This is a genomic window from Bacteroides sp. AF34-31BH, assembly GCF_003602795.1.
Classification (GTDB): Bacteria; Bacteroidota; Bacteroidia; order Bacteroidales; family Bacteroidaceae; genus Bacteroides; species Bacteroides uniformis.
The window spans coordinates 1-57671 of sequence record NZ_QTLV01000003.1 but is presented as its reverse complement, the minus strand read 5'-3'; the positions used below and the strand labels follow the sequence as shown (position 1 = coordinate 57671).

The following is a 57671-nucleotide window of genomic DNA, read 5'->3' as shown; positions in this document are numbered from 1 at the left end:
GGAACATCCTGGGCCAACCAGGCTACCGTGGGAAGTTCTACCACAGCTACCCGCAGTTTCGGTGTTTCACTTCGTGCAAGTTTCTGACAAAACAACCATCCAAAAAACAAAAAAGAGTATGAAAAAGACAAAGATATTATCTCTTGTTTCATTGGGAGCATTCCTCCTGACAACATCAGGCTGTACGGATTATGACTTCGACAGCAAATACGAAGACCCCTCCAAAGTAACCCAAGTCACCATCAGTAATCTGATGGTAGGAGTCTTCCAAAAAGTAAAGGACTATGATGTTTACGAATACAACCGGTTCTTCGGATTCGATTCACAGTTTACGGGCAAGTATGCACAAACCTTCGGCTACTCCAACACTACGGATATGTATACCCCCGGCTATATACCCGCTATTGACGGACAGTGGGACAATGTGTATTCGGCACTGGCCCAGTTCCGTAAGCTGGAATCTCTCTACGAGGAAGAAAGCGCGGCAGAACAAGCCCAGGACGAGGCATTCTATCTTGCCGCCAAAGTACAGTTGTACGATTTCTTTGCCGCCACAGTGGACGTTTTCGGGGATATGCCTTTCTCGGAAGCTTGTACGCTGCCGCTTACCAACGATGTAGGTAAATCGTATGCTCATTATGACAAGGCCGAGGATATTTATAAAACCATTCTTGATGAGCTCAAAGAAATTGCTCCACGGTTCCGTTCCATCCCCACACCGAGGAACTTCAATACACAAGACTTTATCAACAACGGGGACATGGACAAATGGGAACGCTATGCAAACTCCTTGCGACTGCGCCTTGCCATGCGCGTAGCCGCGCAAGGAGACTTGCAGGCGGAAGGCCGTACCGCCATCAAGGAAATCCTGGAAAATCCGTCAGCCTATCCGTTGATAGAGGAACAAGAAAACAACATTCTCATTGTCAACCAGAAGTCTGGGCAACTGAACTTCACCGCAGGCCACGGACTGGGTGACTGGGTAACTAACCGACTTGCTTCGGGCGCCATCATCGACCGCATGCTGGGCCATGGCAACTATGATATGACCAGCAATGACCCACTGAGCGGCGTTTATGTGAAAGGAGAAGACGACCCGCGCATCCTGCTCAACTTCAATCCCGTGAAGATTACCAACCAAAACACCGGTCAATTGGACGAACACCGTTATCTGGGCACAGACCTTACCGTGGCAGATGAGCTGACGGAATATTACAACTCGCAGGCACAAGACGAAGTCAATACCAGCAACACCGGTTTCTCACAAATCACGCAGAAAGGTTTCTTTTGGGAAAACGATAAATTCGACATGCTGATAATGGCCTCACCCGAAATCCATTTCCTGAAAGCGGAATCCTATGAAATGGGGTATGGAGTGGCAAAGAATGAAGCAAAAGCGGAAGAAGAGTTCAAAAAGGCTGTCAGCCAGTCCATCACGCTTTACTACTATTACGACTCGGTAAGTACGGGTGAAAACGCACGCCGGTATAATGCCCCCACTGCCGAAGAAACAGCCTCTTTCGCTGCTGCCAAATGGAACAGCACGGAATATGCAGACAAGCTGGATGCTATCATTACCCAAAAGTGGCTGCATTTCGGTTTCCTAGCCAGTCGTGAGGCATGGAGTGATATCCGACGTACCGGCTATCCGTCCGGCCTGGCCTTCCCCGAAGTGGCCGGTACCATCACAAATGTGCCGAACCGCTGGAGATACCCGAATACGGAAGTCAACTACAATCCCTACTATAAAGAGGTGTCAGCCGAAGACACTTACTACCACAAACTGTTCTGGGCAAAATAAGGACTTTGTTCGCAAACCCATTTTGCCCGAAGAGTATATCATACTCACCACAGAATAACACGGATTAACACAGATTGCCTTAGGAGTTCTGATAATAAAGAGCTTTTAGCAGTGTTAATCCGTGTTATCCTGTGGTGAGTATGTATTTGCCCCCTCTGTTTCTTTTATTCCGAACAGTATCCCTCCTTTTTTAGAAATCTTAAGGATTTCCCGGTAGGGAGATTGCGGGAAACCACTGTCTTTAATGAACGACGGACAAACATCGCTTCCGCAAAAACTGAACTATAACATAACGGACTAAATGAAAAAGTATCCAAATGACTTGATTGGCGACATCATGAAAGCCTTCGGCAAATATGCCGACCGACCGGCATTCGTCATCGAAGACACGGCCTGCACTTATGGAGAGCTGGCAACTTGCGTACAGAAAATATCCTCCCTATTCAAGGACAGAGAAGACAAAATTATCGGCATCGTCGCAGAAAACAGACTGGAAACATACGCATCCATACTATCTGCACTGATTTGCGGAAAGACATACGTCATCCTCCATCCTTCCTACCCCAAACATAGGAACGACAGAATTGCCGACTCGGCAGGCATCCGCCTCGTGCTGCATACCGAGAATATCCATGTCTTGAACCTCGACACCCGGAATCTGGAACTGATATGTACCTCCGAAATAGAGCAGGCAGAGAACTCCGCCACGTTCCATGCCGCAGAAGACATCCTCCATACGGCAGAAGAGGAAAATGCCTACATCATCTTTACCTCCGGAAGCACAGGCGAACCCAAAGGAGTACCCATCTCCCGCCGTAACCTGAATGCTTTCTATACCGCCTATCACCGCCTCGACTGGCAACTGGACGAGAACGACCGGATGCTGCAGATGTTCGAACTCACTTTCGACGTTTCCATCGTATCCTTTCTATATCCGCTGACGCTGGGTGCTTGCATATACACCGTTTCTCCGGAAGGCGTGAAATACATCAACGTAATTGAAACTCTGGAAAAATACGACCTGACCTTCGCTGCCGTGGCCCCTTCACTGCTCCAGCTGCTACGTCCCTATTTTCCGGAGATACACCTCCCCGCACTTAGATATCTAGTGGTTACTGCCGAGGCTTCTGACGCGGAGCTGTTGGATGCTTTCAGAAAATGTGTCCCCAATGCCTCTTTCATAAACCTATACGGACCGACAGAGGGAACCATCTACTGCACTGCCTACCGGATACCCGTCACCTCCTGCAAGCATCACAACGGCATGACCGCTATCGGAAGGCCTTTCGAAGGCATCGATGCCCTAATTATGGATAACGACGGTCGCCCGCTGCCTACCGGAGAAACCGGCGAACTATGGATTAGCGGCAATCAAGTGATGGGTGGATACTGGAATGCTCCCGAAAAAAACGGGGAATGCCTCGTAGAGACCGCCAATGGAAAAGTATACTACAAGACGGGAGACCTCTGCCGGATGGATGCCGACGGTGACATCATCTATTGCGGACGAAAAGACTCACAGATAAAGATACAAGGATTTCGCATCGAGCTGAGCGAGATTGAACATGTGGCAAAAAACTTTTTCAACGGTGAATGCCGTGTAGTCGTCATTCCCAAATACGACAACGGCAATCAGTGCGAACTACATCTCGTCGTAGAGAAGAAACAGCTCGACAAACAGCAGATGGAGGAATATCTGTATAGCAGGCTTCCCTACTACATGATTCCCAAGCATATGCATTGCCTGGAACAGTTTCCGCTGAACACCAGTAGCAAAACAGACAGAAAGAAAATACAAGAACTAATTTAAACTTGACAATGGATACACAGACTATTTTGAATGAAATGAGCCTCATCTTTCGGGAGGTACTGAAAAGAGAGAACATTGTACTTGACAATGAGACCACCGCCCAGAATGTGGAAGGATGGGATTCACTGACCAACATGCAACTGATAAACAAGATAGAGAAGAAATTCAATGTACGCTTCACCTTCAGAGATATTGTAAAACTCAAAAACGTGGGAGACATCTGCCATGCCATTTTAACCAAAACCAACTAGGAAATGTCATTCATATCCCTGAACTTCGTCGTACTGTTTGCGTGTACTTTCATTCTATACCATACGCTTCCTTCACGATTCAGAAAAGCGACCTTACTGACAGCCAGCTGCCTCTTCATAGGCTTCTACCACCTCACTTTTCTGATAACGGCCCTCATCCTCACGCTTACCACCTTCTACCTTGGCAAATGGATAGGACAGACCAAGCGGGAAAGCAGCATGAAGGGAATTTATTTTTCAGGTGTGTGTTTTCTGGTCGTGAGCTGGTTGGCATTCCGGTATGCCGACCGGCTTACAGACTGCCACATCCTTTTTCCGCTGGGAATCTCTTTCTATACTTTCCAGGCCATTTCGTACCTGACAGAAATCTATTGGCAAGAAGAAGAACCGGAAAAGAGCCTGCCCGACTTCATGATATACATGCTCTTCTTCATGAAGTTCCTTTCCGGTCCCATAGAAAGGGCAGGTGACATGCTCCCCCAACTGAAGTCCTGCAAAGCTACGGACTATGCATCCATGGTCTACGGAATGAGACTGATTGTCGTGGGACTGATAAAGAAACTGATACTGGCCGACTCCATCGCCCCATACATAGACGGTGTCTTCGGGTCGGTATACACAGCCTCAGGCGTGCAATTGCTGATGGCATGCCTCCTATATCCGATAGAGCTGTATGCCGACTTCTCCGGATATACCGACATCGCATTGGGAGGAGCGCGCATGCTGGGATTCAAGCTCAGCCCAAACTTCAACCGGCCGTTCATTGCGCAGACCACTGCCGACTTCTGGCGCCGATGGCACATGTCGCTTTCATTCTGGGTACGCGACTATCTGTACCTCCCGTTGTCCTCGAGCCTGCGTGGATGGGGACAATGGGGCGTATTTCTAAGTCTGGCGCTGACCTTCACGGGACTGGGTATCTGGCATGGTGCCGGATGGAACTTTGCTGTCTACGGACTAATTCAAGGTGTCATCATCTTCTACGAGATGAAGACCACGACATTTCACCGCAGACTGAAAGCCCAATTGGGAAGCCGCTTATATGCCACACTATCCGTCATAAGGACCTACCTACTTTTTGCCGTATCTCTGATATTCTTCCGGGCGGGCTCCATGGCCGAAGCGTTCCACTACATCAGCCACCTCTCCTTCGATGTGCATTACAGCTGGAAGGAAATGAACATCGGAATGCCGGACCACAACAGCATTGTGGCAGGAAGCGCACTCGTACTGATATTGGTTTACGAATATTTCATGTCCAAGCATGATTTGCTGGAAGCCCTCGGACGACAGCCGGCAGCCGTAAGATGGAGTATCTATTATCTGCTCGCCATAATACTCTTCACACTGGGACAGTTCAACTCGGACAGCTTCATATATTTACAATTTTGACAATAAAGACACATGATGAAGAAAAACAGCGAACGGAACGCAGCCATACGTTTCATGAAAAAGCTATTTATCCTTTTTATCCCTTTTATAGCCCTACTGGCAGTCTATTTCCTGGACGACCCTTTCATGGTCCTGAAGAACTATGAACGATACGACCAAACCCCGGTTGTACTAAACGAAGGGCACGTGGGGTGGCAGATGTATCTGAACAACCGGGATACTATCCCCATCGACTCCTATATCATGGGAAACTCCTGCACTATGGCTTATCAATGCCATGAATGGGAAAAATACCTCCACGGTGGAAGAGCCGTACGGTTATTCGGAAATGCCGAAAGCCTTGCCGCCGTCTGCCTGAAGCTGAAGGCACTGGACAAGGCAGGTGCAACAATCAAGAACCTGCTGCTGATTATCGACAAGGAATCATTGCACAACGACCGCTGCCTGACCGGACATTCCAACATTCTGCCGCCCGCCATATCGGGAATAAGCAACTTCAAGTTCCAGAAGGAATTCTGCCAAGCCTTCTTCTACCCGAACTTTCTCTTCCCCTATCTGGACTACAAGCTGTTCCATACCTATCGCCCTTACATGAAAGGGGTTATAAACCCCTATGGCTCCACCCGAAACCCGGTAACCAATGACGTGTTAAATCCCAGAGAGAAAATGATAAAGGAAGAGGGAGATAAGTACTGGGAAAACCGGAAAGGAGAATTCACCAAAGAGAAAATGAAGAATTATAGAGACGGGAAATACCGGGAAGCCCCCCAAGTGCTCAGGGAAAAGCAAATCAATCTGTTGCAGGAAATAAAGTGGATTTGCCGGAAACATGATACCGATGTAAAAATCATTATCAGTCCCGACTACCTGCAAGTCAACATAAACCCTGCCGACGTAAAGACACTGAAGCGCTTCTTCGGAAAACGGAATGTATTTGATTTCACCGGTATCAACGAATACACGGAAGACATCCACAATTATTATGAACCGGGTCATTATAGGCCCGCACTTGGGAAAAGGCTGATGGAAAAGATATATGAACCTTATATCTTGTCACCGAACGCCAAATCTCCGGCATCTCCCAGCCCGGGAACGATATAGGAATGCTCGTTCATCTCCGGGTCGATTGCTGCACACCACAAGGTCACTTCATCTCCAGGGAACAGCTTTTCCAGATGCTCTACGCCCTGCCGGCTGGCTATGACACAAGCTATCTGCAACTTGGCCGGCATCCCCTTGGTGACGAAGGCCTTCCAGGCCAATTCCATACTTTCTCCCGTGGCAAGCATCGGGTCTACAATCAATAATGTCTTCTTGGACAAATCCGGAGTAGCGATGTATTCGATGTGTACATCCACCGTGCGGCATTCCTTATCCTTATAATAACGGTAAGCGGAAACAAAAGCGTTCCCGGCATGGTCGAACATATTCAAGAATCCAGTATGCAAGGGCAGCCCGGCACGGAAAACAGTGGCAATCACCACCTCGTCATCGGGTGTGCTGACCGGCGCCACTCCCAAGGGAGTCTGTACCTGCTTGACAGAATACGTCAGTTCCTTACTCATTTCATACGCCATTATCTCTCCAATGCGTTCAATATTACGGCGGAAACGCATACGGTCGCCCTGGACTGCTACATCACGAATTTCTGCCACGTATTGGTTCAAGACAGAATTTGTCTCGGCAAAGTTGATAACCTTCATAATTATAAATGTGCTAATGTGCAAATATGCTAATGTGCAAATGTGGTGTACGTAATGCCGCATGGCAATTAGCACATTGGCATATCAGCACATTAGCACATTAAAATTTGCTGCAAAGTAAACGAATTTCACTCAATTTGCAACATTCAGTTAGCAGATATTGTTATGGTTTTATAAAAGATTTCCTATTAGAGAAAAATTTCTCTAATAGAGCTTTTCTTTAAAAAGAAAGTATTACTTTTGTAGGCGAAAAACAAGGGACCTGCTGAAAAGCAGGAAAAAAAGAGCTTTTCTACACCCGTTTTCCCTTGTAAATCAAAGGTAAAAAGAGATTAAGGAAAGAGATTATAAACCAAATACCAACATTTTAAATCATTAAAAGAAATGGCAAATTTAGATTTAAGCAAGTACGGTATCCAAGACGTGAAGGAAATTATCCACAACCCGTCTTACGATGTACTGTTCGCAGAAGAAACCAAACCAGGTTTGGAAGGTTTTGAAAAAGGTCAGGTAACTGAACTGGGTGCTGTAAATGTAATGACAGGTATCTATACCGGTCGTTCTCCTAAAGATAAATTCTTCGTAATGAATGAAGCCAGCAAGGATTCTGTATGGTGGACTTCTGAAGAATACAAAAACGACAACAAACCTTGCTCTGAAGAAGCTTGGGCTGACTTGAAAGCTAAAGCTGTTAAGCAGCTGAGCGGCAAGCGTCTGTTTGTTGTTGATACCTTCTGTGGTGCCAACCCCGCTACTCGTATGAAAGTACGTTTCATCATGGAAGTGGCATGGCAGGCTCACTTCGTAACTAACATGTTCATCCGCCCGACTGCTGAAGAACTGGCTAACTACGGAGAACCCGATTTCGTATCATTCAACGCTTCTAAGGCAAAAGTTGACAACTACAAGGAACTGGGTCTGAACTCTGAAACAGCTACTGTATTCAACTTGAAGACCAACGAACAGGTTATCTTGAACACTTGGTACGGCGGTGAAATGAAGAAGGGTATGTTCTCTATCATGAACTACAAGAACCCGTTGCGTGGTATCGCTTCTATGCACTGCTCTGCCAACACTAACATGGAAGGCACTGACTCTGCTATCTTCTTCGGTCTGTCTGGTACAGGTAAGACTACTTTGTCAACTGACCCGAAACGTCTGTTGATCGGTGACGATGAACACGGATGGGATGACGAAGGTGTATTCAACTACGAAGGTGGTTGCTACGCTAAGGTTATCAACTTGGATAAAGAAAGCGAACCCGATATCTACGCTGCCATCAAGCGTGACGCTCTGTTGGAGAATGTTACAGTAGCTGCTGACGGTAAGATTGACTTCGCTGACAAGAGCGTAACAGAAAACACTCGTGTTTCTTATCCTATCTACCACATCAATAACATTGTTAAACCGGTTTCTAAGGGTCCTCACGCTCACCAGGTAATCTTCTTGTCTGCTGACGCATTCGGTGTATTACCTCCGGTATCTATCCTGAACCCTGAACAAGCTCAGTACTACTTCTTGTCTGGCTTTACTGCTAAGTTGGCTGGTACAGAACGTGGCATCACTGAACCGACTCCGACATTCTCTGCTTGCTTCGGTGCTGCTTTCTTGAGCTTGCATCCTACTAAATATGCAGAAGAATTGGTTAAGAAGATGAACAAGGTTGGTGCTAAGGCATACTTGGTTAACACTGGTTGGAACGGTAGCGGCAAACGTATCTCTATCAAAGATACTCGTGGTATCATCGACGCTATCCTCGACGGTTCTATCGACAAGGCTCCGACGAAGGTTATTCCTTTCTTCGACTTCGTGGTTCCTACTGAATTGCCTAATGTAGATCCGAAGATTCTTGATCCTCGCGATACTTACGAATGCACTTGCCAATGGGAAGAAAAAGCAAAAGACCTGGCTGGCCGCTTCATCAAGAACTTCGCTAAGTTCACTGGCAACGAAGCAGGTAAGGCTCTGGTTGCTGCTGGTCCGAAGCTCTAATCTGACAATAAAGTTAGAAACATATGGAAAAGGTATCTCCTCCGGGAGATGCCTTTTTTCTTTTTTAATATCTCTATCTCATTGATAATCCGAAAGTTTTAGTAGTTTTGCAGAAACCATTATTCAAATAAAGCAATATGAAAAGTATCAAATTGATGTTGGCAGGCGCAAGTTTGTTGCTGCTCTGCAGTTGCAGCGCCCAAACCCAGAAAGAGACCCAAGTTGCCAATGCAAATGAAAGCAAAGAGAATGCGGTGATTGAAACCATCATGTCACGCCGCAGCATCCGCCAGTACAAACCGCAAGCCGTGAATCGCGACACCATGCAGATTATCCTGGATTGCGGTATCAATGCACCCAACGGACAGAACAAGCAATCGTGGGAAGTGCGTGTAGTGGATAACCCGGATTTCATCAACGGCATCACGGAAATCTACAAGAAGGAAAATCCCAAAGCCGCCGAAGACCCGAAATTCAAGAACATGTTTCGCAACGCTTCTACAGTAGTATTTATTGCCAATGACCCGTCTTATGACCTTTCGCAGATTGACTGCGGACTGCTGGGTGAGAATATGATTCTATCAGCCTGGTCCATGGGAATCGGTTCTTGCTGCTTGGGCGGTCCCACGCGCTTCATGACCTCTACTCCGGCTGCTGCCGAATACCTGAAGAAACTGGATATTCCGGAAGGCTATCAGCTACTTTACTGTATCGCTTTCGGCTATCCGGACGAAACGCCCACTGCCAAACCCCGTAATGCGGCAAAGGTAAAATTCATCGATTGACTTTCGTTTGAATGACGACAATAAAAAGGAGTGCCTCACCTTTCGGCGGGGCACTCCTTTCATATATAACAACTAAAACTCTTCTGTTTATCAGTTCTTGTTTGCGCGTTTACGCTCAAGCTCATCGAGGATAACCTTACGCATACGCATTGATTTAGGAGTAACTTCCACATATTCATCCTCCTTGATGTACTCCAGTGCCTCCTCAAGAGAGAACTGTACGGGAGGAATCAGACGTGCCTTGTCATCCGAACCACTGGCACGCATATTGGTAAGCTTCTTGGACTTCGTTACATTAATCACCAAGTCGTTGTCATGGGAATGCTCGCCCACTACCTGGCCTGCATAAACCTCTTCCTGCGGGAAAATGAAGAATTTGCCGCGGTCCTGCAACTTGTCAATGGCATAGGCAAAAGCCGTACCGGACTCCATGGCAATCATAGAACCGTTGGTACGCCGTTCAATCTCACCCTTATACGGTTGATATTCCTTAAAACGGTGTGCCATGATAGCCTCGCCGGCAGAAGCGGTCAACACGTTGGTACGCAGACCGATGATACCGCGCGACGGCATGTCGAACTCAAGATTTACACGTTCGCCGGCACTTTCCATCTTTACCATTTCACCTTTACGACGGGTCACCATATCAATCATCTTGCTGGCATATTCTTCGGGAACATTGATGGTCAGCTCTTCGATAGGTTCGCATTTCACGCCGTCAATCTCCTTAAAGATTACCTGCGGTTGCCCTACCTGCAACTCATACCCTTCACGACGCATGGTCTCAATCAGTACGGAAAGATGAAGCACGCCACGGCCGGAAACAATCCACTTGCCGTCTTCCTCGCTCTTGCGCACGCGAAGTGCAAGATTCTTATCCAACTCCTTCATCAAACGGTCGTGGATGTGGCGGGAAGTAACAAACTTACCTTCCTTACCGAAGAACGGAGAGTCATTAATGGTGAAGAGCATACTCATCGTAGGTTCATCAATGGCAATAGGCGGCAACGCTTCCGGATTTTCGTAATCGCAGACCGTATCTCCGATTTCGAATCCTTCGATACCTACCAACGCACAGATGTCACCGGAAGACACTTCCTGCACCTTTACACGGCCCATACCTTCGAATGTATGCAATTCCTTGATTTTTGATTTCACGATACTCCCGTCACGCTTTGCCAAAGACACATTCATGCCTTCTTTCAATATGCCACGGTGTACGCGGCCCACAGCAATACGCCCGGTATACGAAGAATAATCCAGCGAAGTAACCAGCATTTGCGGTGTACCCTCCAACTGTTCGGGGGCAGGAATATTCTCCAAGATACAGTCCAGAAGCGGATAAATGTTATCAGTCGGCTGCTGCCAGTCGGTACTCATCCAATTATTCTTGGCAGAACCGTAGATAACGGGGAAATCCAGCTGGTCCTCGGTTGCATTCAGGCTGAACATCAAGTCGAACACCATCTCGTACACTTCTTCGGGACGGCAATTTGGCTTATCCACCTTATTCACAACAACGATAGGTTTCAGACCAATCTGCAGAGCTTTCTGCAATACAAACCGTGTCTGCGGCATAGGACCTTCGAAAGCATCCACAAGCAGAATGCATCCATCCGCCATATTCAATACACGTTCCACTTCACCTCCGAAGTCACTGTGTCCCGGAGTATCAATAATGTTAATCTTGGTGTCTTTGTAGTTGATAGAAACGTTCTTTGAGAGAATCGTTATACCTCGTTCACGCTCCAGGTCATTGTTATCCAACATTAATTCACCTGTGCTCTGGTTGCTGCGGAAAAGGTTTCCGGCCAAAAGCATCTTGTCAACGAGCGTCGTTTTCCCATGGTCCACATGGGCAATAATTGCAATGTTTCTAATCTTTTGCATATAATACCTATTATTTTCAGGCGACAAAGTTAGTGATTTTGGATTAGATATGCAGTATAGATATGATTTTTTTGCTGAATATCATTGTGATATAAAAGTTTATCCCTATCTTTGCAGCCCCGAAAGGGAATATTTATAATAACTTTTAATTAAACATTATGTATTTAGACGCTGCTAAAAAGCAAGAAATCTTCGGCAAATACGGAAAGTCTAACACTGATACTGGCTCAGCTGAGGCTCAGATAGCTTTGTTTTCCTACCGTATTGCTCATCTGACTGAGCACCTTAAGCTCAACAGAAAGGATTATAGTACAGAAAGAGCTTTGACTATGTTGGTAGGTAAACGCCGTGCATTGCTGACTTACCTGAAGGATCGCGACATCACCAGATATCGTGCTATTGTCAAAGAACTCGGCTTGCGTAAGTAATCTACTTGCGGCAAAACCATTAAAAAAGGAAGTTTTCCAAAAGGAAACTTCCTTTTTTGTTTATAATCCGATTTATACGTAATTTTGTATCCATGAAAAGGAAAGTATCAGCAGCAAATCTTTCGATAGCAATCACTTTTCTATTGGTACTGCTATCATTCGGCTTCGGTTATCGCAGCTATTCGCAGGCAGAACAACGTGTGGTCTCTGACCTGAATCAAGCGCTGCAACGCACTGTATTGCAGCACAAGGGATTATGGTTGAATGCAGATACCATCCAAACCTATGCCAAGTTGCAAGAAGTGATGGGCACTCCCGTTTCCGTAAGCGGTTTCCACAGAGCCTTTACCGAAGCATTGTCCATCACCGGATTGAAAGATGTTTCTACCCTTTCGCTACATATACTGAAAAAGAATGCTCCCGCCACCGTATTCAATGAGATTCCTGCCGGATGTCTTGCCAGCGACACATTAGTATGGCTCTCCACCACAGCCGATGCATCTGGGCTGACACTTTCTTTCCGGGGATATGCCCGCTGCTCAGCTGCCATGCTGTTCAGCTTATCCAAGCAGACAATTCCGGCAACATTGCTATTGGCCACCCTGCTCTGGGGAGGATTCACTTTCTTCTATTTCCACCGGCACACAAAGACTAATGCCAGTAACGGGCAGCAACAAGAAAACTTCATTACCTTCGGCAACCTTTCGCTTTCCCTCCAGGAAGCCTGCTTCTATAACGAACAGCAGGAAAAGCTAAAACTCACCCCCATGCAGTACACACTGATGGAGATGTTCTACCTTTCTTCCTCACACCTACTTTTCAAATCCGACATCTGCCAATCGCTATGGCCGGGAAAAGACAATGCAGACGAAACGCTTTACACATTGATACGGCGTCTGAAGCCCATTGTCGAGGACAACAGCAACCTCAGAATAACAACAGATCGTGGCCGCGCCTACGGACTGGAAATAAAAACCTAAACATTATAGAATCATGAAGACTAACAAACTTATCCTATTAGGGCTAATCTGCCTAACTGTCGCAATGCCGACAACCGCCCAAAACCGTAACGAAAAGAAAGCGCGCACTGAACGTGCTGTAAAAGAAGCTATTGCTGCTAAACAATACAAAATCAACGTAGATCGGATGCAACCGATGAGAGGCGGTAGCCGTAACCTGACCACCAACTATACACTGGAAATCAGAAACGACTCCGTTTTCTCTTACCTGCCTTACTTTGGAGTGGCCTACAATGCTCCGTATGGAGGAGGCAAGAGCCTGAATTTCAATGCATCCATCACCGGATACACAACCAGAGCACTCAAAAAAGGCAAAATCCAAATAGACTTCAAGACCCGTAGTGATGAAGACAATTATGAGTACCGCCTCACCATCTTTCCCGATGGTTCTACCAGTATCCATGTGCAACCCATGAACAAACAGTCCATCTCGTTCACCGGAGAGATGGATACAGAAAAGTAATCATCTTCCCCCTTTAAAAGGACAAAAGAAAGTATTGTCAGTCTATTGTCAGGCAAATGTCAGACAACTATCCGCTTTTTATTTCTTCCATCCCGGCAGAAAGCGGATACCTTCGTGTCCCGAAATCAAACAACAACCGGAACATGAAACAGATAATATGTATTCTTGCCCTGCTCCTAATGAGCGTCACGACAACAAAAGCACAAACCAGCCCGGCAACACCCTCCATCCGAGGTAAAATTCTCACAGAGGAAAAGCAACCGATAGAGTTTGCCAACATCGCCCTCCTTTCCGAAGATTCCACCTTCATACAAGGAACGTGTAGCCGAAGCGACGGTAGTTTTGAACTTCTCCCTCCCGCTCCCGGAAACTATCTACTACAAATTTCTTCCATCGGTTACAAAACCCTTTGCCAGCCTTGCCCCACCGGGAGTACCCACAACTGGATATTGCAAACCGATGCCGTGCTACTTGCGGAAACCGTCATCACCGCCGCCCGCCCCGTTTTCCGACTAAAGGGCGGAAAGTTGGAGACAAGCGTACGGCAAACCCTGCTCGCATCCTTGAATGATGCCAACGACGTATTGAAACATATCCCCGGACTACGCTCCTCTGATGAGGGGTATACCGTTTTTGGCAAAGGGACACCGGTCATCTATATAGACAACCGCCTTCTGCAAGACAACTCCGAGCTGCAACGCCTCTCTGCCGCCGATATTGAAAAAGTGGAGCTCATCACCAACCCGGGTGCAGAGTACGATGCTACCGTTAAAGCCGTTGTACGCATACGCACCGTACGTAACAAAAGAGACAGTTTTGGCGGTAATTTCCGTGCAGGAATCACCCAACGGAGACGCAGCAGCCATTACGGACAAGTCAATCTGAATTATCAGAAGAAAGGACTGTCCCTGCTGGGCATGCTGTACACCAATTATGAAAACAGAAAACGCCACCAGGAGGTTCGCTACCAGATACCGTCCGAAATACAATGGGATGTAAATAACCGGGTTCACTTATATAATAAGGGACTACTTGCCGGAGGAAAAGCAAGCGCCAGTTACGACTTCACCCCCCAACACAGCCTCGGTGCCTCCTATGAGTTTCATCGTACCCCCGATTATCACAGCAGTGACCATTCGGCATATACCGTCCGGGCAAATGAAGAATTGGCCGATCACACCATACATTCCTCCCAAAACTTGCAGCAAACCAACCGGCACCAGCTGAATGCCTACTATCAGGGCAGCATAAAGCAACTCCACATAAACTTCAACACCGACCTGGTATACGGAAAAAGTTATAATCACCAGGAGGCTAAAGAAGAAAGCCAGACCGAAGGCAATCGCGACATCAGCTCTTTCAACCACGCCGACAACCGCCTTTATGCCGCCAAGTTGATTCTGACCCATCCCCTTTGGAAAGGTGAACTGAAGACCGGTGCCGATTACACCTTCATCCGGCGAAATGACAATTTCCTGAACCGGCAGCACATACTTCCCGATACAGACAGTCGAATCGACGAAAGCAAGTCCGCCGTCTTTGCCGAATACTCACTGACATTAGGAAAAATCAGCCTTCTTGCAGGACTGCGCTTCGAGCATGCCGTCTCCGACTATTGGGAGCAGGAAAAGTACGTGTCCGGTCAAAGTCGTACTTACAATGACTGGTGCCCCAACCTATCGGTAGACTTTCCTCTCGGCAAAGCCCAAGCCAATCTCAGCTATACAGCCAAAAGCAACCGCCCCAGCTTCTTCCAGCTACGTAGCACACTGAGTTATAACAACCGTTTCATCTACGAAGGCGGAAACCCACTGCTCACCCCCGAAACCAACCACGACCTGCAGTTCACGGCCCTTTACAAGTGGGTACAATTCGGACTTAACTACCAATACCGCCGCAATGCCATTGCCTTCATGACCAAAGAATACGAGGACAATCCGGATGTTGTCATCTTCACTACCGGAAATTTCAAACGGATGCAGTATCTCACCGCCTCTGCCCATCTGTCACCCACCGTCGGCATCTGGAAACCGGAGCTCGGCATCTACTTCGCCCAACCGTTCTTCAAAGTCACCAATCAAGGCAGTAGCAAGAATATGAACCGCGGCAGCATTTACCTCTTTCTGCAAAACAGTCTCCAGCTTCCGGACGAGTGGACTCTCTCCCTTGATGCCGACTACCAGAGCGAAGGCAACTTCGGCGCCATGCTGCAACGTTCCTATTGGGGCATAAACGCCGGCATCCGCAAAACATTCTTCAACAAAAGGCTGACGCTCGGACTGCAAGCCAATGACCTGTGGAATTCTCGGTATGGCTCCTTCATGCTGTTCGGTCCCCGGCTGACCTATACGAAAAAGGCAAACCCGGACTCGCGCAGCTTCTCCCTGAACCTAAGCTATCGTTTCAATGCAGCAGGCAAAGCGTACAAAGGAAAGCACGTATCGGAACAAGACTTGAAGCGGCTATAAACAGAACTTTGGGGAAGAAAGAGAAACAGAACAGAAGAATATTATACAAATAAGCCGACCACCGGAGATATTTCAGCAATATTTTCCCTCAGAATGTTGCATCAAGTAAAAGTTTCTCTTATTTTTGCGGTTTAACAGCTATAAATTATAACCTTTAGACAGAAAATACTATCATTATGGATACCAGCAAAATTGTAGGAGAAAAAATAAAATCACTCCGTGAAAGCCAATCCATCAGTATGGAAGAACTGGCACAGCGTTCGGGACTTGCTATCGAACAGATTGAACGTATAGAAAACAATATTGACCTTCCGTCACTGGCTCCCCTCATCAAAATAGCGCGTGTACTGGGTGTACGTTTGGGGACTTTTCTTGACGACCAAGATGAGAACGGTCCCGTAGTCTGCCGTAAGGACGAATCGCAGAACAGCATCAGTTTCTCCAACAATGCCATCCACAGCCGCAAGCATATGGAGTATCATTCACTCTCCAAATCCAAAGCCGACCGCCATATGGAGCCGTTTATCATTGATGTGGCCGCTACGGACGACAGTGACTTTGTACTCTCCTCACACGAAGGCGAAGAATTCATCATGGTGATGGAAGGGACCATGGAAATCAGTTACGGCAAAAATACCTACCTGCTCGAAGAAGGTGACAGCATCTATTACGATTCCATCGTTCCGCACCACGTACACGCCTATGAAGGGCAGGCAGCCAAGATACTTGCAGTAGTTTATACACCAATTTAAATTAATGGAAAATTAAAAGGTGAAAATGGAAAATGATAAATACTTTCTATTTTCACCTTTCAACTTTCCACTTTCAACTTCCACATCATGTTATACGAACGTACCCTCGGCCAATGGTTGGAACATTGGGCCGAAACAACACCAGACAAAGAATATATCGTTTACTCTGACCGCAACCTGCGCTTCACCTGGAGCCAGTTCAACCGCCGGGTGGACGACATGGCCAAAGGACTTATCGCCATCGGCGTGGAACGGGGAACACACGTAGGTATCTGGGCAGCCAATGTACCCGACTGGCTGACTCTATTATACGCTTGCGCCAAGATAGGTGCCGTCTACGTAACGGTAAACACCAACTACAAACAGTCCGAGCTGGAATATCTCTGCCAGAACTCCGACATGCATACCCTCTGCATCGTCAATGGCGAAAAGGACAGTGACTTTGTGCAGATGACCTATACCATGCTTCCGGAACTGAAGACCTGCCAACGCGGACACTTGAAAAGCGAACGTTTCCCTTATATGAAAAACGTCATCTACGTGGGGCAGGAGAAGCACCGGGGCATGTACAACACGGCCGAAATACTTCTCTTGGGCGACAATATAGAAGACAGCCGCCTGAATGAACTCAAAAGTCAGGTCACTTGCCACGATGTAGTGAACATGCAATACACCTCCGGCACTACGGGATTCCCGAAAGGCGTCATGCTTACCCACTACAACATTGCCAACAACGGTTTCCTTACCGGTGAGCACATGAAGTTTACCGCCGATGACAAGCTCTGCGTCTGCGTACCATTGTTCCACTGCTTTGGCGTGGTACTTGCCACCATGAACTGCCTGACACACGGCTGTACAGAAGTAATGGTGGAACGCTTCAACCCACTGGTAGTGCTCGCCTCTATCCACAAGGAGCGCTGCACGGCACTTTACGGCGTACCCACCATGTTCATTGCCGAACTGAACCATCCGATGTTCGACATGTTCGACATGTCCAGCCTCCGTACGGGTATCATGGCAGGTTCCCTCTGCCCGGTAGAGCTGATGAAGCAGGTGGAAGAGAAAATGTACATGAAGGTAACCAGCGTTTACGGGCTGACCGAAGCTGCTCCCGGAATGACCGCCACCCGGATAGACGACCCGTTCGATGTACGTTGCAATACCGTAGGACACGACTTTGAACATACGGAAGTAAAGGTTATCGACCCCGAAACCGGAGAAGAGTGTCCCGTAGGCGTACAAGGTGAAATGTGCAACCGCGGATACAACACCATGAAGGGTTACTACAAAAACCCGGAAGCCACGGCCGAAGTCATTGACGAGAACGGTTTCCTGCACTCGGGAGACCTTGGAATAAAGGACGAGGACGGCAATTACCGCATCACAGGACGCATCAAGGACATGATTATCCGCGGTGGTGAAAATATCTATCCCCGCGAGATAGAAGAGTTCCTCTATCAACTGGAAGGCGTAAAAGACGTGCAGGTAGCCGGTATTCCCTCTAAGAAATACGGTGAAGCCGTAGGCGCTTTCATCATCCTGCACGAAGGAGTGGATATGCACGAATCGGATGTACGAGACTTCTGCATCGGCAAAATATCCCGCTACAAGATACCCAAGTATATCTTCTTCATCAAAGAATTCCCCATGACGGGAAGTGGCAAGATACAGAAATTCAAGCTGAAAGACCTGGGATTACAGCTTTGCAAGGAGCAGGGGATTGAGATTGTGTGATAATAAAGGATAAGGGATTAAGGGTTAGGGATTATTGGGGTCGCATAGACTTTAATATAGGCATAAACCCATCCCTAATCCTTAATCCCTTATCGCTAACCCCCTTATTTTTCTTCTTTTTCCGGATACTTCATATTCTCCTCTTTCATCTGTTCCAAGACCTCATGCAGGTATTTGGCAGACTCCCACTTAGCCATTGGCAGGTCGTGAAGCAGGTAGTTGCCGCAATCTTGCGGAGCGGCACCGGGGACTTCACCTTCATATTCGGCAACAAAGCGGAAGGTGTCCTGCATCAGCGCCAGTATGTCCTGCGGCTTCAAGTCACCTTTCATCAGCAGATAATTACCGGTGAGGCAGCCCATGGGGCCCCAATAGATAATCTTGTCCTGCCACTGCGGGTCATTACGCAGGTAGGTGGCGGCAAGATGTTCGATAGTATGCAGAGCACCTTGTCCCAAGGCAGGCTCACGGTTGGGCTCTTTCATACGGATGTCGAAAGTAGTGACTGTTTCTCCGTTCACTTCATCCTGGCGGGATATGTAAATGCCGCGCAACAAGCGGATGTGGTCGATTGTAAAACTGGGAATCTTCTTCATGAGTTATGAGTTATAAGTTATGAGTTATAAATTGCTGGGAAGGGTGGAGAGGAAGGTCCATATCGTGAGAAACGAACGCTCTGCCATGGTTCCCCAGAAATCGGCATACTGCGAAGCATGGTCCTCTACTCCGGGTGTGTCGCTGATGATGCGGAAGCTGAGAAAAGGAACATTGTACAGATAGCAAGTCTGGGCAATGGCGGCAGACTCCATATCAACGGCAAGACCGTCGGGGAAACGTTGCTTGATGGTATCCAGCTCCGTACGGTTGGTGATGAACTGGTCGCCGGTACAGACAAGTCCGCTGTGGATGCGGCTTTCCATTCCGGCTTCGTTCAGCGACAAGGCATGTTTCAACAGAGAGGGACATCCCTCGTAAGAGGCGGGAAAACCTTGCACTTGTCCGTACTCGTTACCGTCGCCGCACCAGACGTCGTGATACACCAGACGTTGGCTTGCCACTACATCCGTCACCTTCAGGCAAGCATCAATGCCGCCCGCCACACCGGTGCTGACGATGCAGTCCGGAGAAAAGCGCCGTATCAGTTCCGAAGCTCCTACCGCTGCACTCACCTTACCGATGCCGCATTGCGTCAAGATTACATGGTTACCGCCCAATGTACCTTCCACATAGCGGAAACTACCATCGCCCGACGTATTCTTATCCTGCAAGCGCTCCACCAACCGGCGGTGTTCGCTGTCCATTGCACTGATTATCCCTATTGTCATATCTATAATAATTTAAGCTTGCATATTACCATTAAAGCACTTTAATCTTTTTTTGGAAAGGCAAAGGTACAACATTCTGCCGATAACGTGACAATAACAATCTGCATTTATGTATCTTTGCCACAAAAGCGAAGATAGGCTGCACCTCAACAGAACTTTTTCACGCAAGCATGAAAGTTCTGTATTCGGTTTGCATTATCTTTGCCCCACGATTGATTAATTGATAACTCATAACTTATAACTCATGAAGAAGCTTCTTCCCGACCTTATTGCCATCCTGGCATTCGTCCTCCTTTCCTTCGCCTACTTCTTCCCGGCGGATATAGAAAACCGTATTCTCTTTCAGCACGACACGGCTGCAGGAGCAGGGGCAGGACAAGAAGTCAAGGAGTATTACGAACAGACGGGCGAACGCAGCCGTTGGACAAACTCGCTGTTCGGCGGTATGCCCATGTATCAGATAGCCCCTTCGTATGACTCCACCAAGTCACTGCAGTGGGTACAGAAAGCCTACCAACTCTTCCTGCCCGACTATGTGTGCCTCACATTCATGCTGATGCTCGGCTTCTACATCCTGCTGCGCGTCTTCGGCATACCGGTCTGGCTGGCCGGACTGGGCGGTATCATGTGGGCATTCTCGTCCTATTTCTTCATCCTGATATCCGCCGGACACATCTGGAAGTTCATCACCCTTGCCTACGTGCCGCCCACCATAGCAGGCATTGTGCTCGCCTATCGTGGGAAACTGCTGTGGGGAGGCATCCTCACCGCCTTGTTCGTGGCCCTGCAAATCACCTCGAACCACGTGCAGATGTCCTATTACTTCTTCTTCGTCATCCTTTTCTTTGTGGGAGCCTACTTCGAGAAAGCATGGCGTACCAAGACATTGCCCCAGTTCTTCAAGGCAAGTGCCGTACTGATTGTAGCAGCCCTCGTCGGCATAGCCGCCAACGTATCCAACCTCTATCACACCTATGCCTACAGCAAAGAAACCATGCGCGGCAAAAGCGAACTGGTGCAGACCGGCGACGCTGCCAAGCAGACCAGTAGCGGGCTGGACCGCGACTACATCACCCAGTGGAGCTACGGCATCGACGAAACACTGACTCTGCTGGTGCCCAACTTCAAAGGCGGAGCATCTGCCGCCCTCAGCCAAAGTGAAACCGCCATGAGCAAGGCAAACCCGATGTACAGCAGTCTGTACGGCTCACTGACACAATATTTCGGTACCCAGCCCATGACGTCGGGTCCCGTCTACGTCGGAGCATTCGTCTTGTTTCTGTTCGTACTGGGATGCTTCATCGTGAAAGGACCGTTGAAGTGGGCATTGATAGGAGCCACCTTCTTCTCCATCGTCTTGTCCTGGGGCAAGAACTTCATGCCGCTGACGGATTTCTTCATCGATTACGTCCCGTTGTACAACAAGTTCCGCGCCGTGTCCTCCATCCTTGTCATAGCAGAGTTCACGATACCTTTGCTGGCTATCTTTGCCCTGAAACGCCTGCTCGAAGAGCCGGAAATCTTAAAACAAGAAAAGAAGCCCCTCGGCATCAGCCTGCTGCTCACTGCAGGCATCGCCCTGCTGCTTGCCGTTGCCCCGGGCAGCATCGGCTCCGGCTACGTGCCCGCCCAAGAGGCACAGATGCTGCAGAATGCCGTCAACCAGCAGATGATACCCGCCAACGAGCTCTCCGGCATCCTTGCCAACTTGGGAGAGATGCGTGCCGAACTCGTCAGCAGCGACGCCCTGCGTAGCTTCATCATCATAGGCATCGGCTGCAGCCTGCTCTGGCTCTATGCAAGCGGCAAGCTGCGTAGCTCGCTGACCATTGCAGGTATCACCATACTCTGCCTGGCAGATATGTGGGGGGTCAACAAGCGCTATCTGAATGATGCCCAGTTCGTGCCCCACTCCATCCGTACGGAAACCTTCACCAAGACGAATACAGACGAGCTGATACTGCAAGATACCAGCTTGGACTATCGTGTATTGAACTTTGCCACCAGCACCTTCGATGACAACAACACCTCCTACTGGCACAAAAGCGTCGGCGGTTATCACCCGGCCAAGCTGCGCCGCTACCAGGAAATGATAGAGCATCACATCTCTCCCGAAATGCAGGCGGCCTACAAGGCCATTGCTACCGCCGGAGGTGAGATGGACAGCGTGGATGCCAATAAGTTCCGCGTACTGAACATGCTGAACACCAAATACTTCATCTTCCCTGCAGGACAGCAAAGACAAACCGTTCCCATCCTCAACCCGCACGCCTACGGCAATGCATGGTTTGTAAACAAGGTGCAGTATGTGAACAACGCCAACGAAGAGATTGACGCCCTGGACAGCATCATACCCACAGAGACAGCCGTAGTGGATGCCCGCTTCAAGGATGTACTGAAAGGTACCACGGAAAGTTATAAAGACAGCCTCTCCAGCATCCGCCTGACAAGTTACGCACCTAACCGCCTGACGTACGAAACGAACAATGCCCAAGACGGTATTGCCGTATTCTCCGAAATCTATTATCCGGACGGCTGGCACGTAACCATCGACGGACAGCCTGTCGAACTGGCACGCGCCGACTATATCCTGCGCACAATGTATGTTCCTGCCGGACAGCACACCATCGAAATGCGCTTTGACCCCACCAGCCTACACGTGACGGAAGGCATCGCCTACGGAGCACTGGCACTGCTGGTGATAGGTATCATCGTGGCAGTGCTGATAGCCAAAAGGAAGTATGTAAAGGCATAAAAAAAATATCATATCATTCCCCCACAAGGACTCGACGCATTCCGCTATTCATACCCTGATACGGAATGCGTCGAGTGCTTATGTCCGTTCCGTTATCCCCTCATGTTTGTTCTGTCATTCCCTTATGTCTGTTCTGTCAACCCCTATATATTGATGAAAAACCACAGCTGTGAAGCATATTCTTCACAGCTGTGGCACGTCTTCTTCACCGCTGTGGAAAAGGCGTATCACAGCCGTGCGCACATGATAAACCCAAAGGCTTCTTAAGACAAACCACCGTGCAAAACACAACAGAAGCCTATGTAACACACAACGGAAGCCTATGCAAGAGACAAGAAAGCCCGGTCAGATGCGCAAAAAAACCGTTTCTACCCTCCCGGGTAAAAACGGTTCAAGTCAATAATACATGAAAAAACGCTATTTAGAGAGAGTCTCTTCTATAACGGAATGGTTCTCTTCCTTCTTCACTCATCATCAGCAGTTCTCCGAACTGACATCAAAGTTAGGGAAGCATAACAAGAACAACAAATAGAATCTACGAAAAGGCATATCTCATCGACAGAACGGAAAAGAATGAACCCTACAATAGGGAAAAGAATGAAAAAAAAGCTATAAACAGTCGGCAGAACGATATATTTCAGTAACTTTGCTAACGTGAAAACAGGCTGCACCCCAGCATAAAAAAATGAACAGTATGGAAACTACCAGACAAAATAAAATAGCCCGTCTCCTGCAGAAGGAACTGAGTGATATCTTCTTGTTGCAAACCAAGTCCATGCCCGGCATACTGATTTCCGTCAGTGCCGTACGCATCAGCCCCGACATGAGCGTGGCACGCGCTTATCTCAGTATATTCCCCTCGGAGAAAAGCGAAGAAATAGTCAAGAACATCAACGGAAACATGAAATCCATACGCTTTGAACTGGGTACCCGCGTACGCCACCAACTACGCATTATCCCCGAACTGAAGTTCTTCGTAGACGACTCACTGGACTATCTGGAACGAATTGATGAACTGCTGAAATAATGTCCCTTCCCTTCTTTATAGCCCGCCGCTACCTCTTCTCCAAGAAGAAACACAATGCCATTAATATCATCTCCGGCATTTCGGTGTGTGGGGTGGCATTGGCTACGTTGGCGTTGGTATGCACCTTGTCCGTGTTCAACGGTTTTCAGGACATGGTGGCAGGCTTTTTCACAGCTTTCGACCCGGAACTGAAAATCACCGTCCGCGAAGGTAAGGTTTTCGACCCGCACGAAGCGTGCATCCGGCAAGTACACGCCCTGTCCGAGATTGACGTGTGGACGGAAACACTGGAAGAGAATGCCATGGTGCAGTACAAAGACCGCCAGGCAATGGCCGTCATCAAGGGAGTGGAGGACAATTTCGAACAGCTTACCTCCATCGACAGCTTGCTCTATGGGACGGGAAAGTTCCTGCTGAGCGACTCGGTGGTGGACTATGGTTTTCTGGGTGTGGAACTTATATCCGAGTTGGGCACCGGCATTCAGTTCGTGGACCCGTTGCAGGTCTATGCCCCCAAACGGAACGTACGGGTAAACATAGCCAACCCCACTGCGGCTTTCAACCGGGAGTATCTCTTCTCGCCCGGCGCCATCTTTGCCGTCAACCAGCAAAAATACGATTCACGCTACATACTGACGTCACTCGACTTTGCCCGCCGTCTGTTCAATTATGACACGGAAGTCTCTGCCATCGAGATGAAACTGAAACCCGGTTCCAACATCGGCTCCGTACAAAAGAAAATAGCAGGCATTCTCGGCGACCGGTTCATTGTACAGAACCGCTACGAGCAGCAGGCCGATGTTTTCCGCATCATGGAAATAGAGAAACTCATCTCTTATCTCTTCCTCACCTTCATTCTGGGTATCGCATGTTTCAATGTCATCGGTTCGCTGTCCATGCTGATACTGGACAAACGGGAGGACGTGGAGACACTGCGCAACCTGGGTGCCGATGACCGGCTCATAGCGCGCATCTTCTTGTTCGAAGGCAGGATGATTTCTGTATTCGGCGCCCTCTCCGGCATTGTTTTAGGATTGTTGCTGTGCTTTCTGCAGCAACGTTTCGGGTTGATTTCATTGGGGGGAGGCAATGGAAGTTTTGTAGTGGACGCTTATCCGGTAAGTGTACATGCCACGGATATTATTCTGGTATTCTTAACGGTCATCACTGTAGGCTTCTTGTCCGTATGGTATCCGGTGAGATACCTCAGCAAGCGGCTGCTGAGAAAAAGATAAAAAAACAGTTACTTCTTACGGATAATCGTCAATCCGTCACGCAGGGGAAGAATGACTTTCTCCACACGCGCATCCCGCGCCACCAAATCATTGAAGGCTTTGATACTGATTGTTTGCAGGTCTGTGCGATGGGGTTGTTCTTCCAGCACATGGCCATCCCACAAGGTATTGTCGGCAATGATATATCCACCGCCGGAAAGGCGGGCGAGCACCATTTCATAATACTCTATGTATTTACGCTTATCTCCGTCAATAAAGGCAAGGTCGAAAGTGAGGTCCAGTTGCGGTACCCGCTCCAAGGCATCGCCAATGTAGAACCTGATTTTATCCGCGTAATCGGAATTCTCCAGCCACGGACGGGTGAAGTCCTCCTGCTCGTCGTTGATTTCAAACGTATGCAGCATCCCGCCCTCCGGCAGTCCTTCTGCTATGCAAAGTGCGGAATATCCGCTATAAGTCCCTATCTCCAGCACCTGCCGGGGACGAATCATCCGTACAAACATCTTGAGCATACGCCCCTGCAAATGTCCGGAAGCCATGCGGGGATATAGCAACTTGACATGCGTGTCGCGATAGAGCGCTTTCAGATAATCGCCCTCATCATCAATGTGCTGCAAAATGTATTCGTCAATCGTCACTTTGTTAATGGATTATAGGTTAGGGATAAGGGATAAGGGATTAGGGGTTAGTTCTGCGCACAATTATTAATTAATCATTAACCGCTAATCCCTAACCCCTTATCCTTAATCCCTTATCCTACAAATATCTGTTACTGTTGGGCAACACACTATCTTCAGCATGTTTCAGGGCATCTTCCACCACGTTGATTTCGAGGAAAGAAGTGCGCGTACCGGCTTTACCGCTACTCAGGTAGCCCACCATGTCCGTAGGACATAAACGGCCTTCCTTCAACAAGCGGCGCAAGGCTGCAAAGTAATACTCCTGCCCGTTGGCAAGTTCGGGCATATAGATAGCTTCCACACCGTAGGAAAGGGCAAGGTGCCGCATGGTCTTTTCCTTGTAGCAGATGGCCAACACCGGATATTTGCCACGGAAAGCGGCAAGGTTACGGGCAGTACGGCCGCTGTAACTGTCGGTGATGATTGCACGGATTTTCAGTTTGGTGGTAGCCTTTACCGCTTGTTTGGCCAGGAACGCAGTCACGTCGTTGCTGTTCTCGTCCAGCGGAATACGGATATCGTTGTCAGACAGCTTGTCTTTCTCCGCTTGGGCGGCAATCTTGGTCATCGTCTTCACCGCTTCTACCGGATACTTTCCATAGGCGGTTTCACCGCTCAACATCAAGGCATCCGTACGATAATAGATGGCATTGGCAATGTCCGTTACCTCCGCACGGGTGGGACGCGGATTGGAAATCATGGTATGAAGCATCTGTGTGGCAACAATCACCGGCTTCTTGGCAAGAATACACTTGCGGATGAGCACACGCTGGATGCCCGGAATACGTTCCTGCGGAACTTCAATACCGAGGTCACCGCGAGCTATCATCACACCGTCGGCTACTTCCAGGATTTCATCGATATTATCAACGCCTTCCTGGTTCTCAATCTTAGCAACAATACGGATATCGCTGTTATGAGCGTCAAGAATCGCCTTGATGTCGAGTATATCCTGCTTATTGCGCACAAAGGAGTGGGCAATGAAGTCTATGTTCTTCTCAATAGCATAAAGGATATTGGTGCGGTCCTTCTCAGTCAGAGAAGGCAGATTGATGCGGACGCCGGGAACGTTGACGCTCTTGCGGCTGCCCAGAGTAGCCTCATTCTGTACTTCGCAGAGCAGGTAGTCGGGGGTCTTCTCTACAACAACCAACTCCAAGTCACCGTCATCAATAAGGATATGGCCGTCCACATTCAAGTCTTTGACGAAATGGGGATAGGATACCGAGATACATTCACGGGTAGTCTCCTGCTCCGGGTTGCCTACCACCTTCACGCGGTCGCCCGCCTTGAAAGGAATGGGCTCAGCCAGAACCGTCGTGCGGACCTCCGGTCCTTTCGTATCCATCAGGATAGCGATGCGGTTGGAAACCGAACGCACATTGTTAATCAACTTCTCGGCACCTTCACGGCCAAGATGTGCAGTATTCATACGTACAACATTCATACCTGCATCGAACAACTGCTTTATAAAATCAACATCACAGCGCTGGTCAGAAATCGTTGCGACAATCTTCGTTTGCTTCAATAACATAATCTATATACCTATTTTATTTAATAATCTTTTAATGCCTCCATGGCCAGACGGTAGGAGTTCAGCCCGAAACCGAGAATGACACCCTTGCAAGCGCAGGAAATCATGGACACATGACGAAAAGCCTCGCGGGCATGTACATTAGAGATATGCACCTCAATCACCGGAGAAGTGACCGAACGGATAGCATCTTGCAGAGCGATGGACGTATGGGTGTAAGCACCCGCATTCAAAATGATGCCGTCCACATCAAAACCTACCTGCTGAATCTTGTCTATCAGCTCTCCCTCAATGTTGGACTGGAAATAGTCAATCTGTACATCCGCATATTTCTTGCGGAGTTCGGCAAGGTAGTCTTCAAAAGTAACGCTACCGTAAATGGAAGGTTCACGTTTGCCCAAGAGATTTATATTGGGGCCGTTAATAATCTGTATCCTCATAACACAATTTTTTATACCTTTGCGGTGCAAAGATAGTGCAAACCGAAAGCAGATGCAAATTTATTTGCAATTTGCTGAAATGCAGCCTATTTTCGCGAAGCAAAGGTAGAAAAAAGAAATGAAATCAGAAGAAAAATCCACGAATAAGGAGAAACAAACGCTGATAATCAGAAAGTACCACCAGTATCTGAAACTGGAAAAAGCACTCTCACCCAATACAGTGGATGCTTACCAAACAGACTTACAGAAGCTGCTGCACTTTCTGGAAGGAGAGGGTATCGCTATCCTTGACACTACCCTGGATGACTTGCAGCATTTTGCCTCCGGACTGCACGACATCGGCATCCATCCCCGCTCGCAGGCACGCATCTTGTCGGGCATCAAGTCATTCTTCCATTTCCTCGTCATGGCCGACTACCTGGAGGGAGACCCCAGCGAACTGTTGGAGGGACCCAAAATCGGATTCAAGCTTCCAGAAGTACTGACAGTGGAAGAGATAGACCGCATCATCTCCGCCATTGACCTAGGCACAAACGAGGGGCAACGCAACCGGGCCATCCTCGAGACTCTATACAGTTGCGGCCTACGGGTATCGGAACTGTGCAACCTGAAAATCTCCGACTTGTATTTCGACGAAGGCTTCATCAAGGTAGAAGGTAAGGGCAGCAAACAGCGCCTTGTACCCATATCGTCCCGTGCCATCAAGGAGATAAGGAACTGGTTCGTGGACCGCAATGGAGGCTGGAAAATCAAGAAGGACTTCGAGGACTATGTATTCCTGGCACGCTGGGGCAAAAATATCTCGCGCATCATGGTATTCCATCTCATCAAGGAACTGGCGAAGAAGGCCGGCATCACCAAAAACATCAGTCCGCACACCTTCCGCCATTCCTTTGCCACCCACCTGCTTGAAGGAGGCGCCAACCTGCGCGCCATACAAAGTATGCTGGGTCACGAATCTATCGCTACAACAGAAATTTACACACATATTGACCGGCACAGATTGCGCAGTGAAATCATAGAACATCATCCCCGCAATATAAAGTACCGCAAAGAGCGGGAAATTCATTAAATTATGATAAAATTGCTGCGCGAGTTAACAAACTGTAATAGGATTTAATATCTTTGCGTTGTTGTGTCCATGCCCAAACAGCACACTAAAATGGAATAGACAAATTTCAATTACAAACAATTAATTTATACCTAAAATGACTAAGAAATTGTATCTGCCGTTTTTAATGGCAATGGTTGTTGCATTAATGACATCGTGCAGCAAAAAGATGGGTGAATTGTCATCAGATTATTTCACCGTAACTCCTCAAGTTCTGGAAGCTGTGGGTGGTAAAGTTCCCGCTACAATCAACGGAAAATTCCCCGAAAAGTACTTCAACAAGAAGGCTGTGGTAGAAGTGACCCCTGTGCTGAAATGGAATGGCGGCGAAGCTAAAGGCCAGTCGGCTGTGTTCCAGGGCGAAAAAGTAGAAGGTAACGACCAGACTATCTCTTACAAGATGGGCGGCAGCTACACTATGAAGACATCTTTCGACTATGTACCGGAAATGGCCAAATCCGAACTGTATCTGGAATTCAAGGCTACAGTAGGCAAAAAGACTGTCACTATCCCTGCTGTAAAAGTAGCTGATGGTGTAATCTCCACTTCTGAGATGCTGGAACAAACATTGGGCAGCGCTAACCCCGCCAATGGTGACGACGCTTTCCAACGTATCATCAAAGAAAAGCATGACGCCAACATCATGTTCTTGATTCAACAAGCCAACGTACGTGCCAGCGAATTGAAGACTGCCAAAGAATTCGGCAAAGAAGTGAAAAACATAGACGAAGCTGAAAACAAGAAAATCAGCAACATCGAAATCTCCGCATACGCTTCTCCCGATGGTGGTGTAGGCTTGAATACTACACTGGCTGAGAACCGCCAGGACAACACGGCTAAAATCATCAACAGAGATTTGAAGAAAGCCAAAATCGATGCAGCAGTAGACACCAAGTATACAGCTCAGGACTGGGAAGGCTTCCAGGAACTGGTATCCAAATCAAACATCCAAGACAAAGAATTGATTCTTCGCGTTCTTTCCATGTATCAGGATCCTGAACAAAGAGAACAAGAAATCAAGAACATCTCTTCTGTTTATAAGACTTTGGCTGACGAAATCCTGCCGCAACTGCGTCGTTCACGCCTGACTTTGAACTACGAAATCATCGGTAAGTCTGACGAAGAAATCGCAAACCTCGCCGACAGCGATGCCAAGCAGCTGAACATCGAAGAATTACTGTATGCCACCACCTTGACTAAAGATGCTGCCAAGCAAGAAGCCATCTTCACAAAAGCTACTCAAATCTACCCGAACGATTTCCGTGCTTACAACAACTTAGGTAAACTGGCTTATCAGGCTGGTGATCTTGACAAGGCTGAAAGCTACTTCAAGAAAGCTCTCTCCATCAAGGATGCTCCTGAAGCAAACATGAATCTCGGTCTGATTGCCTTGACCAAGGGCGACAGAACAGCAGCAGAAAGCTATCTGAGCAAGGCTTCCGGTTCTAAGGAACTGAACGAGGCATTGGGTAATCTGTATGTTGCTCAAGGACAGTACGACAAGGCTGTCAGCTCATTTGGCGACACTAAGACTAACAGCGCTGCTTTGGCACAAATCCTGGCTAAGGACTACAACAAGGCTAAGAACACACTGGCTGCTATCGAAAGACCAGACGCTTATACTGACTACCTGATGGCTGTACTTGGCGCAAGAACCAACAATACATCTATGGTAACCAGCAGTCTGAAGAATGCCATTGCAAAAGAACCGGCTTTGGCAAAGAAGGCTGCTTCTGACCTGGAATTCGCCAAATACTTCACTAACACAGACTTTATGAATATCATCAAATAATAAAGGTTAGATTGAAAAGAACGTGCCCGGCATAGAAATATGTCGGGCATTTCTTTTTATTCACACCAAAAAGAAGTATTTTCGCGACGAAGTATCAGAAAAAGAACCGGAATGAAGAAAATCTATCTTGCATACCTTCTGCTTATTATATTGTCTGCCTGCGGCAGCAAAAATACAAATTCAGTCTACCTAAATGGTGAAATCAAAGGGCTGGGGAATGATACCCTTTATATATATGGTACGGACAAGTTCTATAACCGTATGGACACTCTGCTTGTCAAGGATGACAAGTTATCTGCAACCCTCACCACCGACACACTTGCCTCTACATGGTTGCAATTCAGTGACGGTACGGAATATCCGCTTTACCTGGACAAAGGAGACAACATAAAGATAAAAGGTTCTGCCGCCGAACTTACTTCACTGGAAATCACGGGGAATGTTCCCAATGAAGAACTGACCGCCTTTCAGAAAGAGTTGAAAGGTTTGAGTACTCCCTCGGAGAAAGCATTGGAAGAAAAAGCAGAAGCCTTCATCAACAGCCATCCTTCTTCACTGGTAAGTATCTATCTGCTGGAGAAATATTTCGTGCAAAAACCGCAACCGGACTTCTCCTTAATCAAAGAAATGACAGAACACATGACCGGAGGCCTGAAAGACCGCCCATATGTGGACGAACTGCTTGACCTTATCCAAGAAGAAGAGAAGGTATCCGTCGGGAAAACCATCCCTTACGTCAACCTGCCCAATACCAAAGGCACACAAATCAGCCGTACTAGCTTTAAGGACAAATATCTGTTGATACATTTTTGGGCATCTTGGGACCCGCAAAGCATGGAAGCCAACGCTGCCCTGCGCCGGATTTACAAGAAAGAAGAAAAGAACAAGCTATTCGCACTCTGGGGCATTTCCTTGGATATCGACAGAAAGGAATGGGAAGAAGCAATCAAAAGAGATACTCTGAAGTGGGAACAGAGTTGTGATTTCTCCGGATGGAACACAGCGCCCATCAAACAGCTCGCCATACAAGCATTGCCTGCCAATCTGTTCCTTAGCCCTTCCGGAAAAATTGAAGGGAAGAATATGAGTGAGGAAGACATCAAAAAGAAACTGGAGGAGATAGAGCAAAAGGAAAAAGAGAAGAAAGAGAGTGAAAAGAAACTCAAAAAACAAAACCGACGGTAGCCTATCCTGCCATCACTAACCCCTAATCACTAAAAACGTGCTCATAAAAGTTTTTGGAGCGGCTGTTCAAGGTATTGACGCAACCCTCATCACCATTGAAGTCAACAGTTCCAGAGGCTGTATGTTCTATTTAGTCGGTTTGCCGGACTCTGCGGTCAAAGAAAGCCATCAACGTATCATATCTGCTTTGCAGGTCAACGGCTACCGGATGCCGACCAGCAATATTGTCATCAACATGGCTCCGGCTGACATCCGCAAGGAAGGTGCAGCTTACGATTTACCTTTAGCCATCGGCATACTTGCCGCCAGCGAAGTTATCCAGTCCGATAAGCTGGAACGCTATCTGCTGATGGGTGAACTAAGCCTTGACGGCAGCCTGCAACCTATCAAAGGAGCACTCCCCATTGCCATCAAGGCCAGAGAACTGGGGTTTGAGGGTATGATTGTACCGCAACAGAATGCTCACGAAGCGGCAGTAGTAAACAATCTGAAAGTGTACGGAGCGGGAAATATCAAGGAAGTTATAGAATTCTTTAATGGCACGCAGGAATTAACCCCTACGTTAGTCAACACCCGCGAGGAATTCTATTCCCAGCAGAGCAACTTCGATTTCGACTTTGCAGAAGTAAAAGGACAGGAAAATGTGAAACGAGCCTTGGAGGTAGCTGCTTCGGGCAGCCACAATATACTTCTCATCGGTTCGCCGGGCAGCGGTAAGTCCATGCTTGCCAAGCGTCTGCCATCTATACTTCCTCCCCTCTCTTTGGGAGAGAGTCTGGAAACGACCAAGATTCATTCTGTTGCCGGAAAGTTGGGCAAAGACGGTGGACTCATCTCGAAACGCCCGTTCCGCGCCCCTCACCACACCATTTCTACGGTAGCGATGACCGGTGGAGGAAGTTTCCCCCAGCCCGGTGAAATCAGTCTGGCACATAACGGAATTTTATATCTTGATGAACTGCCAGAGTACAGCCGTAACGTATTGGAGGTTCTTCGCCAACCGCTGGAAGATAGGAAGATTACCGTGTCACGCATCCGATGCAATGTAGAGTACCCGGCAAGTTTTATGCTGGTAGCCTCTATGAATCCGTGTCCATGCGGGTATTACACGCATCCCACCAAGGCTTGTGTGTGCAGTCCCGGACAAGTACAAAAGTACCTGAACCGCATATCCGGACCTTTGCTCGACCGTATTGACCTGCAAATTGAAGTCACCCCACTCCCCTTTGAAGAGATGGCAGATTCTCGCCCCGGCGAATCGAGCGCCACCATACGCGAGCGTGTGATACGTGCCCGACAAATTCAAGAAGCAAGGTATGCAGACATTCCCGGCATATATTGTAATGCCCAGATGAACAGTAAACTGCTTGCCCGCCACGCCCGTCCGGATGACAAAGGACTTGCCATGCTCAAAACTGCCATGAACCGCCTAAACCTTTCGGCCCGCGCCTACGACCGTATATTGAAAGTATCACGCACCATCGCCGACCTGGAAGGCTGCGAATTGATACAGCCGGCACACTTGGCGGAAGCTATCGGATATAGAAATCTGGATAGGGAGGACTGGGCAGGATGAAAAAGGGATTAGGGATTAGCGGTGAGCGATTAACAGTCAGCCCCTTTAATCCCTAATCTCTAACCCTTATTTCTCTATCCGAATGCGCGCATCCACCGCTATCACCTGCTTTTCAGTCGCCAACAATGGATTGATATCCATCTCCTTGATTTCCGTTGCAAAGCGCAGCAAGGTGGAAAGCCGTACAATAATTTCGGCAAATTTATCTTCATTCACTCCCTTCTGCCCACGCGTACCTTTGATAATCTTATAGGCACGCAACGAGTGAATCATGGAGTAAGCCTCCTCGTAGGACAACGGTGCAAGACCGGAAGATATATCCTTCAGCACCTCCACAAAAATACCGCCCAGGCCGCAGAGTACCACATGTCCGAACTTCTCTTCATATTTGGCACCGATAAACAATTCCGTCCCTTTCAACATCGGCTGCACCATGATAGCACTAGCTTCGGGAATCTGCATCATACGGTCGAATTCCAATGCCAAATGCTGTTCACTCTTGATATTGAGCACAACACCGCCCACATCCGACTTATGCACCGGCCCCACCACCTTTGCCACCACCGGGAATCCCGTGCGACGCGCAAAGGCAAGCACTTCTTCCTTGTTGTCCGAAACAAACTCCTCCACAATAGGAATACCTGCAGAGCGGAGCAATGCCTGCACATAGTGCGGTGCGATATAACCGTCCGCAGGAATGGAATCTATAATCCGGCGGATACGGGGAACATCCACTCCAAAGAGCTCGATTTCATTATTGGCAGGCCGCGGGGCGTTCATTATCCGCGAAAGTGCCGTGCCCAAAGTCACTTCATCGGCAAAGTTCACATGGCCTTTTGCCAGAAAAGCAGCAACCTCGGCTCCCGCCGTATTGATGGAAGGAAGAATCGGAAAAATCGGCTTCTTGCAATGCAGCATCTTCTCGTGCAGCACATCATACATTTCAAACATGGTCACCAGCCCCGGAGTGCCGAAAATAGCCATTACAGCATCAATATTGTCAAACTTCTCCTCACAATACTCCAGACAGAGGCGCAGATGTTCCGGCGTACCCGTAGCCAGAATATCAATGGGATTCCCCACAGCCGCACCGGGGAAAAGCTTACCCTTAAGTTCCTCCACCACCGGTCCTTCCAGTTTCGGAACATTCAGTCCGCCCTTACTCAATGCATCGGTCAGCATCACTCCCGGACCGCCGGCATGAGTAATGATGGCGAAGTTTTTCCCTTTCAGTTCCGGCAGTGTGAAGATACAACCTACGGTCGTCAGCTCCTCGCGCGAATAGCAACGCACAATACCCGCCTTACGGAACAAGGCCTCTACCGCCGAATCGCTACTGGCAATGGCCCCCGTATGCGAACTCGCCGCCCGGCTGCCGCTTTCGCTACTGCCCGCCTTGATGGCCGCAATCTTGCAGCCCTTCTTGATGAGCGAGGATGCATGAAACAGCAGACGGTCAGGGTCACCGATACTCTCTATATAAAGAAGTTTTATTCTGGAATCCGCTTCCGGATTGAAGTGTTCGTCCATGTATTGCAACACATCCTCCACGCCGATTTGCTTGGCATTGCCCACAGACCATACAGAGTTGAATTGCAATCCCTTGGTCACGGCGCTCTCCAATATGAACACCGCTGTGGCACCGGAGCTGGAAATCAGGTCCACCCCTTGCGGATGCAGTTGCGGGATGGGCTGGCTGAATACACTGTGATGCCACGAGTTCATAAAACCGATACAGTTGGGGCCTATCAGAGAGGCTCCATACCGGTTCACCGTTTCCAGTATGCGATCTTCCAGCACAGCACCCTCATGGGTCTCCTCACCAAAACCGGCAGAAAGGATAATGAACGCCTTCACCTGCTTCTCCGCAGCAAGCATCTCCACCGCATCGGGACAAAGCGCGGCAGGTATGGCAAGGATGGCTAGGTCCGTATCGGGAATGTCCTTCACATCCGCAAAGGCAGCAACACCCTGCACTTCAGTCTCTTTCGGATTCACGGCACGAAGCTCACCGGTATATCCGCCGCTAAGCAGATTTTTCAGGATAGCCCCTCCGGGTTTGTGTACATTGTTGGATGCCCCCACTACCACAATACTGGCCGGGTGAAGTAATTGGCTTGTTATCATAGTCTGTTTTACATTAAGTTAATGATTCATGCACAAATATACATTTTCCATACATAAAAGCAATCGGTAAAAGAGAAAATAAGCTTAATCCCTTTGCAAAATATAAATAAGTTTACGGAAGTATATATATTTGTGCCATCAATAACAATACGCAGAAAACTACCCTATATGGAAAGCCGTGTCAAAGAGATAGATTATCTGAAATGCATCTTCATCACCCTGATGATTATCTTCCACCTTGTATATATAGGCGACAAGTATCCGTATGCGAAACAAATCGTCTATACGTTCCACATGTCCGCTTTCCTGATTATTTCGGGCTATCTGGCCAATAACCGGAAGGATGCCCGAAGCTTTCTCCGCAAGTTTCTATGGATTTTCATTCCGTATGCCTGCATGGAGGCGGCCTATACGGTGATGTCGCATTTCCTGCCCGTACGCGAAAGTGTAGATGCCATTACTCCTACCGTATTGCTCGACAAGATATTCCTCCATCCGATGGGGCCTTACTGGTATCTGCATACACTGATTCTGTGCAGCCTCATCTATTATATCACATTCCGCTATGTACGGCTGTCGGTTGTCTCCCGGCTGGTTGTGACCGGTGTCTGCCTGTTTGCCCTTTCCCATTGGGGAGGATTGATGAACTTCTCCAATGCCCTCTATTTCCTTATCGGCATGACAGTGAGCCAAAGCGGGCTTCGTTTTACACAAGTCTTTCGCGCCACAACCTTCGCCATTGTTCCATTCGTAATACTATGCTGTTTTCCCGCCAATCTGGATAGGGGTACTCTGGCAGGAGTCGCCATCACCTGGCTTTCCATCAGCCTGCTGTTGGCAGCCTACGGCTATCTGCCGGTACAAGCCAAACGGCTTTCCTTCTTTATAGGGCGCAATACGCTGGTCATACTCCTTTTCTCACCCATTTTCACCATTCTGTCCAAGGCGTTTCTGCCCGTGTTCGCCTTCGACCCTACGGGGATGCTGTTCCTTGTCACTGCCACCGCCTTCACTCTTAGCGGCTGCATGGGTATGGCGTGGGCTATGGACAAGATGCACGTTTCCAGATTCTTCTTCGGGAAGAGGACTATATTGTGTTGAGACGGTTCACGTCTTCGCACACAAAGGGAAGTTTCACCACAAACTCCTTTTCGTCCTTAAGAATCTCCACCAGCGTGCCGTATAGGGCATACTGCCGTTGCAGGTTCTTCAATCCCGCTCCATTACTGGCCACATAGTTGCGCAACTGAAGATTGTTGCGTACCGTAATCCCTTCGTTTCCTATGGATATATGGACTATCAGCGGCGACTTCTTTGTACTGATATTATGCTTCAAGGCATTCTCCACAAGCATCTGTATGCTGGCAGGAATGACGAGACAATGATGATTCCGCAAATCATCTTCTATCTCCACATGCAGCGCATCGCCAAAGCGGATATGCTCCAGGTATAAGTACGACTCTACGAACGCCAGCTCTTCCTGCACGGTCACCATAGCCCTGCCGTGCGTAGTAAGCAGATAGCGGTACACCGTAGACAGCTTCTTGGCAAACCGGTTCGTCTTTTCGGTATCCTGATAAGCAAGGGAGGCAAGGACATTCAGACTATTGAATAAGAAATGGGGATTAATCTGGTTTTTCAGCACCTCGAACTGATACAGCGCCTTCTCCTTCTCGATGACAGCCATCTGCTTCTCCATCTCCGAACGTTGCAGGCTATAGAAGAATATCTCTATCTGCAGAACGATAATCCAGTTCCACGGCACTACCGGCAGGGAGTTTCTCAGGATATGCCAGAAATTTCCATGCCCGCCCATCAGCAGGAAGTTCAAGATGTACGTCAACAGAACAGCCAGTGCAGTGGTCAACACGATATCCACCAGAATCCTCACCGCATTGTTGCGCTGTTTCAGTCTTTTATATATCAAGTTGATAACCCCAAAGTCGATGAACCCCAGCCCTATGCACAAAGGAAGATTCAGAAAGAACTGCACCATGATATTCGCATACCACGGCTTACCGCTGATGACGTTATAAACGCACCCTATGACAAGCAACGAGACGGAAACCGTCAGTATAAAAAGGAATATGTATCTCTTATGCCTCATAACTTATAACTCATACCACTCCGTCCACCCATTTCAAGAAATCGGCCACGCGACTGCGGCTCACCAATACCTCGTGCGGGCACTCTGGCTCGAAGTAAAGCTTCAAGCGACTGCCGAAGTACCTGGAACTCTTCCGGATGGACCTAATGTTGGATATGCAGCTCCTTGAAACCCTAAAGAAAACATCCCTATCCAGCATTCCCTCCAACTGGTCCAGCGAGTAGCTGATGATATACCGTTTCCCGGAGAAGAGGTGCAGATAAGTCAGCTTGTCCTCACTATAAAAGAAAGCGACATCCGGAGTTTCTACGTAGCGGAAGGTATCGCCCACCTGCACCAGAAAACGGTTCTTCTTGTTGGCTGCCAAGTAGCCGAGTTCCAGTTGCCGATATTCGGGAGCCGCAGAACGGAGGGCACTGTTGCGCTCGAACTTGCACAAGGCTGCTTCTAGGTCGCTTTCTTCAATGGGTTTCAGCAGATAGTCGATGCTGTTTACCTTGAAAGCCTTGATGGCATATTCGTCGTAGGCGGTGGTGAAGATAACGGGCAAATCGACGGGACACTGCTCGAATATCTCAAAGCTCAACCCGTCGGACAAGCGGATATCTACAATCATCAAGTCCAGGCTGCCCTGACGCAAGAGCAGTACAGCCTGCTCCACGCTCTCTGCCCAGCCCGCCAACTGCCAGGAAGGGCGCAGCCGTTGCATCATACGCTTCAGCTCTTCGTAGGCGAAGCGCTCATCTTCTACTAATAAATACTTTACCATAAAACGTGTCTGTTATTGCGACAAAGATACTATTTTACCTCTTGTCTTTACTAAAATGGCATTTGTCATTTCAGCGTATACCTGAATCCCACCGTCAGGCGCAGAGTCGGTCTGAAGCAAGGCTCGTCCTCATCGTTCTTGAAGTTATTGAGAAAACCTTTCAAACTACGGTCCGACATACTTATTCCGCGTATCCAGTTACCGCCTACTCCCAGATAAACAGCCGTCTTCCTACTCAACTGGTACGAAGGACTGATGTATGACCTCAGCATGACGGTAGAATAGATTTTCGATTTCCCGTCGACTTCCATCACGGCAGACATGCCGTCCATATCGAGGGCGGTCAGTTCCAGCTTCAGCTTCTTGTTCAGCCAGGTGGCGACGGACACTTTCATGCCGCTGGACATATCCACTTTCAGCTCATACCTGCCGGCATTCCTCCAACTGAAGTACATCATGGGCAGTATCATCGGGATACCGTAAGAGTTCGTCAACCCCGCACCGATGCCCAAGTCGAGGTTCTTCCGCAGTTTATAGACAAAGATGATTGCTCCATTAGCCAGTAGGGTCTTCATGGAAACCCCGTCCAACGGGGCATAGACACCGCCGCCCACAGAGGCTATGATACTCCACTTGTCGGACAGGGGACGGATGTGGGAGATATTCAGACTGGCATTCAGCAGATTGTCCGGATTCAACTCCCGCGCCTGTCCCTTATTATGGAATACGCCATAGGCAGCATTGACGGTTGCCGACCACGCCACCAGCCTGCCCTTGTCGTCATGCCTGACGGAAAGCGGCAGGTTATACCTTCCCGATACCATCATCAGGCTGCCCGAACCATACTCGTTGCCGAGGTCATCCTTCAACGAACTTTCGGGCAGATAGTCGTAACTGATATAGCCTTGCCCCCGGCAGCAGAACGGCCACGCCGCAAGCCACAACACCAATAGAATCACAGAGTTTGTCTTCATGGGAATATGCAAATGTTTTCTGCAAATATAGTCCTGCGGCAAGTAAGCGGGAAGCATTTACGGACGGGGTGCGGAATGGGGAGGACGAAATGCGGAAACCGGAAGGCGGAATGATTCCATGTTTTACGTTACGCATTTCACGTTACGTAAAATACATAATATTTTCGGGATAAAACAAATATCAGGTGAAGCACCCATCAATCTCCAAACTAATTGTACCTTTGCGGAACTTTAAACAAAAAAATGATGAAAGAAGAAACTTTCGATTATTCCAAAGTTCCCCATAACTTCGGCTTATGCGCTACTGACACATGCCCTTATACTGACACCTGCCTGCGCCGGATTGCATATACGTATGCACCCTCAAACAACATCTTCCTATATGTACTGAATCCGAAAGCAATAGAGTCCACAGCGGGAAAATGCAAATATTATTGCTCGAATAAGAAAGTGCGCTATGCCAAAGGCTTTATCCATACGGCAGAAGCCATCTCTGTCGGCCAGTCCGGCACGTTCCGCTACCGGCTCATCGGCTTATGGGGTATCCGAAGATATTATCAGAAGCGGAAAGGGGAAACTTTGCTCTCACCAACCGAGCAGCAACAAGTCATTGCAATTGCCCGTAACTTAGGACTCCAACGGGCGGAGTACTTCGACGCTTATGTAGAAGAGTACGACTTCACATGACGGCTCCGGTCACCTCACATGATAACTCCGGTTACCCCAAACGGTAACTTCATTTACACTACGAGGTAAAAGGCTTTACACTATGGTGTAACGACCGTTACAATATGGAGTAACGGCCGTTACACCCTATGGTAAACTGCTTTACATTAGAAGGTAAACAAGCGGTAAATACAATACGCTGATTTAAAGGGAAGTATTCAGTATAAGATTATGGCAGTATTTCACCTTCCGCTGTCACCTTTACGTAGATTTCCCTTTCCCCTTGCTCCATCTCTACCAAAAAGTAACTGCCATCGGGAGTCTCAATAAAGTCGGCATCATCAATGACATAACCGGGATGGGCAGCCGTAACGGCGTTCTTCACTACATCCTCCAGATGTCTCTTACTGATATCCCAGATAGTATAGGCCCATGCACCCTCAGCGGTGAACATCACATCCTTGCTGATACTTCCGTGCACGATTTCGACTTCCGTCATACCGTTCTTTTCTTTTTCAATATCCACAATGCGGGCATTGGGATATTTCTCTGCTATAAAATCTTTGATGGCAGCGGAAATATCAGAAGGGAGATAATCTTCGGGAGAACCGCCGTTGTGCGCATCGGCCACTTCCTTCACCAGAATGCCGTCCTCCGAATAATAGAGGTCCATTTCCTGATTACCTTTCTCCACTTCGATGATGTAGACAACAGTCATTTCCTTACGTTCCAGCTTGTCTACATCTTCCACCTTCCATACATTATAATAGGTACTACTCTCGTAAGAGCTTCTCACCGGAGCGGGAAGGTCTGCATAACGGAGGTCGGTTTCGGTCATCTGCCATACACCGTCTTTGGTGAACCAGGCCTCCTTTTCGAAATTGTCCTCATGGAAATCAGCCACATAATATGCACCTTTTGTTTCCCATTCTATACGCTGGGCATTGGGATGCTCCTTGGCCAACGCATTACTCAGTTCCGCGGGCACGGAGATTCCGTCGTTGTCGTCATCATCACAGCTTTGCAAGGCAAAGGCAAACACGCCTAACGCCAATAATAAGAAGTACTTTTCCAGTTTCATAGTCATTTCGTTTTTTTACATTATCAATACCAAGTTTGTTCATTTTGTATGGCAAAGATGAAGCCTAAATCTGGAAAGAATCTGGAAGAATACTCATATTTTGCAGAAAACAGCTATCTTTGTGCCACTAAAAGCGTTCATAACAAAAGAGATACATAATAACACAATGGAAAAGAAATTCAAACGTACCACCGTGACCTCGGCATTGCCGTATGCCAACGGCCCGGTTCATATCGGACACCTGGCAGGCGTTTATGTTCCTGCCGACATTTATGTCCGCTACCTGCGACTGAAAAAGGAAGATGTAATCTTCATCGGCGGCTCCGACGAACACGGAGTGCCCATCACCATCCGCGCCAAGAAGGAAGGCATCACCCCGCAAGACGTGGTGGACCGCTATCATACGCTTATAAAGAAGTCTTTCGAAGAGTTCGGCGTTTCCTTCGACGTGTACAGCCGTACTACTTCAAAGACGCATCACGACACGGCTTCCGACTTCTTCCGCAAGCTGTACGATAAGGGAGAATTCATCGAAAAGACCAGCATGCAGTATTACGACGAAGAAGCCAAGACCTTCCTTGCCGACCGCTACATCACCGGCGAGTGCCCCCACTGCCATGCCGAAGGCGCTTACGGCGACCAATGCGAGAAGTGCGGCACCAGCCTCAGCCCCACGGACCTGATTAATCCGAAGAGTGCCATCAGCGGCAGCCAGCCCGTGATGCGTGAGACGAAGCACTGGTATCTGCCGCTGGACAAACACGAGGAATGGCTTCGCCAATGGATTCTGGAAGACCATAAGGAGTGGCGTCCCAATGTTTATGGCCAATGCAAGAGCTGGCTCGACATGGGCTTGCAGCCGCGTGCCGTGAGCCGCGACCTGGATTGGGGTATTCCCGTTCCCGTAGAGGGCGCCGAGGGCAAAGTGCTCTATGTATGGTTCGACGCCCCTATCGGCTACATCAGCAACACCAAAGAGTTGCTGCCCGACACATGGGAGAAATGGTGGAAAGACCCCGAAACGCGTCTGGTACACTTCATCGGAAAAGACAATATCGTGTTCCACTGCATCGTGTTCCCCGCCATGCTGAAGGCAGAGGGTAGCTACATCCTGCCGGACAACGTGCCGAGCAACGAGTTCCTGAACCTGGAGGGCGACAAGATTTCCACTTCACGCAACTGGGCGGTATGGCTGCACGAGTATCTCGTTGACTTCCCCGGCAAGCAGGATGTGCTGCGCTACGTGCTGACCGCCAACGCACCGGAGACAAAAGACAACGACTTCACCTGGAAGGACTTCCAGGCACGTAATAACAACGAGCTGGTTGCCGTTTATGGCAACTTCGTGAACCGCGCCCTGCAACTCACCAAGAAGTACTTCGACAGCGTAGTGCCCGCCGCAGGCGAACTGAACGACTACGACCGCGAGACGCTGAAAGAATTTGCCGACGTCAAGGCAGAAGTGGAGAAGTTGCTGGACGTATTCAAATTCCGCGACGCACAGAAGGAAGCGATGAACCTTGCCCGCATCGGAAACAAATACCTGGCAGACACCGAGCCGTGGAAGCTTGCCAAGACAGACATGGAGCGCGTAGCCACCATTCTCCACATCTCGTTGCAGTTGGTCGCCAACCTTGCCATTGCTTTCGAACCGTTCCTGCCCTTCAGCAGCGAGAAGCTTCGCAAGATGCTGAACATGGACAGCTTTGACTGGGCAGAGCTGGGACACACCGACCTGTTGCCTGCCGGACATCAGCTGGGCACCCCCGAACTGCTGTTCGAAAAGATAGAAGACGACGTCATCCAGGCACAAGTAGACAAGCTGCTTGCCACCAAGAAGGCAAACGAAGCCGCCACCTACAAGGCAAACCCCATCAAGCCGACCATCGCCTTCGAAGACTTTGAAAAGCTGGATATCCGCGTAGGTACAGTGCTTGAATGCGAGGCAGTGCCCAAGATGAAGAAGCTGCTGAAGTTCAAGATTGCCGACGGGCTGGAAAACCGCACCATCGTCAGCGGCATTGCCCAGCACTACAAACCGGAAGAACTGGTAGGCAAGCAAGTGCTGTTCATCGCCAACCTCGCTCCACGCCAATTCAAGAACGGGCTGGTAAGTGAGGGAATGATTCTCTCTGCCGAGAATTATGACGGCTCGCTGGCGGTGACTTCACTGCTGAAAGAGGTGAAGCCGGGCAGCGAGGTGAAATAAAACAGTAACAAGGTAACGAGTTAACAAGGCTACAAGGAGGAAGGAAAAGCCTCGTGGCCTTGTTAACTCGTTGCCTTATCAACCAATAAACTATGTCCGATACATCACTCAAAGAAAAAACAGCCAAAGGCCTCTTCTGGGGAGGATTCAGCAACGGCATACAGCAGTTGTTAAATCTGGGATTCGGAATAGTCCTTGCCCGTCTGCTGGATGCTTCGGATTATGGTATGGTAGGGATGCTTACCATCTTCTCCGCCATTGCCGCCGCCTTGCAGGAGGGTGGGTTCATTTCGGCACTGACCAACCGGAAGGAGACTTTGCACAAGGATTACAACGCCGTGTTCTGGTTCAGCCTGATGTGCAGCACTACTATATATATATTACTCTTCTTTGCCGCACCGCTGATTGCCGACTTCTACGATACGCCCGAGCTGATACCGCTGTCCCGTCTCTCCTTCTTGGGATTCGTCATTTCCAGCATGAGCATTGCACCGAGGGCATATCTATTCAAGAACCTCAGAATCAAGGACACTACCGTCATTTCTATTTCAAGTCTGATAGTCTCCGGTATTGTGGGCATCACATTGGCGGCAAACGGATTCGCCTATTGGGGGATTGCATTGCAAAGCATCTCTTTCATCACCGTAATGACGATTCTTAACTTCTACTTCTCGCATTGGAGACCCCGCTTCCGGTTCGACTTCACACCCATTAAGGAGATGATAGGGTTCAGCAGTAAGATAATCATTACGAATATCTTCACCATAATCAATAACAATTTGTTTTCCGTCTTGTTGGGTAAGTTCTATTCGGAACGGGAAGTGGGTAACTTTACGCAGGCAAACAAGTGGAACGGCATGGGACATACCACGATTACGGGCATGATAAACGGCATTGCACAACCCGTCTTTACCCGGGTTGCCGACGACAAGGCACGGCAACTTGCCGTATTCAGAAAGCTGCTGCGCTTCACCGCCTTTATCTCTTTCCCCGCCATGCTGGGATTGAGCTTGGTATCGAAAGAACTGATTATAATCACTATCACGGAGAAGTGGCTGCCCAGTGCCGATATCTTGCAACTGTTATGTATTTGGGGAGCATTTATTCCCGTCATCAATCTGTTCTCCAACCTGCTCATCAGCCGGGGGCATTCTTCTATCTATATGTGGAGCACCATCAGCTTGAGCCTGCTGCAAATAGTAGCTGTATGTGCCATATACCCATACGGGTTGGAATGGATGCTGCGTATTTTCGTCATTATCAATATCGGCTGGCTGTTTGTATGGTTCCGTTTTGTCAAGAGGGAGATAGGATTAAGACTGCGCGATATGCTGAAAGACATCTCTCCTTATCTCTCCCTATCCATTGTACTCGTAGTATCAACTCACTATGCCACTCAGCCCATAGAAAACCTATACTTAAATATGGCAGCCAAAATCATTATGGTAGCTGGGCTTTATGCACTGGTTTTGTGGAAACTACAATCTACCATCTTCCGGGAAAGCATTGAATTCCTCTTAAAGAAAAAAAGAGTATGAGCCGCATAGCCTACATCATATCCGCCTACAAGGATGCCCCACACTTGGCACGCCTGGTTGCCGCACTGGATGACCGGGCAGACTTCTACGTGCACATCGACCTCAATGCCGATATACACCCTTTTGAAGAAGCCTTGGTAGACAAGGTCACTTTCGTGCCCCGCCACCGGATAAGCTGGGGAGGATGGGAACAAGTGGAATATCAGAAAGAATTGCTTGCCGCCGTATTGCACAGCGGCATCCCCTATACCCGTGTAGTATGCCTGAGCGGGCAAGACTATCCGTTATGGAACAACAACGCCATCCACCGCTATTTCGAGGAGCATCAAGACACTGAATTCATCGGCGGTTTCAACCTGACACACTGCACCGTGAAACAGCAGTTGCACAAGATAACCCATTACCACCCTTTCCGTGACCTGCCTTGGAAGAGTATATGGTGGAAGAACAAACTCATCGTAGCATCGCGCAAGCTGGCACAGATACTCCCCATCCGGAAAGCCCCTTTTGCCCCCTTGGAAGGCAAGCAGGCAGATGTCTATTTCGGTTCCGACTATTGGGCCATCACGTTGCCCTGCGCACGATATGTATATGAAAAGTTGTGCACGGAGGAGAAGCTGGTGAAGTATTTCAGAACCAGCTTTGTACCCAGCGAACTGTGCATACAGACCATCGTATTCAACTCCCCTTTTGCCTCAAAAGGGCTTCTTTTAGAGGGAGAATACCCCGGACTTACCCGTCTCACCCCCTTGCACTACATAGACTACGGCGCATCCATCCGCGTGATGACACTCGAGGACCTGCCGGTATTGCAGCAGTCTGGAAAGATGTTCTGCCGGAAAGTGGTAAGCGGGGAGTCCGACACACTGATAGAAAAACTCAAGTCCGATTTCGCAAAAGAAGATTGAAATGGAAAGTGCTCCTTTCAACTATTATCATTATTTTTGCAGACATCAATCAAAAATGGTATCCATGGTGAAGCAATATACCCCAGAAGAACTGACCCAACTACATCAGGTGCTATACGAAATACTGGAAGAGATTGTGCGCATCTGCGACAAACACAATATTCCCTATTTTGTAATCGGCGGAACAGCAATAGGGGCACTCTATGACAAAGCGATTCTTCCTTGGGATGACGACATAGATATAGGTATGAAACGGGAAGACTACAATAAGTTTCTCCAGATAGCCTCCCAAGAACTGAGAGAACCATACTTTCTTTCATGGATACATACCGACCCTCATAGTCCTTATTACTTTGCCAAAGTCAAGAAAAACAACACCTTGTTTGTCGAAGAGATGTTTAAAGATGTACCTATGCATCAGGGAATCTTTGTCGATATATTCCCTTTTGACCGTATTCCAAACAATAAGCTATTAAGGAAGATACAATATGAAGCCGTCAACTTTCTGAAATGCTGCCTGATGGGAAAAGAGGTATGGCTATGGAAACACTTCGGAAAATGTCAAATATCCAACCCTACCAATCGTGGAGCTGTTGCCTGCCTTCTGAACCGGATAGTTGATATGACACTCTCTAAAAAGACAATCTACCGTTTGATGGTGATAATGCAAAGTTGTTTCAACTCATGGAAAACTTTGTATTACAACAATGTGATTACCACTACCGACCATGTTTTGGAGACGAGTCTCAACCATTTACAACCAATCAAATTCGGTCCACTTTATCTGAAAGCACCTGATGGATTGGAAAACTTTCTACGGTACAACTATCCCACTTTACACCGGTATACAGAAGAAGAGCAGGACAAGATAAACAATCATTATCCGGCAGTTCTTTCTTTCAACATACCAAATGACCATATAGCCACCTCCTAATCCAACAAAATTGCCATGAAACCAGCCCTTGTAGATGTATCTGTACTGATTCTTTTCTTCAACCGCCCCAAACTGCTGGCGCAAGTATTCGAACAAGTGAAGAAAGCACGCCCCGCACGACTGTTTCTCTATCAGGACGGCCCGCGCGGCGAGCGTGACATGCCGGGCATAGAAGCTTGTCGCAAAGTAGTGGCAGACATCGACTGGGAATGCGAAGTACACCACAACTACCAAGAGAAGAACTACGGCTGCGACCCATCGGAATACATGGCACAGAAGTGGGCATTCTCCTTGTCGGACAAATGTATCGTGCTTGAGGATGACGACGTGCCTGCCGTCTCTTTCTTCGGCTTCTGCAAGGAACTGCTCGACAAGTATGAGCACGACACACGCATCAGCATGATTGCCGGATTCAACAACGAGGAGATTACACCGGACATCACTTCCGACTACTTCTTCGCCACCACCTTCTCCATCTGGGGATGGGCGAGCTGGCGGCGGGTGACGGACCAATGGGATGAATTCTACACCTTCCTGGACGACAAGGAGAACATGCGGCAACTGAAGAACCTCATCCACACACGGCGCTACCGCAAAGACTTCATCTACATGTGCCAACGCCACCGCGAACACGGGAAAGCCTATTACGAAACCATCTTCCACGCTTCCATGTTGTTCAATTCGGGTCTGAGCATCGTGCCCACCCGCAACATGATAAACAATCTGGGAGCCACTGCCGACTCCACCCACTTTGCCGGCTCCGTGCACACCATGCCGCGCGGTTACCGCCGCATCTTCACCATGAAACGCCACGAAGTGGAGTTTCCACTGAAGCACCCTCGCCACGTCATCGAGAACACAGCCTACAAGGATAGCGTTTACCGCATCATGGCATGGCGGCATCCCTGGATAAAGATTGCACGGTCGTTCGAGGAACTGGCGTTGAACCTACGGTACGGCAACTTCACCATCATATGGCAAACGCTGCAAAAGCGTATCCGGAAATGGATGAAACAAGACCGGCATCTGTAACAAGAAAAAACATTCAAAAAAGAAGAAACGAACAACAGTCATGAGAGTACTACTTATCAATACCTCCGAACGCATCGGCGGCGCAGCCATCGCCGCCAGCCGTCTGATGGAATCACTCAAGAACCACGGCATCAAAGCCAAGCTGCTGGTGCGCGACAAGCAGACCGACCAAATCTCCGTTGTGTCACTAGACCATAACTGGCGCATGGTGTGGAAGTTCGTCTGGGAGCGCATCGTCATCTGGAGCGCCAACCGCTTCAACAAGAAGAACATCTTTGCCGTAGACATTGCCAACACGGGGACAGACATCACCTCACTGCCCGAATTCCAGCAAGCAGACGTCATCCATCTGCACTGGATAAACCAAGGGATGCTCTCGCTGAAGAACATCGAGAAGATTCTCGCCTCGGGCAAGCCCGTCGTCTGGACCATGCACGACATGTGGCCCTGCACTGGCATCTGTCACCATGCCCGCGAGTGCACCCACTACCAGCAGGAATGCCACAACTGCCCCTTCATCCACGGAGGCAGAAGCAAACGTGACCTTTCCTACCGCATCTTCCACAAAAAGCAGGCATTGTATCGCAACCGTCACATCAACTTCGTCACCTGCAGCCGCTGGCTGGAAGAACGTGCCCGGACAAGCGCCCTCTTCTGCGGACATGCCGTGACGTGCATCCCCAACCCCATCAACACCAACCTCTTCAAGCCCCGCAACCGACAGGAAGCCCGCAGCCGTTGCCTACTGCCGCAAGACAAAAAGCTCATGTTGTTCGGCTCGGTGAAGATTACGGACAAACGGAAAGGCATCGACTACCTGATAGAATCGTGCCGACTGCTGGCTGACAAGCATCCCGAACTCCGGGAACAGTTGGGTGTCGTCGTCTTCGGCAACCAATCGCAACAACTGGAAAACCTGCTTCCATTCAAAGTCTACCCGCTGAACTTCGTCAGCAACGAACACCAACTGGTGAACATCTACAATGCCGTGGACATCTTCGTGACCCCCTCGCTGGAAGAGAACCTGCCGAACACCATCATGGAAGCCATGGCATGCGGCATTCCCTGCGTCGGATTCAACGTGGGCGGCATCCCTGAGATGATAGACCATCTGCACAACGGCTACGTGGCACAATACAAATCCTCGGAAGACTTTGCCAACGGCATCTACTGGACGCTGACCGAACCCGACTACCCCAGCCTCTCGGAACAAGCCTGCCGGAAAGCCATCTCCCACTATTCGGAGAACGTCGTCGCCAAGAAATACATTGACCTTTACAACAAAGTAACCGGAAGAAATGCATAACCACCCCACCCCGAAATTCAGCATCATCACCGTGACCTACAATGCCGAAGCGGTACTGGAGGACACGATTCAAAGCGTTATCTCGCAAACCTACCACCACGTAGAATACATCCTTGTGGACGGTGCGTCCAAAGACGGCACGCTCTCCATCATCGACCGTTACCGCGACCGCATCACCCGCATCGTGAGCGAACCGGACAAGGGACTGTACGACGCCATGAACAAAGGTATCCGCCTTGCCACCGGCGATTACCTCTGCTTCCTCAATGCCGGCGACAGCTTCCACGAGGACGACACCTTGCAGCAGATGGTGCGTTCCATCTCCGGCAACGAACTACCCGACGTGCTGTACGGCGAAACGGAACTGGTGGACAAGGAAGGTCACTTCATCCGCATGCGCCGCCTCGCCGCCCCGGAAGTGCTTACCTGGCGAAGCTTCAAGCAGGGCATGCTGGTCTGCCATCAGGCCTTCTTTGCCAAAGCTTCCCTTGTAGAACCCTACGACCTGCAATACCGCTTCTCCGCCGACTTCGACTGGTGCATCCGGGTGATGAAGAAGGCACGGACCTTGCACAATACCCATCTCACCCTCATCGACTATCTGGAAGAGGGAATGACCACCCAGAACCGGCAAGCATCCCTGCGCGAACGCTTCCGCATCATGGCGCGGCATTACGGACTGATGAGTACCGTAGCCCATCATGCCTGGTTCGTATTACGGGCCGTGATAAAGAAATAGCACAAATTTCGAGGACAAATATACTTTGTTCCCGCAAGACCTATACCTTGCGGGAATCTCCCCTATACCCAGCTCTCTACAGTATAGGAGTGAGTACCCAAAACATCCCCATGTTTTCACCTAAAACATCCGGATGTAATGGGGCAAAACATCCCCATGTTTTTGGGTAAAACATCCGGGTGTTTTGGAGAAAGACATCCGGATGTTCTGCATATTAAGTCCTATACCGTGAGGGGCTAAGTCCTAAGACGTAGGAGATTAAGTCCTAAGGCAAAGGAGGCTGAGTAACTGTAAGCAGCGCCTTCAGCTCTTTTACCCCTTCCGAAGCTCCCTTTTGAATGACATGTATCGGACGCATGACGTGCGTGTCCACCGGCTTGGGGTCTATCAGATACACTTCGGCGGCACGGGGCACGTAGTTCAGCAGTCCCGCAGCGGGATAAATGTTCAGGCTGGTGCCGATGATGACGAAGATGTCCGCCTGCTCCACATACCGGATGGCAGTCTCAATCTCCGGCACCGACTCGCCAAACCACACGATGAACGGGCGGAGCTGCGTACCGTCGCCCGCCTTGTCGCCCAACTTTACTTCATATTCCTCCGGCGCCAGTTCCTTGACGAAATGCGGATTATAAGGGTCGCGGCTGGAACAAACCTTCGTCAGTTCCCCATGCAAGTGTATCACGTGCGTACTGCCGGCACGCTCGTGCAGATTATCTACGTTCTGGGTGACGACCGTTACATTGAAATCCCTCTCCAGGTCGGCAACGCCCAGATGCCCGGCATTCGGCACCACATCGAGCAACTGCTTGCGACGTTCGTTATAGAAATTAATGACCAGTTCCGGATTACGTGCATACCCCTCGGGAGTCGCCACCTGCTCCACCGGATATTTGTCCCATAATCCGCCCGCATCACGGAATGTGCTGATGCCGCTCTCGGCGCTCATACCAGCACCCGACAATATGACCAAGTTCTTCATTTTCCGCTCCTTTCCTTTATTAAAGTAAGACAAATATAAGAAGAATGTTCAAGTTGTGATATAAATAAGAAAAATTAAATACTTAAAAGCCTTATCATTCAAATAAAAGACGTACTTTTGCCACTCATAAATTTGCAATAGACTGGAAAAGAAACCAATCCGGTCGTCAACAAAAGAATCTTATGGACAAATTCAGTTATGCTATCGGCCTTGGAATAGGTCAGAATCTTTTAAGCATGGGTGCCAAAGGCATTGCAGTAGATGACTTTGCACAAGCAATCAAAGACGTTTTGGAGGGCAACCAGACGGCAATCAGCCACACAGAAGCCCGTGACATCGTCAACAAGTACTTCGCCGAACTGGAGGAGAAGATGAACGCAGCAAACATAGAAGCCGGCAAAAAGTTCCTGGAAGAGAACAAAAAACGCGAGGGAGTTGTTACGCTTCCCAGCGGACTTCAATACGAAGTTATCACAGAAGGAAACGTCGGTCACTATGCCAAAGCAACCGACCAGGTACAATGCCACTACGAAGGCACACTGATTGACGGAACGCTGTTCGACAGCTCCATCAAGCGCGGCCAGCCTGCCACATTCGGTGTAAACCAAGTGATACCCGGTTGGGTGGAAGCCCTTCAGCTTATGCCCGAAGGTGCCAAGTGGAAACTCTACATCCCCAGCGACCTGGCATACGGAGCGCAGGGTGCCGGCGAGATGATTCCTCCCCACAGCACGCTCGTATTCGAAGTCGAATTACAGAAAATTTTATCTAAATAAACAAACAAGTAAAAGCAAAATGAAAAAAGTAACATTTCTCATGGCTCTTGCAGTAGCTGCCGGCATGGCATCTTGTACTGCTCAAAGTCCGAAAGCTGATTTGAAGACGGACATCGACTCATTATCTTACGCCATCGGTATGGCACGTACAGAAGGTTTGGACCAGTATCTTGCACAACAAGGCATTGACTCAACCCAGATGTCAGAATTCCTGAAAGGTTTCAACGAAGGCGCAGCCAAAATCGATAAGAAAGACGTGGCTTACATGGCCGGTCTGCAAGTAGGCCAGATGGTCAGCAAGCAATGGGTGGAAGGCTTCAACCAACAAATCTTCGGCAACGACTCCACACAGAGCATCAGCCGCGAAAATCTGCTGGCAGGTTTCGTAGCAGGTGTCATCGGCAAGGGTGGTGCTATGGATATGATGAAAGCTCAAGAGTACATGCGTACTCAGATGGATGCCATCAAAGAAAAAGCAACTGCAGAAAAGTATGCTGACAACAAAGCTGCCGGTGAAAAGTTCCTGGCTGAGAACAAGGCTAAAGAAGGTGTAGTAACTACCCCGAGCGGTCTGCAATACAAAATCATCACCAAGGGTAACGGTGCCGTTCCTGCCGACAGCAGCAAGGTGAAAGTAAACTACAAAGGTACGCTGATTGACGGAACAGAATTCGATAGCTCTTACAAGCGCAACGAACCTGCTACTTTCCGTGCCAACCAGGTAATCAAAGGCTGGACAGAGGCCCTCACCATGATGCCCGTCGGCTCTAAGTGGGAACTCTATATCCCCTACGACCTGGCATACGGTTCAAGAGAAACCGGTAGCCAAATCAAGCCGTTCTCTACTTTGATATTCGAAGTGGAACTGCTGGGTATCGAGAAGTAATGTAACAATCCGAAGGGAGGGGCAAAACCCTCTTGATACTTCTTTTAGGCGCGGATTACGAGGAATAACGCGGATTTGGTAAACTAAATCCGTGAAATCCGCGTAATCCGCGCCTTATCGTTACCCCTCACTTTTATTCATTTTTCCGTCCCTTTTTATAGATAAATTAAAATAAAGTCCTATATTTGCTTACTATTTGATAACTACAAGAACTTTACTTATTTACTATTATGGAAAAAATAGACAATCTTGACCGGCAGATTCTGGAAATCATTTCCCAAAATGCCCGTATCCCTTTCAAGGACGTAGCTGCTGAATGTGGCGTGTCACGTGCTGCCATCCATCAACGTGTACAGCGCCTGATTGACCTTGGCGTTATTGTTGGCTCAGGCTATCATGTAAATCCCAAGTCCCTTGGATACAGAACCTGCACTTACGTAGGAATCAAGCTGGAAAAGGGCTCCATGTATAAGACGGTAGTTGCTGAGCTGGGCAAGATTCCCGAAATCGTAGAATGCCACTTCACCACTGGTCCGTACACCATGCTGACCAAGGTATATGCCCGCGACAACGAGCATCTGATGGATTTGCTGAACAACAAGATGCAGGAGATTCCTGGCGTAACCGCTACCGAGACCTTGATTTCCCTGGAACAGAGCATCAAGAAGGAGATTCCTATTTGCCCCGAGAAATAACGAACAACAATGGATTTCTTAAACGAATATCATCTGTCGGGCCTTGTCATAGGTATCTGCACATTCCTCATCATCGGCTTGTTTCACCCCATAGTTGTGAAAGCCGAATATTATTGGGGCACCAAGTGCTGGTGGATTTTCCTTTTACTCGGCATCGGCGGCATCATTGCCTCCCTTTATACGGAGAACATCATGATAGCCTCCCTTTTGGGCGTCTTTGCATTTTCCTCGTTCTGGACCATCAAGGAGATATTCGAGCAGGAAGAACGAGTGAAAAAAGGCTGGTTTCCCAAGAATCCAAAACGAACTTATAAGTTCTAAGGACAAAGGTTATAAGGAATTTTATCCAAAAGTCTTGCATATTTCAATAGAAAATGCTACTTTTGTCCCCGCTATCCAAGCAAGGATGCATCGGACTTGTAGCTCAGTTGGTTAGAGCAACAGACTCATAATCTGGAGGTCCCTGGTTCAAGCCCAGGCTGGTCCACAAAGAATTGCCTCATAAACACTTGTTTATGAGGCTTTTTTATTAGGACTTCTTCTCTTTGGATTTTCGAAATACTGACAAGAAACAGGCTGTTTTGCTTCGTTGTTGACCTATTGTTGACCCCAAAATAAGTACCACAAACAGATAATCTCACCACACAGATAAGCAGACTACAAACTATTCAGAATATCTAAAATGAAAGAATTTACTTATGAACAGATAAGAACAAAGGCTCTTAAACAGGGAGTGAAAGATAATAAGGTTCACATTGGATTGTGGGCTAATCTTAATAACTATCTAAAGACAAGGAGAAAAAAGAATGGAAAGGTTACTACCTATTATATTTCATTGCAGAAACTATCTTATTAATTTACTAATATTTAAACTGACATGATAATTCATCTACCAACAGGAAAGAAGTTCCACAACAGAAAGGAAGCCAAGATATATTTTAGCACTGCCTACTATTACAAAATGGCACAGCGTAGAGAATCATTAAACATGGGTGAGTTTGCAGAAGAAGCAGTCACTGTAGAAGAAGTTGCAGCAGCATTGAATTTGTTCCATGCCTACAACCCATCCAAAGACCTGCACCTGTTAAGAACACTTGGACAGATGTCAATCTCCACAAGCGAGGACTCCACTCCCTTACGTGTTTGTCGTAACCAAAGAATCCTTATTCATAAGACATTTGAGGGACTTGCCGAGCGTGGAAAATGTTCAATGGGATGGTCCTTCGGATTCAAGTTGCATCTGATAATCAATGACAAGGGTGAAATTCTCAATTTCATGTTCACGCCTGGAAACGTGGATGACCGGGAACCGTTGAAGCAAGGTAAGTTTCTGGAGAACATCAAAGGAAAACTATGCGCAGACAAAGGATATATTGGTCAGGCTCTGTTTGAGAACCCTTTTCTTAATGGCATACAGCTTGTCACTAAAGTTAAAAACAATATGAAGAATTCACTGATGAGTATTGCCGACAAGATTTTGCTCAGAAAAAGAGCCTTGATCGAAACTGTCAATGACGAATTGAAGAACATTGAGCAGAGGGAGAAATCCTTACCTTTAATAAGGATAACACCTATACAGAGAAAGGCGAAAATGACACTCAAAATGATACATTTGAATACTTCCCTAACAGATATATGTTCGTTACTTATTATACAACTGATTGGGGAGAAGAGAATACCATTTACACTGTTGTTAAGATAACTAAAGATGAGCTATATCTTAACAACAATGAAAACTTTAAGATTAATTGGAACGACCTTATTAATGGTCATGTTGGCTGTAAACTTTACAGCATGTAGTGATGATGAAGATGAACAGACAATCATTGAACAAGCTAACCTTATAGGTAAATGGCAGACCACTTGGGAGAAGATTCACAAAGTGGAGAATGATAAGGAAGTAGTAACTTCTGATGAAGCATATACCAATGGTTTATGGGAGTTCAAAGCTGACGGTACTTGCACAGAAGGCTATGCGGACGGTGGATATACAGAAACAAGTCGTTGGTCTTTGAAAGACAATAAGCTGACTATCTCTTACGATGATGGTTATTCAGATGTCCTAACTGTTAATGAACTTACAGCTACTAAGTTGGTTCTCGCCTTTGAGGATTGGGACACAATGGATGATGGTAGCGAGGAATTGGATGACATTACAACAACCACTTACAAGAAGATTGACTAATTACCAATCTACTTAAGACAGAACAGCACTTGAGGAAACTCTTATGCTGTTTTTCTTTTTATAAAGCTACTACAATTTCAAGGAATACTTCTATATATAATCCCATTCGCAAGAATGTTGCAGCAGTTTATAATAAACAAAACTTTATATAATCTTCTATTTCTTGAGCAGTTACAGCATAAATCGGTGCAAGTTGCTCAAAATGGGAATCTCTTGTAAAACGAGAGCCGTTGGTGAGCATAGCTAACAGATTCTTGGATTTCAATTTATGTCCAGAGTAGGTAAGGGCTAAAGATACCAAATCGTTGATAGGTACACCAGACTTTAAGATGGAATAAATATCATAATAATCGCGAAAATTACTCCTGCGTAGCATCACCTCCATCTTCATAGCTCCAATAGACTTTACATCTGCCAATCTGAGATTATTCAGATATTCCACAGGCATACTTACAGGAGAATATTTAGGACAGGCATAAAAGGAGAACTTTACTCCAGACACTAAATACTCCACATGGTCTATATCTAAAATGTCCTTATGCTGAATATCACCTATTACAGCGAGCTCTTTCTCTATCTGATACCATGCCACTTCCATTTTCTCTGTTTTAGAGGTACGCCATTTCATAAAGTCCAAGTCCTCACTTTGTCGAGTTCCCATTTGCAATGACAAAGCTGTGCCACCTACCAAGAGATAGGGTTTGATGCAGTCCAATTTAGAAACGGCTTCAAAAACTTGCAGCGTGTGTGGAGCTAAACCTTTCATGCAAACATTTTATTAAGATGGCGGGTAGCCATAGACTTTATATAAGCATCTGGCTTCTTTGCCTTGAAATAATACCATGCAAAAAAACGATTCAACGTGTAGAGATATTCCGCTTGGGGAACAAGATAATCCAGCCACACCTGCTTAATTTTCTTGAAAGGATAAATTAGAAACAGTTGGTTTATTTCTTCCAAGTCAAGATGTAACAAGGTTTTCTCAATCAGCATATCATCTGGAATATCCTTGATTAAGTTTTCATTGTACGACCAAAAGCAGTGTTCTTGCTTCAGTTTCGCCAATAGTTCTTGTTTTACCACATCTCTTGACATAACTCTCTGTTTTAGAATAACACAAAATTAGTGATTATTCTTGTCCAAAGCAAATCACAATGGAGAATGTTTCATTGTGAATAAGATTTTTAGTAAATTTGCATAATAAGTTCAGTGTTGACCTATTGTTGACCTCAGAACTTACACAGAGATAATTAACGTGTTGATAACGAGGCAGCTCAGTTGGTTAGAGCAACAGACTCATAATCTGGAGGTCCTAGGTTCAAGCCCTAGCTGGTCCACATTAAAAATCAAGCAGTTACGAATTTCGTAGCTGTTTTTTTCTTGCTCTTGCGTAAACAATGCGTAAACAAACTGTTTGAGTTGGTTATGTTTACGCATAGAACTTCTGTGAAACTCCATGCAATCCTATATCATGTTTATCAAGGCAGGTAGTCAATGTGCTCATACATGACGGTTAAATAAATTCAAATATATCCTATTTGCATCTGATTTATAGAATAATATTGTAGTTTTGTACTGCATAATGCATTTGTGGCAAGCCATGACCATTATGGTGCTCTTTCTTGAAAAAGGAAAGTGAGTTTGCCTAACCATCGTGGGAGGGTTATCCCATTCCGATGAATCAATGCGTAGAGGGAATGCCAGTCGGAGGGTGTTCTACGACAAACGAAACGCGAGAGTTGCTTCAGGGGTTGAGACCGATAAGCATAAGCCCGGCTACCAGTCAGCGACAGAAGACAACGAGATTGCACCGCTGCATATAACAACAATGTTTTTATCCACCTAAGGATAGGGACTTAGTGGTTATATGCAGCGTTTTGTGTATGTATGCCTCACATTGCAAAGCGTCTGTGTTCAGAGGTTATGTTGAACATAAACAATGAATGCAATGGAAAAACTGACAAAGTCCATGTCCCTTTTCAAAGAACGGAATTGTTCTGTCTCTATCGTGTTGGATTCACGCACTCGCAGAAAGAATGCGTATGAGTTCCCTTTATCCCTACGTTTCACAATTGACCGCAAGTTCTTTTATCTTACAGTTGGAAGTTCTTTTACTGAGAAAAAGTTTTCGGACATCTGCAATGCGACTAAATGCAAGAGCGAGAACTACAAACTTCAAAAGGAATGGAAAGATACCATTACTCCCAAATACAAGGATATTCTGACGAACCTGAACAAGGGCGGTATCCTGACATTTGAAATGGTACGTCAATGTATCATGGGCGAAGGAGTGGTGCTTTTTAATGAGGACACAACAAAGGCTCAATCCTTTGTTAGTGTATGGGAGCAAGTCATTCACGAACTACGCACAGACGACGGTGGAGTGCGTTTTACCACAGCAGAGAGCTATGAGTGTTCGCTCAAATCATTCAGAAAGATACTCGGAACAGATGTGGTCAAGGGATTCTGTATCAGTGCCGCAGAAATCCAGAAATGGAAAGAGGGGATGCACAATGGAGTGAAAGATGAAAATGGGGCAATCATTGGAAAAATCAGCTGTAGCTAACACTTGAAAAGGGACCCGGAACAACATTTAAAAAGTGCCCCAC

50 protein-coding genes, 2 tRNA genes and 2 pseudogenes (1 of these 54 running past the window's edge) are annotated in these 57671 nt (G+C 47.9%); 39 read left to right on the top strand and 15 right to left on the bottom strand.

The annotated features are described in order from the left end of the window. The 6 genes from DWZ67_RS06495 to DWZ67_RS06470 all read left to right on the top strand — a co-directional run. Nucleotides 1-87, top strand: partial view of a SusC/RagA family TonB-linked outer membrane protein gene (locus DWZ67_RS06495; protein ID WP_369904476.1) — the 3' end only. 3294 nt of this gene lie to the left of the window's left edge; only the last 87 of its 3381 coding nucleotides appear in the window; its start codon lies beyond the left edge, outside the window; the stop codon is at nucleotides 85-87. Between the two features lie 31 nt (nucleotides 88-118). Beyond that, the gene (locus DWZ67_RS06490; RefSeq protein WP_008662569.1) at nucleotides 119-1801 is read left to right on the top strand and encodes a SusD/RagB family nutrient-binding outer membrane lipoprotein; all 1683 of its coding nucleotides are present in this window, start codon (nucleotides 119-121) and stop codon (nucleotides 1799-1801) included. A 301-nt stretch (nucleotides 1802-2102) separates the two neighbouring features. Then, nucleotides 2103-3611 (top strand): amino acid adenylation domain-containing protein, encoded by a 1509-nt coding sequence (locus DWZ67_RS06485; RefSeq protein WP_057098029.1) that lies wholly within the window; start codon nucleotides 2103-2105, stop codon nucleotides 3609-3611. 8 nt (nucleotides 3612-3619) lie between these two features. Next, nucleotides 3620-3862 carry an acyl carrier protein gene (locus tag DWZ67_RS06480; RefSeq protein ID WP_117703817.1) on the top strand — a complete coding sequence of 81 codons (243 nt, stop codon included), beginning with the start codon at nucleotides 3620-3622 and terminating at the stop codon, nucleotides 3860-3862. 3 nt (nucleotides 3863-3865) lie between these two features. Then, nucleotides 3866-5254: an MBOAT family O-acyltransferase gene (locus tag DWZ67_RS06475; RefSeq protein ID WP_120138413.1), complete on the top strand. Its 1389-nt coding sequence runs from the start codon at nucleotides 3866-3868 to the stop codon at nucleotides 5252-5254. 12 nt (nucleotides 5255-5266) lie between these two features. Further along, a complete protein-coding gene (locus tag DWZ67_RS06470; protein ID WP_120138411.1) occupies nucleotides 5267-6355 on the top strand; it encodes a histidine kinase in 1089 nt (362 codons plus the stop codon). On the opposite strand, the gene upp is transcribed toward DWZ67_RS06470, so the two are convergent. Then, nucleotides 6298-6957 carry a uracil phosphoribosyltransferase gene (gene upp, locus DWZ67_RS06465; protein WP_022400741.1) on the bottom strand — a complete coding sequence of 220 codons (660 nt, stop codon included), beginning with the start codon at nucleotides 6955-6957 and terminating at the stop codon, nucleotides 6298-6300. The two genes, DWZ67_RS06470 and upp, sit on opposite strands and share 58 nt — an antisense overlap. Before the next feature lie 384 nt (nucleotides 6958-7341). Between upp and pckA the strand changes: the two genes are divergently transcribed. Together pckA and DWZ67_RS06455 are read left to right on the top strand one after the other, a co-directional pair. Continuing rightward, a complete protein-coding gene (pckA, locus tag DWZ67_RS06460) occupies nucleotides 7342-8949 on the top strand; it encodes a phosphoenolpyruvate carboxykinase (ATP) (protein WP_120138409.1) in 1608 nt (535 codons plus the stop codon). 137 nt (nucleotides 8950-9086) lie between these two features. Beyond that, nucleotides 9087-9734, top strand: coding sequence for a nitroreductase family protein (locus tag DWZ67_RS06455; RefSeq protein WP_035447189.1), 648 nt, complete (start codon nucleotides 9087-9089; stop codon nucleotides 9732-9734). Nucleotides 9735-9824: 90 nt separating this feature from the next. On the opposite strand, the gene typA is transcribed toward DWZ67_RS06455, so the two are convergent. Further along, nucleotides 9825-11624 (bottom strand): translational GTPase TypA, encoded by a 1800-nt coding sequence (gene typA / locus DWZ67_RS06450; RefSeq protein ID WP_005830735.1) that lies wholly within the window; start codon nucleotides 11622-11624, stop codon nucleotides 9825-9827. 158 nt (nucleotides 11625-11782) lie between these two features. On the opposite strand from typA, the gene rpsO reads away from it, so the two are divergent. The 6 genes from rpsO to DWZ67_RS06420 all read left to right on the top strand — a co-directional run bounded on the left by rpsO (nucleotide 11783) and on the right by DWZ67_RS06420 (nucleotide 18488). Then, nucleotides 11783-12052 (top strand): 30S ribosomal protein S15, encoded by a 270-nt coding sequence (gene rpsO / locus DWZ67_RS06445; RefSeq protein ID WP_016272369.1) that lies wholly within the window; start codon nucleotides 11783-11785, stop codon nucleotides 12050-12052. Nucleotides 12053-12144: 92 nt separating this feature from the next. After that, complete coding sequence (locus DWZ67_RS06440) at nucleotides 12145-13032, top strand: helix-turn-helix domain-containing protein (protein WP_120138542.1); 888 nt, start codon at nucleotides 12145-12147, stop codon at nucleotides 13030-13032. Nucleotides 13033-13045: 13 nt separating this feature from the next. Beyond that, complete coding sequence (locus DWZ67_RS06435) at nucleotides 13046-13534, top strand: DUF4251 domain-containing protein (RefSeq protein WP_005834391.1); 489 nt, start codon at nucleotides 13046-13048, stop codon at nucleotides 13532-13534. A gap of 143 nt (nucleotides 13535-13677) precedes the next feature. Then, nucleotides 13678-16002 (top strand): outer membrane beta-barrel family protein, encoded by a 2325-nt coding sequence (locus tag DWZ67_RS06430; RefSeq protein ID WP_120138540.1) that lies wholly within the window; start codon nucleotides 13678-13680, stop codon nucleotides 16000-16002. Nucleotides 16003-16178: 176 nt separating this feature from the next. Next, nucleotides 16179-16754 carry a helix-turn-helix domain-containing protein gene (locus tag DWZ67_RS06425; protein ID WP_005830747.1) on the top strand — a complete coding sequence of 192 codons (576 nt, stop codon included), beginning with the start codon at nucleotides 16179-16181 and terminating at the stop codon, nucleotides 16752-16754. Between the two features lie 87 nt (nucleotides 16755-16841). Further along, nucleotides 16842-18488, top strand: a complete 1647-nt coding sequence (locus DWZ67_RS06420; protein ID WP_034523303.1) for an AMP-binding protein — start codon at nucleotides 16842-16844, stop codon at nucleotides 18486-18488. Nucleotides 18489-18592: 104 nt separating this feature from the next. Here the strand turns inward: DWZ67_RS06420 and DWZ67_RS06415 are convergent, their stop codons facing one another. Next, nucleotides 18593-19084, bottom strand: a complete 492-nt coding sequence (locus DWZ67_RS06415; RefSeq protein ID WP_009037621.1) for an S-ribosylhomocysteine lyase — start codon at nucleotides 19082-19084, stop codon at nucleotides 18593-18595. A 24-nt stretch (nucleotides 19085-19108) separates the two neighbouring features. After that, on the bottom strand, nucleotides 19109-19813 hold the full coding sequence (locus DWZ67_RS06410; RefSeq protein ID WP_008662547.1) for a 5'-methylthioadenosine/adenosylhomocysteine nucleosidase: 705 nt from the start codon (nucleotides 19811-19813) through the stop codon (nucleotides 19109-19111). A gap of 244 nt (nucleotides 19814-20057) precedes the next feature. Here DWZ67_RS06410 and DWZ67_RS06405 point away from each other — a divergent pair, with 244 nt between their 5' ends. The 3 genes from DWZ67_RS06405 (at nucleotide 20058) to DWZ67_RS06395 (ending at nucleotide 24830) form a co-directional block, all read left to right on the top strand. Next, the gene (locus DWZ67_RS06405) at nucleotides 20058-22568 is read left to right on the top strand and encodes a YfhO family protein (RefSeq protein WP_016272365.1); all 2511 of its coding nucleotides are present in this window, start codon (nucleotides 20058-20060) and stop codon (nucleotides 22566-22568) included. A 694-nt stretch (nucleotides 22569-23262) separates the two neighbouring features. Beyond that, the gene (gene rbfA, locus DWZ67_RS06400; protein ID WP_005834378.1) at nucleotides 23263-23595 is read left to right on the top strand and encodes a 30S ribosome-binding factor RbfA; all 333 of its coding nucleotides are present in this window, start codon (nucleotides 23263-23265) and stop codon (nucleotides 23593-23595) included. Next, entirely contained in the window at nucleotides 23595-24830 is a 1236-nt protein-coding gene (locus DWZ67_RS06395; protein WP_005830763.1) for an FtsX-like permease family protein, read from the top strand. Before rbfA ends, DWZ67_RS06395 begins: the two co-directional genes overlap by 1 nt. Nucleotides 24831-24838: 8 nt before the next feature. Here the strand turns inward: DWZ67_RS06395 and DWZ67_RS06390 are convergent, their stop codons facing one another. From DWZ67_RS06390 to aroQ, 3 genes are all read right to left on the bottom strand, one after another. Next, nucleotides 24839-25468 (bottom strand): O-methyltransferase, encoded by a 630-nt coding sequence (locus DWZ67_RS06390; RefSeq protein WP_005830764.1) that lies wholly within the window; start codon nucleotides 25466-25468, stop codon nucleotides 24839-24841. A gap of 118 nt (nucleotides 25469-25586) precedes the next feature. Beyond that, the gene (gene pyk, locus DWZ67_RS06385) at nucleotides 25587-27044 is read right to left on the bottom strand and encodes a pyruvate kinase (protein WP_009037618.1); all 1458 of its coding nucleotides are present in this window, start codon (nucleotides 27042-27044) and stop codon (nucleotides 25587-25589) included. Between the two features lie 20 nt (nucleotides 27045-27064). Then, on the bottom strand, nucleotides 27065-27484 hold the full coding sequence (gene aroQ, locus DWZ67_RS06380; protein ID WP_005834372.1) for a type II 3-dehydroquinate dehydratase: 420 nt from the start codon (nucleotides 27482-27484) through the stop codon (nucleotides 27065-27067). 118 nt (nucleotides 27485-27602) lie between these two features. Between aroQ and xerD the strand changes: the two genes are divergently transcribed. The 4 genes from xerD (at nucleotide 27603) to DWZ67_RS06360 (ending at nucleotide 33148) form a co-directional block, all read left to right on the top strand. Continuing rightward, entirely contained in the window at nucleotides 27603-28556 is a 954-nt protein-coding gene (xerD, locus tag DWZ67_RS06375; RefSeq protein WP_005830767.1) for a site-specific tyrosine recombinase XerD, read from the top strand. A gap of 136 nt (nucleotides 28557-28692) precedes the next feature. After that, the gene (locus DWZ67_RS06370) at nucleotides 28693-30387 is read left to right on the top strand and encodes a tetratricopeptide repeat protein (protein ID WP_005834370.1); all 1695 of its coding nucleotides are present in this window, start codon (nucleotides 28693-28695) and stop codon (nucleotides 30385-30387) included. A 111-nt stretch (nucleotides 30388-30498) separates the two neighbouring features. After that, a complete protein-coding gene (locus tag DWZ67_RS06365) occupies nucleotides 30499-31572 on the top strand; it encodes a TlpA disulfide reductase family protein (RefSeq protein WP_120138407.1) in 1074 nt (357 codons plus the stop codon). Nucleotides 31573-31609: 37 nt separating this feature from the next. After that, the gene (locus DWZ67_RS06360; protein ID WP_005830774.1) at nucleotides 31610-33148 is read left to right on the top strand and encodes a YifB family Mg chelatase-like AAA ATPase; all 1539 of its coding nucleotides are present in this window, start codon (nucleotides 31610-31612) and stop codon (nucleotides 33146-33148) included. Nucleotides 33149-33214: 66 nt separating this feature from the next. Here the strand turns inward: DWZ67_RS06360 and DWZ67_RS06355 are convergent, their stop codons facing one another. Continuing rightward, nucleotides 33215-35275: an acetate--CoA ligase family protein gene (locus DWZ67_RS06355; protein WP_120138405.1), complete on the bottom strand. Its 2061-nt coding sequence runs from the start codon at nucleotides 35273-35275 to the stop codon at nucleotides 33215-33217. Nucleotides 35276-35443: 168 nt separating this feature from the next. On the opposite strand from DWZ67_RS06355, the gene DWZ67_RS06350 reads away from it, so the two are divergent. Then, on the top strand, nucleotides 35444-36376 hold the full coding sequence (locus DWZ67_RS06350; protein WP_035447239.1) for an acyltransferase family protein: 933 nt from the start codon (nucleotides 35444-35446) through the stop codon (nucleotides 36374-36376). Here DWZ67_RS06350 and DWZ67_RS06345 read toward each other — a convergent pair. The 3 genes from DWZ67_RS06345 to DWZ67_RS06335 all read right to left on the bottom strand — a co-directional run bounded on the left by DWZ67_RS06345 (nucleotide 36363) and on the right by DWZ67_RS06335 (nucleotide 39125). Further along, on the bottom strand, nucleotides 36363-37382 hold the full coding sequence (locus DWZ67_RS06345; protein ID WP_120138403.1) for a sensor histidine kinase: 1020 nt from the start codon (nucleotides 37380-37382) through the stop codon (nucleotides 36363-36365). The two genes, DWZ67_RS06350 and DWZ67_RS06345, sit on opposite strands and share 14 nt — an antisense overlap. Nucleotides 37383-37392: 10 nt before the next feature. Then, on the bottom strand, nucleotides 37393-38151 hold the full coding sequence (locus DWZ67_RS06340; protein WP_005834358.1) for a LytR/AlgR family response regulator transcription factor: 759 nt from the start codon (nucleotides 38149-38151) through the stop codon (nucleotides 37393-37395). 65 nt (nucleotides 38152-38216) lie between these two features. Continuing rightward, entirely contained in the window at nucleotides 38217-39125 is a 909-nt protein-coding gene (locus tag DWZ67_RS06335) for a DUF6268 family outer membrane beta-barrel protein (RefSeq protein WP_005834356.1), read from the bottom strand. A gap of 246 nt (nucleotides 39126-39371) precedes the next feature. Here DWZ67_RS06335 and DWZ67_RS06325 point away from each other — a divergent pair, with 246 nt between their 5' ends. After that, complete coding sequence (locus tag DWZ67_RS06325) at nucleotides 39372-39812, top strand: DUF6078 family protein (protein WP_005834355.1); 441 nt, start codon at nucleotides 39372-39374, stop codon at nucleotides 39810-39812. A 208-nt stretch (nucleotides 39813-40020) separates the two neighbouring features. Here DWZ67_RS06325 and DWZ67_RS06320 read toward each other — a convergent pair whose 3' ends face one another. After that, nucleotides 40021-40872, bottom strand: a complete 852-nt coding sequence (locus DWZ67_RS06320; protein WP_165852460.1) for a PepSY-like domain-containing protein — start codon at nucleotides 40870-40872, stop codon at nucleotides 40021-40023. Nucleotides 40873-41038: 166 nt separating this feature from the next. On the opposite strand from DWZ67_RS06320, the gene metG reads away from it, so the two are divergent. The 7 genes from metG (at nucleotide 41039) to DWZ67_RS06285 (ending at nucleotide 49538) form a co-directional block, all read left to right on the top strand. Further along, nucleotides 41039-43081 (top strand): methionine--tRNA ligase, encoded by a 2043-nt coding sequence (gene metG / locus DWZ67_RS06315; protein ID WP_009037611.1) that lies wholly within the window; start codon nucleotides 41039-41041, stop codon nucleotides 43079-43081. A gap of 92 nt (nucleotides 43082-43173) precedes the next feature. Continuing rightward, nucleotides 43174-44619 carry a lipopolysaccharide biosynthesis protein gene (locus tag DWZ67_RS06310; RefSeq protein ID WP_120138399.1) on the top strand — a complete coding sequence of 482 codons (1446 nt, stop codon included), beginning with the start codon at nucleotides 43174-43176 and terminating at the stop codon, nucleotides 44617-44619. Continuing rightward, nucleotides 44616-45527 (top strand): beta-1,6-N-acetylglucosaminyltransferase, encoded by a 912-nt coding sequence (locus DWZ67_RS06305; protein ID WP_120138397.1) that lies wholly within the window; start codon nucleotides 44616-44618, stop codon nucleotides 45525-45527. The genes DWZ67_RS06310 and DWZ67_RS06305 overlap by 4 nt, the downstream gene beginning before the upstream one ends. 64 nt (nucleotides 45528-45591) lie before the next feature. Next, nucleotides 45592-46461: a phosphorylcholine transferase LicD gene (locus tag DWZ67_RS06300; protein ID WP_005834345.1), complete on the top strand. Its 870-nt coding sequence runs from the start codon at nucleotides 45592-45594 to the stop codon at nucleotides 46459-46461. A gap of 15 nt (nucleotides 46462-46476) precedes the next feature. Beyond that, complete coding sequence (locus tag DWZ67_RS06295; RefSeq protein WP_016272354.1) at nucleotides 46477-47493, top strand: hypothetical protein; 1017 nt, start codon at nucleotides 46477-46479, stop codon at nucleotides 47491-47493. 40 nt (nucleotides 47494-47533) lie between these two features. Continuing rightward, nucleotides 47534-48799, top strand: coding sequence for a glycosyltransferase family 4 protein (locus DWZ67_RS06290; protein WP_057258771.1), 1266 nt, complete (start codon nucleotides 47534-47536; stop codon nucleotides 48797-48799). Beyond that, the gene (locus DWZ67_RS06285) at nucleotides 48792-49538 is read left to right on the top strand and encodes a glycosyltransferase family 2 protein (protein WP_022400784.1); all 747 of its coding nucleotides are present in this window, start codon (nucleotides 48792-48794) and stop codon (nucleotides 49536-49538) included. Before DWZ67_RS06290 ends, DWZ67_RS06285 begins: the two co-directional genes overlap by 8 nt. A gap of 265 nt (nucleotides 49539-49803) precedes the next feature. Here the strand turns inward: DWZ67_RS06285 and DWZ67_RS06280 are convergent, their stop codons facing one another. After that, nucleotides 49804-50520: an SIR2 family NAD-dependent protein deacylase gene (locus DWZ67_RS06280; protein ID WP_120138395.1), complete on the bottom strand. Its 717-nt coding sequence runs from the start codon at nucleotides 50518-50520 to the stop codon at nucleotides 49804-49806. A 182-nt stretch (nucleotides 50521-50702) separates the two neighbouring features. On the opposite strand from DWZ67_RS06280, the gene DWZ67_RS06275 reads away from it, so the two are divergent. The 7 genes and pseudogenes from DWZ67_RS06275 (at nucleotide 50703) to DWZ67_RS06240 (ending at nucleotide 55062) form a co-directional block, all read left to right on the top strand. Then, entirely contained in the window at nucleotides 50703-51296 is a 594-nt protein-coding gene (locus DWZ67_RS06275; RefSeq protein ID WP_005830842.1) for an FKBP-type peptidyl-prolyl cis-trans isomerase, read from the top strand. Nucleotides 51297-51315: 19 nt separating this feature from the next. Beyond that, nucleotides 51316-52182, top strand: a complete 867-nt coding sequence (locus DWZ67_RS06270; RefSeq protein WP_005830844.1) for an FKBP-type peptidyl-prolyl cis-trans isomerase — start codon at nucleotides 51316-51318, stop codon at nucleotides 52180-52182. A 230-nt stretch (nucleotides 52183-52412) separates the two neighbouring features. Beyond that, entirely contained in the window at nucleotides 52413-52877 is a 465-nt protein-coding gene (locus tag DWZ67_RS06265) for an Lrp/AsnC family transcriptional regulator (protein ID WP_005830846.1), read from the top strand. Nucleotides 52878-52886: 9 nt separating this feature from the next. Beyond that, nucleotides 52887-53198 (top strand): DUF4491 family protein, encoded by a 312-nt coding sequence (locus tag DWZ67_RS06260; protein ID WP_005830847.1) that lies wholly within the window; start codon nucleotides 52887-52889, stop codon nucleotides 53196-53198. A gap of 92 nt (nucleotides 53199-53290) precedes the next feature. Next, nucleotides 53291-53364: transfer RNA gene (locus DWZ67_RS06255), tRNA-Ile, on the top strand. Nucleotides 53365-53910: 546 nt separating this feature from the next. Then, a pseudogene (locus DWZ67_RS20375) lies at nucleotides 53911-54579 on the top strand (IS982 family transposase); the annotation flags it as partial. A gap of 27 nt (nucleotides 54580-54606) precedes the next feature. Further along, nucleotides 54607-55062, top strand: coding sequence for a lipocalin family protein (locus tag DWZ67_RS06240; protein WP_005830863.1), 456 nt, complete (start codon nucleotides 54607-54609; stop codon nucleotides 55060-55062). A 127-nt stretch (nucleotides 55063-55189) separates the two neighbouring features. On the opposite strand, the gene DWZ67_RS06235 is transcribed toward DWZ67_RS06240, so the two are convergent. Both DWZ67_RS06235 and DWZ67_RS06230 read right to left on the bottom strand, forming a co-directional pair. Further along, nucleotides 55190-55828, bottom strand: a complete 639-nt coding sequence (locus tag DWZ67_RS06235) for a nucleotidyl transferase AbiEii/AbiGii toxin family protein (protein ID WP_005830867.1) — start codon at nucleotides 55826-55828, stop codon at nucleotides 55190-55192. Beyond that, nucleotides 55825-56157, bottom strand: coding sequence for a hypothetical protein (locus tag DWZ67_RS06230; protein WP_005830869.1), 333 nt, complete (start codon nucleotides 56155-56157; stop codon nucleotides 55825-55827). Before DWZ67_RS06230 ends, DWZ67_RS06235 begins: the two co-directional genes overlap by 4 nt. 176 nt (nucleotides 56158-56333) lie before the next feature. Here DWZ67_RS06230 and DWZ67_RS06225 point away from each other — a divergent pair. Both DWZ67_RS06225 and DWZ67_RS06220 read left to right on the top strand, forming a co-directional pair. Then, nucleotides 56334-56399, top strand: a tRNA-Met gene (locus DWZ67_RS06225). A gap of 611 nt (nucleotides 56400-57010) precedes the next feature. Further along, nucleotides 57011-57619: pseudogene (locus DWZ67_RS06220) on the top strand (Arm DNA-binding domain-containing protein); the annotation flags it as partial. Nucleotides 57620-57671 lie beyond the last annotated feature (52 nt).

What these genes read in the sequence shown, in the direction of transcription:
- DWZ67_RS06490 (WP_008662569.1), top strand. Translation starts at nt 119, where the DNA reads ATGAAAAAGACAAAGATATTATCTCTTGTTTCATTGGGAGCATTCCTC.
- DWZ67_RS06485 (WP_057098029.1), top strand. Translation starts at nt 2,103, where the DNA reads ATGAAAAAGTATCCAAATGACTTGATTGGCGACATCATGAAAGCCTTC.
- DWZ67_RS06480 (WP_117703817.1), top strand. Translation starts at nt 3,620, where the DNA reads ATGGATACACAGACTATTTTGAATGAAATGAGCCTCATCTTTCGGGAG.
- DWZ67_RS06475 (WP_120138413.1), top strand. Translation starts at nt 3,866, where the DNA reads ATGTCATTCATATCCCTGAACTTCGTCGTACTGTTTGCGTGTACTTTC.
- DWZ67_RS06470 (WP_120138411.1), top strand. Translation starts at nt 5,267, where the DNA reads ATGATGAAGAAAAACAGCGAACGGAACGCAGCCATACGTTTCATGAAA.
- upp (WP_022400741.1), bottom strand. Translation starts at nt 6,957, where the DNA reads ATGAAGGTTATCAACTTTGCCGAGACAAATTCTGTCTTGAACCAATAC.
- pckA (WP_120138409.1), top strand. Translation starts at nt 7,342, where the DNA reads ATGGCAAATTTAGATTTAAGCAAGTACGGTATCCAAGACGTGAAGGAA.
- DWZ67_RS06455 (WP_035447189.1), top strand. Translation starts at nt 9,087, where the DNA reads ATGAAAAGTATCAAATTGATGTTGGCAGGCGCAAGTTTGTTGCTGCTC.
- typA (WP_005830735.1), bottom strand. Translation starts at nt 11,624, where the DNA reads ATGCAAAAGATTAGAAACATTGCAATTATTGCCCATGTGGACCATGGG.
- rpsO (WP_016272369.1), top strand. Translation starts at nt 11,783, where the DNA reads ATGTATTTAGACGCTGCTAAAAAGCAAGAAATCTTCGGCAAATACGGA.
- DWZ67_RS06440 (WP_120138542.1), top strand. Translation starts at nt 12,145, where the DNA reads ATGAAAAGGAAAGTATCAGCAGCAAATCTTTCGATAGCAATCACTTTT.
- DWZ67_RS06435 (WP_005834391.1), top strand. Translation starts at nt 13,046, where the DNA reads ATGAAGACTAACAAACTTATCCTATTAGGGCTAATCTGCCTAACTGTC.
- DWZ67_RS06430 (WP_120138540.1), top strand. Translation starts at nt 13,678, where the DNA reads ATGAAACAGATAATATGTATTCTTGCCCTGCTCCTAATGAGCGTCACG.
- DWZ67_RS06425 (WP_005830747.1), top strand. Translation starts at nt 16,179, where the DNA reads ATGGATACCAGCAAAATTGTAGGAGAAAAAATAAAATCACTCCGTGAA.
- DWZ67_RS06420 (WP_034523303.1), top strand. Translation starts at nt 16,842, where the DNA reads ATGTTATACGAACGTACCCTCGGCCAATGGTTGGAACATTGGGCCGAA.
- DWZ67_RS06415 (WP_009037621.1), bottom strand. Translation starts at nt 19,084, where the DNA reads ATGAAGAAGATTCCCAGTTTTACAATCGACCACATCCGCTTGTTGCGC.
- DWZ67_RS06410 (WP_008662547.1), bottom strand. Translation starts at nt 19,813, where the DNA reads ATGACAATAGGGATAATCAGTGCAATGGACAGCGAACACCGCCGGTTG.
- DWZ67_RS06405 (WP_016272365.1), top strand. Translation starts at nt 20,058, where the DNA reads ATGAAGAAGCTTCTTCCCGACCTTATTGCCATCCTGGCATTCGTCCTC.
- rbfA (WP_005834378.1), top strand. Translation starts at nt 23,263, where the DNA reads ATGGAAACTACCAGACAAAATAAAATAGCCCGTCTCCTGCAGAAGGAA.
- DWZ67_RS06395 (WP_005830763.1), top strand. Translation starts at nt 23,595, where the DNA reads ATGTCCCTTCCCTTCTTTATAGCCCGCCGCTACCTCTTCTCCAAGAAG.
- pyk (WP_009037618.1), bottom strand. Translation starts at nt 27,044, where the DNA reads ATGTTATTGAAGCAAACGAAGATTGTCGCAACGATTTCTGACCAGCGC.
- aroQ (WP_005834372.1), bottom strand. Translation starts at nt 27,484, where the DNA reads ATGAGGATACAGATTATTAACGGCCCCAATATAAATCTCTTGGGCAAA.
- xerD (WP_005830767.1), top strand. Translation starts at nt 27,603, where the DNA reads ATGAAATCAGAAGAAAAATCCACGAATAAGGAGAAACAAACGCTGATA.
- DWZ67_RS06370 (WP_005834370.1), top strand. Translation starts at nt 28,693, where the DNA reads ATGACTAAGAAATTGTATCTGCCGTTTTTAATGGCAATGGTTGTTGCA.
- DWZ67_RS06365 (WP_120138407.1), top strand. Translation starts at nt 30,499, where the DNA reads ATGAAGAAAATCTATCTTGCATACCTTCTGCTTATTATATTGTCTGCC.
- DWZ67_RS06355 (WP_120138405.1), bottom strand. Translation starts at nt 35,275, where the DNA reads ATGATAACAAGCCAATTACTTCACCCGGCCAGTATTGTGGTAGTGGGG.
- DWZ67_RS06350 (WP_035447239.1), top strand. Translation starts at nt 35,444, where the DNA reads ATGGAAAGCCGTGTCAAAGAGATAGATTATCTGAAATGCATCTTCATC.
- DWZ67_RS06345 (WP_120138403.1), bottom strand. Translation starts at nt 37,382, where the DNA reads ATGAGGCATAAGAGATACATATTCCTTTTTATACTGACGGTTTCCGTC.
- DWZ67_RS06340 (WP_005834358.1), bottom strand. Translation starts at nt 38,151, where the DNA reads ATGGTAAAGTATTTATTAGTAGAAGATGAGCGCTTCGCCTACGAAGAG.
- DWZ67_RS06335 (WP_005834356.1), bottom strand. Translation starts at nt 39,125, where the DNA reads ATGAAGACAAACTCTGTGATTCTATTGGTGTTGTGGCTTGCGGCGTGG.
- DWZ67_RS06325 (WP_005834355.1), top strand. Translation starts at nt 39,372, where the DNA reads ATGAAAGAAGAAACTTTCGATTATTCCAAAGTTCCCCATAACTTCGGC.
- DWZ67_RS06320 (WP_165852460.1), bottom strand. Translation starts at nt 40,872, where the DNA reads ATGAAACTGGAAAAGTACTTCTTATTATTGGCGTTAGGCGTGTTTGCC.
- metG (WP_009037611.1), top strand. Translation starts at nt 41,039, where the DNA reads ATGGAAAAGAAATTCAAACGTACCACCGTGACCTCGGCATTGCCGTAT.
- DWZ67_RS06310 (WP_120138399.1), top strand. Translation starts at nt 43,174, where the DNA reads ATGTCCGATACATCACTCAAAGAAAAAACAGCCAAAGGCCTCTTCTGG.
- DWZ67_RS06305 (WP_120138397.1), top strand. Translation starts at nt 44,616, where the DNA reads ATGAGCCGCATAGCCTACATCATATCCGCCTACAAGGATGCCCCACAC.
- DWZ67_RS06300 (WP_005834345.1), top strand. Translation starts at nt 45,592, where the DNA reads ATGGTGAAGCAATATACCCCAGAAGAACTGACCCAACTACATCAGGTG.
- DWZ67_RS06295 (WP_016272354.1), top strand. Translation starts at nt 46,477, where the DNA reads ATGAAACCAGCCCTTGTAGATGTATCTGTACTGATTCTTTTCTTCAAC.
- DWZ67_RS06290 (WP_057258771.1), top strand. Translation starts at nt 47,534, where the DNA reads ATGAGAGTACTACTTATCAATACCTCCGAACGCATCGGCGGCGCAGCC.
- DWZ67_RS06285 (WP_022400784.1), top strand. Translation starts at nt 48,792, where the DNA reads ATGCATAACCACCCCACCCCGAAATTCAGCATCATCACCGTGACCTAC.
- DWZ67_RS06280 (WP_120138395.1), bottom strand. Translation starts at nt 50,520, where the DNA reads ATGAAGAACTTGGTCATATTGTCGGGTGCTGGTATGAGCGCCGAGAGC.
- DWZ67_RS06275 (WP_005830842.1), top strand. Translation starts at nt 50,703, where the DNA reads ATGGACAAATTCAGTTATGCTATCGGCCTTGGAATAGGTCAGAATCTT.
- DWZ67_RS06270 (WP_005830844.1), top strand. Translation starts at nt 51,316, where the DNA reads ATGAAAAAAGTAACATTTCTCATGGCTCTTGCAGTAGCTGCCGGCATG.
- DWZ67_RS06265 (WP_005830846.1), top strand. Translation starts at nt 52,413, where the DNA reads ATGGAAAAAATAGACAATCTTGACCGGCAGATTCTGGAAATCATTTCC.
- DWZ67_RS06260 (WP_005830847.1), top strand. Translation starts at nt 52,887, where the DNA reads ATGGATTTCTTAAACGAATATCATCTGTCGGGCCTTGTCATAGGTATC.
- DWZ67_RS06240 (WP_005830863.1), top strand. Translation starts at nt 54,607, where the DNA reads ATGAAAACTTTAAGATTAATTGGAACGACCTTATTAATGGTCATGTTG.
- DWZ67_RS06235 (WP_005830867.1), bottom strand. Translation starts at nt 55,828, where the DNA reads ATGAAAGGTTTAGCTCCACACACGCTGCAAGTTTTTGAAGCCGTTTCT.
- DWZ67_RS06230 (WP_005830869.1), bottom strand. Translation starts at nt 56,157, where the DNA reads ATGTCAAGAGATGTGGTAAAACAAGAACTATTGGCGAAACTGAAGCAA.